This window comes from Mastigocoleus sp. MO_188.B34, from assembly GCF_030065675.1.
Lineage (GTDB): Bacteria > Cyanobacteriota > Cyanobacteriia > Cyanobacteriales > Nostocaceae > Mastigocoleus.
Genome location: NZ_JASJDK010000062.1, coordinates 1 through 41,042 on the forward strand (window position 1 = coordinate 1; position 41,042 = coordinate 41,042).

Annotated in this window: 31 protein-coding genes; 16 read left to right on the forward strand and 15 right to left on the reverse strand. The window is 35.2% G+C overall.

Translation table 11 applies throughout. The features are described from left to right. Positions 1–242 (reverse strand): TatA/E family twin arginine-targeting protein translocase (locus QNJ50_RS15590; RefSeq protein WP_300636774.1); only part of this gene is annotated, 242 nt, incomplete at its 3' end. Between the two features lie 374 nt (positions 243–616). Further along, positions 617–820 (reverse strand): photosystem II reaction center protein PsbH, encoded by a 204-nt coding sequence (psbH, locus tag QNJ50_RS15595; protein ID WP_300636776.1) that lies wholly within the window; start codon positions 818–820, stop codon positions 617–619. Positions 821–903: 83 nt separating this feature from the next. Between psbH and psbN the strand changes: the two genes are divergently transcribed. Beyond that, the gene (gene psbN, locus QNJ50_RS15600; protein WP_058183753.1) at positions 904–1,035 is read left to right on the forward strand and encodes a photosystem II reaction center protein PsbN; all 132 of its coding nucleotides are present in this window, start codon (positions 904–906) and stop codon (positions 1,033–1,035) included. Positions 1,036–1,367: 332 nt separating this feature from the next. Here the strand turns inward: psbN and QNJ50_RS15605 are convergent, their stop codons facing one another. Continuing rightward, a complete protein-coding gene (locus QNJ50_RS15605; RefSeq protein WP_300636779.1) occupies positions 1,368–1,703 on the reverse strand; it encodes a chromosome segregation ATPase in 336 nt (111 codons plus the stop codon). A 187-nt stretch (positions 1,704–1,890) separates the two neighbouring features. Continuing rightward, a complete protein-coding gene (locus tag QNJ50_RS15610) occupies positions 1,891–5,307 on the reverse strand; it encodes an alpha-mannosidase (protein WP_300636781.1) in 3,417 nt (1,138 codons plus the stop codon). 118 nt (positions 5,308–5,425) lie between these two features. Here QNJ50_RS15610 and QNJ50_RS15615 point away from each other — a divergent pair, with 118 nt between their 5' ends. Then, positions 5,426–7,285 carry a hypothetical protein gene (locus tag QNJ50_RS15615; RefSeq protein WP_300636783.1) on the forward strand — a complete coding sequence of 620 codons (1,860 nt, stop codon included), beginning with the start codon at positions 5,426–5,428 and terminating at the stop codon, positions 7,283–7,285. A 113-nt stretch (positions 7,286–7,398) separates the two neighbouring features. Here the strand turns inward: QNJ50_RS15615 and QNJ50_RS15620 are convergent, their stop codons facing one another. The 4 genes from QNJ50_RS15620 to QNJ50_RS15635 all read right to left on the reverse strand — a co-directional run bounded on the left by QNJ50_RS15620 (position 7,399) and on the right by QNJ50_RS15635 (position 14,474). Continuing rightward, positions 7,399–10,020 (reverse strand): DUF3769 domain-containing protein, encoded by a 2,622-nt coding sequence (locus QNJ50_RS15620; RefSeq protein ID WP_300636785.1) that lies wholly within the window; start codon positions 10,018–10,020, stop codon positions 7,399–7,401. A 202-nt stretch (positions 10,021–10,222) separates the two neighbouring features. Then, positions 10,223–10,339: a photosystem II reaction center protein I gene (locus QNJ50_RS15625; RefSeq protein WP_058183751.1), complete on the reverse strand. Its 117-nt coding sequence runs from the start codon at positions 10,337–10,339 to the stop codon at positions 10,223–10,225. Between the two features lie 780 nt (positions 10,340–11,119). After that, positions 11,120–11,878: an acyltransferase gene (locus QNJ50_RS15630; RefSeq protein ID WP_300636788.1), complete on the reverse strand. Its 759-nt coding sequence runs from the start codon at positions 11,876–11,878 to the stop codon at positions 11,120–11,122. Positions 11,879–13,058: 1,180 nt separating this feature from the next. Further along, positions 13,059–14,474, reverse strand: coding sequence for an isochorismate synthase (locus QNJ50_RS15635; protein ID WP_300636790.1), 1,416 nt, complete (start codon positions 14,472–14,474; stop codon positions 13,059–13,061). A gap of 322 nt (positions 14,475–14,796) precedes the next feature. Here QNJ50_RS15635 and menA point away from each other — a divergent pair, with 322 nt between their 5' ends. The 3 genes from menA (at position 14,797) to QNJ50_RS15650 (ending at position 18,619) form a co-directional block, all read left to right on the forward strand. Then, positions 14,797–15,702: a 2-carboxy-1,4-naphthoquinone phytyltransferase gene (gene menA / locus QNJ50_RS15640; RefSeq protein ID WP_300636792.1), complete on the forward strand. Its 906-nt coding sequence runs from the start codon at positions 14,797–14,799 to the stop codon at positions 15,700–15,702. Positions 15,703–15,900: 198 nt separating this feature from the next. Further along, positions 15,901–16,911, forward strand: a complete 1,011-nt coding sequence (locus QNJ50_RS15645; RefSeq protein ID WP_300636794.1) for an o-succinylbenzoate synthase — start codon at positions 15,901–15,903, stop codon at positions 16,909–16,911. A gap of 274 nt (positions 16,912–17,185) precedes the next feature. After that, positions 17,186–18,619: a 2-succinylbenzoate--CoA ligase gene (locus tag QNJ50_RS15650; protein WP_300636796.1), complete on the forward strand. Its 1,434-nt coding sequence runs from the start codon at positions 17,186–17,188 to the stop codon at positions 18,617–18,619. A gap of 136 nt (positions 18,620–18,755) precedes the next feature. Here the strand turns inward: QNJ50_RS15650 and QNJ50_RS15655 are convergent, their stop codons facing one another. From QNJ50_RS15655 to QNJ50_RS15670, 4 genes are all read right to left on the reverse strand, one after another. After that, entirely contained in the window at positions 18,756–19,157 is a 402-nt protein-coding gene (locus QNJ50_RS15655) for a thioesterase family protein (RefSeq protein WP_300636798.1), read from the reverse strand. Positions 19,158–19,364: 207 nt separating this feature from the next. Next, the gene (locus tag QNJ50_RS15660) at positions 19,365–20,435 is read right to left on the reverse strand and encodes a T3SS effector HopA1 family protein (protein WP_300636829.1); all 1,071 of its coding nucleotides are present in this window, start codon (positions 20,433–20,435) and stop codon (positions 19,365–19,367) included. A 109-nt stretch (positions 20,436–20,544) separates the two neighbouring features. After that, the gene (locus QNJ50_RS15665; protein WP_300636800.1) at positions 20,545–21,783 is read right to left on the reverse strand and encodes an aminoglycoside phosphotransferase family protein; all 1,239 of its coding nucleotides are present in this window, start codon (positions 21,781–21,783) and stop codon (positions 20,545–20,547) included. A 1,456-nt stretch (positions 21,784–23,239) separates the two neighbouring features. Continuing rightward, entirely contained in the window at positions 23,240–23,548 is a 309-nt protein-coding gene (locus QNJ50_RS15670; RefSeq protein WP_300636802.1) for a TMEM14 family protein, read from the reverse strand. Positions 23,549–23,636: 88 nt separating this feature from the next. Between QNJ50_RS15670 and QNJ50_RS15675 the strand changes: the two genes are divergently transcribed. From QNJ50_RS15675 to QNJ50_RS15685, 3 genes are all read left to right on the forward strand, one after another. Continuing rightward, entirely contained in the window at positions 23,637–25,004 is a 1,368-nt protein-coding gene (locus QNJ50_RS15675) for an ATP-binding protein (protein WP_300636804.1), read from the forward strand. Between the two features lie 176 nt (positions 25,005–25,180). Continuing rightward, the gene (locus QNJ50_RS15680; protein WP_300636805.1) at positions 25,181–26,500 is read left to right on the forward strand and encodes a tellurite resistance TerB C-terminal domain-containing protein; all 1,320 of its coding nucleotides are present in this window, start codon (positions 25,181–25,183) and stop codon (positions 26,498–26,500) included. A 165-nt stretch (positions 26,501–26,665) separates the two neighbouring features. After that, the gene (locus tag QNJ50_RS15685) at positions 26,666–27,997 is read left to right on the forward strand and encodes an ATP-binding protein (RefSeq protein WP_300636807.1); all 1,332 of its coding nucleotides are present in this window, start codon (positions 26,666–26,668) and stop codon (positions 27,995–27,997) included. 256 nt (positions 27,998–28,253) lie between these two features. Here the strand turns inward: QNJ50_RS15685 and QNJ50_RS15690 are convergent, their stop codons facing one another. Then, a complete protein-coding gene (locus QNJ50_RS15690) occupies positions 28,254–28,391 on the reverse strand; it encodes a hypothetical protein (protein ID WP_300636809.1) in 138 nt (45 codons plus the stop codon). Positions 28,392–28,548: 157 nt separating this feature from the next. Between QNJ50_RS15690 and QNJ50_RS15695 the strand changes: the two genes are divergently transcribed. Beyond that, positions 28,549–28,854, forward strand: coding sequence for a DUF4090 family protein (locus tag QNJ50_RS15695; protein WP_300636811.1), 306 nt, complete (start codon positions 28,549–28,551; stop codon positions 28,852–28,854). A gap of 314 nt (positions 28,855–29,168) precedes the next feature. Here the strand turns inward: QNJ50_RS15695 and QNJ50_RS15700 are convergent, their stop codons facing one another. Together QNJ50_RS15700 and psbP are read right to left on the reverse strand one after the other, a co-directional pair. Continuing rightward, a complete protein-coding gene (locus QNJ50_RS15700; RefSeq protein ID WP_300636813.1) occupies positions 29,169–29,759 on the reverse strand; it encodes a Maf family protein in 591 nt (196 codons plus the stop codon). A gap of 59 nt (positions 29,760–29,818) precedes the next feature. Next, complete coding sequence (gene psbP, locus QNJ50_RS15705) at positions 29,819–30,364, reverse strand: photosystem II reaction center PsbP (RefSeq protein ID WP_300636815.1); 546 nt, start codon at positions 30,362–30,364, stop codon at positions 29,819–29,821. A gap of 674 nt (positions 30,365–31,038) precedes the next feature. Here psbP and QNJ50_RS15710 point away from each other — a divergent pair. From QNJ50_RS15710 to QNJ50_RS15740, 7 genes are all read left to right on the forward strand, one after another. Then, complete coding sequence (locus QNJ50_RS15710) at positions 31,039–31,884, forward strand: HpsJ family protein (protein WP_300636817.1); 846 nt, start codon at positions 31,039–31,041, stop codon at positions 31,882–31,884. A 168-nt stretch (positions 31,885–32,052) separates the two neighbouring features. After that, entirely contained in the window at positions 32,053–32,997 is a 945-nt protein-coding gene (locus QNJ50_RS15715) for a glycosyltransferase family 2 protein (RefSeq protein ID WP_300636819.1), read from the forward strand. A gap of 595 nt (positions 32,998–33,592) precedes the next feature. After that, positions 33,593–34,321 carry a DUF502 domain-containing protein gene (locus QNJ50_RS15720; protein WP_300636821.1) on the forward strand — a complete coding sequence of 243 codons (729 nt, stop codon included), beginning with the start codon at positions 33,593–33,595 and terminating at the stop codon, positions 34,319–34,321. A gap of 114 nt (positions 34,322–34,435) precedes the next feature. Then, on the forward strand, positions 34,436–35,092 hold the full coding sequence (gene nusB, locus QNJ50_RS15725) for a transcription antitermination factor NusB (RefSeq protein WP_300636823.1): 657 nt from the start codon (positions 34,436–34,438) through the stop codon (positions 35,090–35,092). Between the two features lie 286 nt (positions 35,093–35,378). Further along, positions 35,379–37,289, forward strand: a complete 1,911-nt coding sequence (ftsY, locus tag QNJ50_RS15730; RefSeq protein WP_300636825.1) for a signal recognition particle-docking protein FtsY — start codon at positions 35,379–35,381, stop codon at positions 37,287–37,289. Between the two features lie 983 nt (positions 37,290–38,272). Further along, entirely contained in the window at positions 38,273–39,667 is a 1,395-nt protein-coding gene (locus tag QNJ50_RS15735) for a PP2C family protein-serine/threonine phosphatase (RefSeq protein WP_300636831.1), read from the forward strand. A gap of 938 nt (positions 39,668–40,605) precedes the next feature. After that, positions 40,606–41,042, forward strand: a 437-nt coding sequence (locus QNJ50_RS15740; RefSeq protein ID WP_300636827.1) for a flavodoxin-dependent (E)-4-hydroxy-3-methylbut-2-enyl-diphosphate synthase, incomplete at its 3' end; no start/stop codon positions are given.

The following is a 41,042-nucleotide window of genomic DNA, read 5'->3' on the forward strand; positions in this document are numbered from 1 at the left end:
CGTTCTGATTTTGCTGCTTCAAGTTTTTTAGATTCTAATTGTGCAGTAGTCTTGAGAGATTCTTCTAACTCTGAAGCTTCTTTTTTGAATTCTTCCTGAAAATCTTGGGAGGCTTCCTGAAAACCTCTTAATGCTTTTCCCAAAGAACGTCCTATTTCAGGCAACTTTTTGGGACCAAAGACCAATAGGGCTACAACCATGATTACAGCCATCTCTGGTAAGCCAATACCAAAAATATTCATCCTTTTCTCCTCGCGAATGGGTAAGTTTGCAAAACTGGGTAACAGTCCATGGTAATTTTATGCTAAGTAGCTAATATCATTTTCAACCAACCAAACCGAATTAAGATTTTTTGGCAGGGATTATCCAGCATCAATTTCTCAAATTGTTATTAATTTTTGCAATTGGGGTTAAACTCCCAAAATCTTCACTCAACAGTCCTGTTAGTTGAGGCTAAAAAACTGAGGTACTTTTGGTCATTAATAACTTCCATGAGGTGTTACAGGCTTCACAGCCATAACAATGTTATAAATTAGTATAAAAGTAAGTACAAAAAAACCCAGCTAGCTTGCCGGGTAAAATAACTAATTTTTGTCAAAAATGTTCATCAGAAATACTAGATTCCGTAACTACTCCAGTCAACAGATATACCCTGAATAATGATTGATTTGTTGTAAAGTTGCAGAAGAATTAGCAGGAATACAAAAAACAATCCCATAAATACTGCCATTAAAGGTGTTGTGCCCCAACCGGGAGCAACTTTACCGTATTCAGAGTTTAAAGGTCTGAGAACATCTCCTAGCCGTGTTCTTTGTGCCATAGTTAACTATCCGGATAGAGAATAAAGTTTTTTTAATCTTCTGTAATATTCTATAAGAATACCACTCATAATATATACCCGTTATGGAACCTGCAATAGTTCTTAGTATTTCTGTTGGCGCTGTAGTTATAGTAATGACTGCATTATCTATCTACACTGCTTTTGGGCCTCCAAGCAAGCAACTTGCAGACCCCTTTGAAGATCACGAAGACTAAAAAAATCAATCAATAAAAACTAGAAATGAGGAACTCCAAAAATATAAAAATATTAATTTTTGTTAATTTTTATGTTTTTCAGTTCCCATTCTCCATGGAAGATAATTTCACATACTTTTCCTAAGTGGGAAACGCAGAGCGGCATAAATCCATCTGTCAGTGACATGGTGCTGGGTTTTTCGTAGAACATTTTCCTGCAATTTTTACAGGCGCTTACCGCAATGTACTAAGCAACAGCTTTAGGTGAAAAATTTACTTTTCCTCGAACGTTAATAACTCGATTGTCGGTGAAAACAATCGCCGACCCTAATTATTGATTCTTTAGGTTAGGATTACTCAAGAGCCAACATTTTATTAATTTGTTCTAGTTTGAGTGGCTGACGTTCAATTCTTTGAAAGTATTGAATTTTTTTCAGTTGTAGAGATGCAGCTTGAAAGTTACTTAAATTCAGCAAGACAATATCTTCATAGATGGCATTTTCAGGAGTTTCCACTGCTAAGACTAAATCTTCTAACTTGTTATTTTTTATTTCATTATCAAGATATTTCAAAAATATTTCTCGCTTTTTAGGGCGAACAGTAACCAAATACCAATTACCTTCTTTAATAGTCCAGAAATCTCGAGCGCTAACTTTTTGTGATTCTGGTATTTGTTTCTCTGTATCCATAAGATTTAATAATTGTTTGATTGAAAATATTAGAAACCATTTTTAGCCTCCCAAGTAATATATCCATATTTAAGGATTTTGGGTAAAAATAGTTATGATTGCCTAAGTTTTTTACCTAAACTTGAAAATATTATTTTAGTTGATTGACATATTTATAGATACGTATTTTGAATTGTACTGCCAAAATTTATTGTTCGAGAGATAATTTAAAACTGACTATTTTCCAAGGTTCAATTGCCACGTTTTGTTGTTCGGATGGGGATTGATATTTTTGAGTTTGAGAGGTTTTGGATTGAGATGTTTTAGCTTGAGAAGTCCAAATTGAGCGTTCGAGTAAATCTACTTTATCTCTCAACTTTAAACCCAAACTACTTTGTAAAGAGAAATTAGTAGTTTCTCCATGGCATTCATAACAACGTAAAACCCATTGTTCGGGATCTTCTTCAGTTTGCTTGAATGCCATCAAAATTAAATTATCTGCCGACAGATTTAAGAAATTACCTATACTTGGCATTGAAGGGCTACAAGAATATTCACCTGCTTTCAAATTGCTAAGAAATTCTGTACCTAATTGTACAACTTGTAAGGGAATATTTAATTCATAACCACGTTTTACTGTTTGTGCTGTGCTCCACTTTCCTTGATGGGGATAAACAGCATAGGTAAATTCGTGCAAACCTTTATCTGCCTCTGGGTTTGGCCAATTAGGACTTCTTAATAAAGTTAAGCGTAACTGATTTGGTTGGGCATCATAACCGTATTTACAATCGTTAATCAAACTGACACCATAGTAATTTTGCTCTTCCGCTGAGGGATTTTGACTGAGAAAATCGGAGTTAACGCCTGTTGCTTCCAATTTTGCTGTTAAGTCTGCCCAACGTAAAGCAGGAACTTCCCATTTAGCTTTTTCTTGAATAGTTTGTGATTCTGTGGGACGAATAATTGTCGCACAGGGAATTTCGTAAGTAGCTTCTGAAGTTTCTAAATTTAGAGGAAAAGCTGCTTTAACCATTACTTGACGTTCTAGCCAAACTACTTTGCTAGCAATTTTCAGCATGGGACAAGCTGCTTGTAAAATGTAGTCCTGCTGAAACTCAGATTTACCAAACCGTCGTACTACGCGCAGGCGACTTTGAAGAGACCCCCTTTCTATCCATTGAATAGATTCAAGTTCCATTGGTGGTAGCTGATGTTTGGCATAATCGGGATCAATATTCCAAGCATCCCAGTATTGACCGCTATCTTGAAATACTTGTAATTGATTTCCACCTTCTAAACCAAGAACTTCCCGGTTATTAGTTTTATCGAAAATACTCGATAAATTACCATTTTCTTCATTAACGGTCGCCCGCAAAAATTCATTTTCTAAAGTAAATCTAGATAAATCAGATTTTTGTTGCTCTTCACCAAAATTAACTTTTTCTTGAAAAATCTCTTTCTCTAAGCTTTCTGTAGATTCTATGTTCGCACAAGTAAGCCAAAATACCCGATAGCCGATGGAAGGAATATCATTTGCTAGGAATAGTAAATTTGAATCATCACCTAATTGGGAAATAACTTTATTCCCAGAAACATCATAAACTTGCCATTCTTTGCCAATTTTTGTTGTACCTACAGGGATACTAACAACTTCTGAGCGTTGCCAATTTAGAGAATTAAATACTACTAAAGGTAAGCTTTCGGGATATGGTGGTTCGGGAAAATTAATTTGTGTGGCTAAGCCTTGCAAAGATTTTTGTAATACACCATCAGCAATCTTTTGAATTTCTTGCCATTCTGGTAAAGCATCTTCATAAACTTCTGTAATAGAAGAACCAGGAAGGATATCGTGAAACTGATTAAATAAAAGCTTTTTCCAAGCTACTTCCAATTCAGCTTTGGGATATTTGGTCCCATTGCTAATGGTTAACAAAGAAGCAAATAATTCTGCTTGATATAAAAGATTTTCACATATCCGATTCCAGCGCTTTTGATCGGCGTGAGTAGTATAACAGCCACGATGAAATTCTAAGTAAAGTTCATCATTCCAAACGGGATACTTTTCTGGCTCAGCAGGCAATTCTACCTCTCCAGATTCTAAATTTTGATGCGTAATTTCTGTGGTGTTTGTTTCTTTAGTAATTCTGTGTCTACAAGATTGTAAATATTTTTCTGCAGTTGTAAACTCTAACTCAGGAAATAAAGGTGATTTTTGCCAGCGACGAGCTATTTCTAACATGTCACGGGTAGGACCACCACCATGATCTCCTACCCCAGGAAGCCACAAGGAGTTTAATAAACCAGTTTGATTTTGCCATTCTAGCCCATAGTCAACCATTTTGACCGGGTCTATCCCTTCCCCGATGGGCGCTGACATCAAACTAAATATTTCACTACCATCAGGCGATCGCCACCAAAACTGCCCATAATCAAATTTGGTTGTATCATTCCAACGTAATTTTTGGGTGACAAAATATTCTATTCCAGCATTAATTAAAAACTGGGGTAAACTCCAGCAAAACCCAAAACTATCAGGTAGCCATACAACTCGAGAAATCTTGCCAAATTTTTCTAGGGCGTAATGTTGACCGTATAGGAGTTGGCGCACAATTGATTCTCCAGAAATTAAATTTAATTCTGGTTCTACCCACATTCCACCAACATTTTCCCAACACCCAACTTTTATTTTCTGCTCGATCGCATTAAATAATTTTGGATAATTTTTTTCTACCCAATCATATAAAGCAGGAGTTGAATGACAGAAAATCAACTCCGAGAAATCTTCCTGCAGTTGCAGAACAGACTCAAAAGTATTTTTGGCTGCTTGCCAAGTTTCACTCACCCGCCATAACCAAGCCATATCCAAATGGGCGTGACCTAACAGAAGAATTTTCAATTTTGGTAGGTCTAAATTAAGCTTCAATTCACATAATTTCTGGCGTAGAGCAACCAACCGATCATTAAATATCTGATTGATTTCACTATGTGAATTTTGGGGGTTTGTTTCCCAGTTAAATTCCCCCAACACAATAGCTAAAGCATCCAATTCTTGGGGTGCAAAGGCTTTGAGATAACTATGTAATACAGCCAACTCATCAGCAACAAAACCAGGTTCAGGAATACCGTCTAGATTAGACTCATAAATTAAAACAGACTTTACTAATGCTCCATCATCATGTCCAGGACTAATTAACTTTAAACTTACAATGAATTCATCTCCTGGGTTCACCCTTTGAGCAAGTAAAACTCTGGGGTAAAAGTCGAATAGATCCCCCTCAGCAACTAATTTACCGTTAACATAAACTTCCGCTGAATCTGCCCACCAGACTAAAGCCAGCCGTAAACTTAAATTTTGTAAGTCGTATCCATATAAATTTTCTGGAACGATCACTTTTTGTGTGAGCCACAATACATTTCTTCCCTTTTTCCAAGGAATATGTTCTTTTTTATTTAGTTGGGCAACATTACACTGGGAAAAATCACTCGTACTGATATCATTTACATTGAGTTCGCTTGTTTGATAGTGCCATTGAGATTGGACATTGATTTGAGAAAAAGAACGTAATTTATCAATTACTGAAAAAATAAGTTTATGTGATTGTTCTGAAGAGTTAGAAGAGTTCATATTTCTCCCGACATTAGGTAAACCAAAACAATTAGAAATAAAATAATTGAAAATATATCACTACTGAGCGGGAACCTCAGAGGCAATTAATCTCTCAATAAATAAAACCCCTACTACCATGGCTTCTTCTTCTGATAATCGCTATCAAAGTCGATTATTGACCCTTATTCGCAAACAGTCTCGATTATTTCGTGACTTCTTTGGGCTACGCACACGACAGTTGAAAGTTACCACTAGCTGGTCTTTAGAGGCAATGCTATACCCGATAAACAAGCTGTGGCAAACTAGCATCGAGTTTGGTAGAAAACAACTACCTTCTCAGAAATCAAAAAGTCGCTTCCATTTACTAAAGTTTGGGAAGAAGCCTTCACCTCAAACAGTAGTTTCAGCCGATAAGGCTGTAATAGAGGTGAACAAAATAGTAGAAAATTTCCAAATGGACAGAGATATAGAAGGAAGTTTGGAGTGTGTTAACTCATTAAATACTAATAATTATCCAACGACATTTAGGAGAATTGCTTCGCAACTCTCTGACCCTGCAAAGACCAGTTATGGTACACAAAACTTAGTTTTAGTTACTGAAAAAAATGAAATTCTTGATGTTTTAAACTTCCAACAAAAACTAAACTTACAAGAATTAATTAGGAGCAAACTTGATGATTACTATGAAGCCAGAGGCTTATTAAAAAAAGAAAATTCACAAACACTATTATACAAAGTATCTAGCTTATTTATAAAGGTAATTAGTAGTCCAATTTTTCCTAATAAATCTTCAAGGGTAACCCCGAAAAATACGATATTTAGTAATTGGATCAAAGTTGTAAATGAGTCGAAATTAACACTTGCTCATAACAACAAAAATAAATTTGTAACTGATACTAGTATTTTACCGGTTGAGCATAATAGTTTACTTACATTCTCTCACAGCAATTTAAACTTACAAACCTATAGTTCACAACTAGTATTTCCCATGAAAACCAAGTTTGGTATGTTTTTAAACGGTAAAGAAAAAATACCCAATCAAGCACAAAAATCTTTATCTCAAGAATCTATTTCTACAGAAGTGGAGACAAAAAATTCTTTTCCATTTCAGAACTTGATTCAAGGGGCTTTAAATTACTTTTTTGGCAAAAGTGATAATACTGAGATTAATCAGTTAAAGACAGAAAATAGTAACACAAAATATTTAACCGGGAATACTGGAAACAAGGAAGTTGATAAAGCTGATGAAATAGTAAATACCACTCAAATTAGTAATACAAATATCCATCAAAGTGATTTAGAACGTAGCAATTTAAGTAATACATATCTAAATCATAAAAATCAAGAAATAGCGAAGGAAGAAATAGCAAGTAGTTGTCCAAAAAAAAGCAAAAATTGGTTAGAATTACACGATATATTTTCCGAATCTCAAAAAGCTCAAGACCCAGATTCAATAGCATCTTTCTTGATACCACAAACAGAAATCCAAGAATCAAAAAATATTTTTCAAAGAATTACTAATATATTTAGACGAGAAGAAGATTCAGTTCCCAAGCGACAATATTGGATTGCAAAGCGCAAGCCAGATATCGAGGAAAACTTTACTCGAACAGAATTAGAAGCAAACTCTACTTCGATAAACGATGCACCTTCAGCTTTTATAAATGTTGAAGATAGACAATCTGCCGATGCTAATATCAACATAGATCGCCATGACAAATTGGCAAATGTTTCTACAAATGTGCCTGTAAGCACTGTAAATACTTTTGATCGCAATATTTCTTCGGGACAAATAGTTCATCAACCCTCAGAAACAAGCTCTAACTGGGATATAGAACATGACCCAGACTACTTTGAAACGGAAGGAGAAGTAGTAGGTTATGATAAACATCCCCTGGAGCGACTCCTAAACTGGTTAGATAAGGCTTTGCTCAAACTGGAAGATATATTTGCCCGAATTGTTAGTTTAGTACAGATGTTTCTACGCCAATTATAAATATTTCTCTAACAGTAGCTGTACTCAAATAATCAAATTATTTAATCAAATAAATTTATCCATAAATATTCATAAATATTATGGATGTATTCTGATGACTGTCAGATTTAAGTTTAGTCATCAGAAAATGGATTGGTACCACCGCTCCAGTTAAAGTCGCTGATGCGAAAGCTAATACCACCTAACTCCAGAACAGGATTATAACGCAGGCTCACACCATAGGTACGACGACTATATTCCAAAATATAGTCAGTGCTGCGACTTTCCCCTGTATCAACATTAATAGATGTTTGAATGCCAAGGCGGAATGGACCATATATTTGCTGGTTAATTCCCAGGTTAAGAACTCTATCGTCCACAAAGCGATCAAACAGGAAAGGAGATAAACCGTCGTTTAGACCTTGGGAGTAACTAATATTAAAAGCTGTATAGTCAAATGCACGTCGAGAAAAATTACCAAACTGTCCTTGCAAACCGATACTACCAATCAAAACATTTTGACTATCACCATTAGAATAAAAGCTACTAATACCTCTAACTCCGCCAATTGCGCGTATGTAGGGTACAACTGGATTGGCAGTATAACGAAGTCCTTTTTCTGCTGTTGGTGGTAAGGGTTTCCCTTGCCAAAGTAAAACACCACCCTCGAGTGCAGCACTGGCTTGTACGCGTCCTAGAGAAACGCGATTGTTGTCCCGGTCAACATCTAATAAGTCCAGCTGGTCGGTGTTAGCCTCAATAAGTTGAGCTCCACCTTGATATTTTAAATTAAAACCACTTTTCCCTAAGGGAATAACTGGAGAAGTAACTACACCCCCCAAACTACTTTGTACTGTTTGAAAACCAAGGGTCCCATTAAAAAGCCGATCGCGGTAACTATATTCTAAATTGGCAACATGACTATTATTAGGGTTTGCATTCGCACCCCCTAACACTCGTTTTAAGCGCAGGCTTGCTCGTAAATTATTTTCTATATCATTGAAATTAAAACTGGTTAGATCTCCAGAGCCTTTGATTGTAGTCTTTCGATCTAGTACTCCACCGAGTTGGGTTTTTAAACCAAATAATCCTGCAAGATTGCCAGTACCCCCTTGAACGGCTTCTTGGGCAAAAAACTGGGGAGTGAGACTAAGGCTAAAATTTTCTCTAACAATAGGTTGAAATTTTCGTTCAAAAAATAATCCCCCCCTGCGATCGCCATCAAAACCTAAAGAAACAATTGCTGGTGTTGCATCTCTTTCGTTACGGTCTATGACCTGACTGTTACGGGGAATTGGTAAACTAAAACCTTGATCGAATACCAGGCGTTGTCCTTTAGTCTTTATTCGATCTCGCAGTGGAGTTTCTCTAGTTAAAGTTACTGTATTTGCCCTTAACTCAAGTTCTGGAGGTGAGAAGGGGTCATTAGTAATACGAACATCTCTGGCTTGGAATCCTCGAGGATAAAAATCTATTTTTTCAGCTTTAAATCGGAGACGGCGAACTTCACCACCTTGTTGTGTACTGGGAAGGCTTACACCTCTACCAGAACTACCAAACCCAATATTAATTCCCCCAGGACTACTCACCGAAGTGAGAGGTTGATTGGTTCTTATTCTGTCACTTATGGGACGCGGAATGGCTCCACCTGGGTTCGCTCCATCGGAAGGAGAAGTAAAAGCTAAATCTGTGTTAGCTGTGGGAATAAAGATTTCCCCACTACCTCCATCTATTTCTCCGCTGTCCTGAATAAAGTTGTATGTGAATCGCTCTCCTCGTAGGACTTGATCTCCACGGGTTAATGCTACATTACCTTGACCAACTGCAATCAGATTATCCAAATTAACTTGGAGTTGATCGGAGTCTACTACAGCACCATCAAATCTAACAATGACATTGCCCCTTGCGGTAATGACACGCCTTTGTTCGTCATATTCTTGCTTATCTGCAACTACTTCTATTATCCTGCGAGTTTCTGGGGTTCGATTAGTTGACGGTAGGTTGTTATTAGATCTTCCTGTTTGTGTTGGGGTGTTTTGCTCCTGGGAAATAGTAAATTTCTTTGGTAGCTTGACAGTTTCCTGGCGCGCCTTAAACCTTATAACCGGAAATGATGTGACTGATGCTTTCCGATCATTACCCAGTTTATTTTGAGAGCTAAATTGAACTTTAGTCGGTGAAGTTGATTTTTTTAATAATGAGTTACTAGTTTTTGTAACTTGCTGATGATTTTTAGAAATATTAGTTTTTCTATCAGATAAAGTAATTTGTTGTGCAGGTAATAAAATTTCTGTTTTTTTAACTGCTTTTACAATTTCTTGATTTTTATTTTTTTCACTGGAATCATTAACAGCAGAAGAAATCACACCATGAGAGCTAAGAGTTTGCGACCGGTAGTTTTCATGATTGATAGTTTCATGACCGATAGATAGTGGTTCGCCTAAAACAGATGCACTATTTAAATAAATTCGGGGAGAAAATTCTGTCGGGAAGCTTTCTGGTGCAGCAGGCGAAGCTGGAATTTGAGCAACTAAATTAGAAGAAATTAAATTTTGTTGTCTAGATTTGAGTTTGCCAGATTTACTTGAAGAAGTGGATTTTTTCTTACGAGAAGATGCATATTTTTTTATTTCTGCCTTGGTATTAACCTTGGCAATTTTTATTCTCGATACTTCATTTATGACAATAGAAGAACTTTTAGATTCTAAATTTTCAAGTTTAGAAGGCGGTTGGGGCGGCAGAACTGGATGAAGCATATTTACCTGTAATTTAGCTAACAAACAGCCAAGTAGAAGCAAATTATAAGCCGGAAGGAATTATAAAATTTTCCCTCCGACAATAAATTTTGCCTATCCTACTCTCCATAGGAGGTGTGAGAAGCAAATCTAGGACAAGCCATCTCCAGGACTTAAATCTGTATTCCGCCTTATGGCAGTTTTGGATAATTTGTTTTATTTATTACTCCATATCCTGACGTCCGGGGTTACGAGCTGGGTCACCGGACAAAAATCCAAAGATAAACAAGGATAAAAACAAACCAACCACGATATAAACAGCGATTTTTAAAGTCAGCATAGAAACATCTCCTACAGGTATGAGAAGCTTTTTGTATCTGGGATGCAGAAAAAGTTGCTCTTATATCTTACCCAAATCTCATCCCTTTTTTTATAGAAGAGTTAGTCGAACGATATTTTGATGTTATTTTTGAGTACTTTTAGGTACTAAACTGAAACTATGATTTAGCGATCGAGAAAGTTTGGTACTTTTTGCATATCGCTTTGGGTGGTTGAGTTTCTGTACCAATTCATAACACCGATCGTCATTTGCTTAAGTCTAGAATGCTGCAACAGATATTTTCCCAGAAGGACTTAACTATAGATGCTTCCTAAACACAAACTCCAAAAATGTGGCACAAATAAGTCAAACATTTTCAAAGCTGAGCCCATTCACAACTTTAATGTCGCAACCCAAACAAAATGTCCGATTTATCTTGGCTAGAAGTATAACTTCTAGTAAATATTCTGACGGTCTCTCACAATATAGGTTTCCATAAATAACAAGAGCTACTTAACTGGGAATATCTACAGCAAATAGAAGTCAAAAGTCAAGAAGAATTACGCTTCATAACTGGAAAATCGGGTCAGACTCTACAGGATTTCAACCTGCTTGTCATTATTTCTAAAATTTACCCCATACCTTATTGACTTGTGACCTGCTGTGATACCACTTCCCACATCTAAATGCTTTGAATGACTAGTTTAGCTTAACTAAATTTTATGCATACTGAGCCCTAGTAACAATCAAGCTTGGATACAAATTTCCAATATAGAGAATCTAACCTTGATAACTTATTTATCAAACTTGAGAAGACTTATGGTGTTGGTTTTCTTCCTTTGATAAAAAAGTATGGGACAGTTTTTCTTGCTCCAAAGTCCACAATTCTTTAGATTTTCGACTTTTAATGACTCGCGCGGGAGTTCCTACAGCCACGGAGTAAGCAGGAATATCTTTCGTTACAACTGCTCCTGCACCAATTACACTTCCTTGACCAATTGTTACTCCATCTAGTACTGTCACAGCATGACCAAGCCAACAATCATCTTCGATGGTAATTCCTTTACTCGTAACACCTTGCTCGGTTATATTGCGGTTAGGATCGGAAAAATTATGATTATTGGCAAAAATACCAACATGGGCTGCTATTAAACAGCTTTTACCAATTACAATATCTCCAGGTCCTGCAATACAAACACCAGGTCCAATAAAAGTTTTCTCTTTTACACGTACTGAGGTATGTACCAAAGCTCCTATGTCAACGTTTCGCTCAATTGCAACTTGACTTTCAAAAATAATTTTATTGTTTTGGTGACCTCTTGCATCTAGGCGAGCGCCTTTAAAAATATGTACGCCATCAGCCACTTCCATATTAGATGCGTTGAGAAATTCCACTCCTTCTTGAATATATACAGAATTTCCAATTCGCCCGAAAATAGTTTTATAGCCAAAGTTACGTAATTTGTTTCCAAGAGCGATGGCTGGAACATCCCTCAGAGATGTTAATACTAAGAGTTCTTGTAAACGCTTAAACTTGGAAAAAGATTTTTGATTATCCATAACATTCATTAGCTTATTTTTGTTGTCGATAAATTTACCAAGTATCAATTTTTATTTTTTGACTTTAGACCGATTTTTTAAATTTTTTCTAGTAACTGTATTTTGTAATTAAAAGTTTGTTTTATTTTTTTATTATGTGGTGGTCATATATATCATTTATCCTGACATGTCGAACTGTATTATTCTCAGATCATACTAAAATTAGATTTAAACATCCTCACATTAAATTAAATTTAAATATATTCATGAACAGTTATGTATGAGAAGATTTTGGAAAAACTGATGATTTAGAGTTTTACCTAAAGTATCAATTACGTTTAATATTATGTGCTTTCAATATTAAATGACAACAGATTTTTAAATATTTATCCCAAGTCTAAAGTATATTGATATTAATAAGTTCATAATTAGAATAAAACAAATTTTTCCTCATAATGACAATAAGTTTTAGCGACATTAAAAATAACCAAAATTCGATATAATAATTAATGTATGTAAGCTATTCAACGATCTATTTTCATTACTGAGGATGTTTTGTTTTACTTATTTTTTATAATTATAATGCAATTTAAATCTGAGGCTAATATTTTCTATTAGTTCATTAAATATCCACTTTTTACTCAAAAATATACAATTCTTATTTTCAAAGCTATATTTAATAACTAATAGTTCATAATTTTTGATGAGAATATAAGCCGTGAATAAAATCTGAAATAGATATCCAGATATCTTATTCCAGTTTTGAGAGATTCACATAAATATTACTTCACTCTTTAATCTGCATTTTGAGTTGTAGTTAAAATAGTGGATTAACAATTGTAAAATTTTAATAGCTTCATGTGAAATAGGTTATCGACTTGTATCTATCTCTATTCAAACTTATTCAATTTAATTAGTGGTTATGAGCTAATTGAGCTTTTATTACTAGTTGTAATTAATACAAATTAACTGCTAGCCAAAACAACAATTAAAATTCACTGCTTCAGGAATAATTAACTGTACTAGCACATACTAGGTATGTATTCAATCAACTGTTTTTCTTACACTAGCGTAAAAAAAAGCTACATTGAACAATTTCATCATAAATTTATATGAATCATCAATTCATATTGCATAAATATTTGTTCTTAACTGCATAAAATACTACTAATAGTATATATATTATTACTGAAATAAGTATTTACACTAATGCTTTTAATAAAGCTTGGAGTTTCAGTTGAATTTCTGCAATTTCTTTATCAGGATCGGAGCCAGCCACTATTCCAGCACCAGCATAAAGTCTAGCGTGATCGCCATCAATGAGTGCAGAACGGATACCAACAACAAAATCACTATTACCGAGTAAGTCTATCCAACCAAGAGGTGCGGCATAAAGACCCCTTTCAAAATTTTCATAGCGGCGAATTTCGTTACCAGCTAAATCTGGTGCAGTTCCTGCAACTGCAGGAGTAGGATGTAATCTTGCCACAATCTGCAGAGGATGGACATTTTGAGGAATTGTTGCTCGAATCGGAGTCCACAAATGTTGAATGTTAGATAACCGTCGTAGACGTGGTTTTAATATTTCGGGAGACAAGCCGAGTTCAGATAAACTTTGAGTAATAAAATCAATAACTAAAGAGTGCTCGTGCCTTTCTTTTTGACTATTAATTAATCTATCTGCACTAGCAGCATCTTCAGTAGGTGTTTGACCTCGAGGCGCACTTCCTGCTAGCGCATCAGTAATTAACTGATTTTTGCGAATACTAATTAAACGTTCTGGACTCGCACCAATAAAATTTTGTCCTTTGCCGTTACTAGTAGAAAAAATATAACAATTAGGATGTAAGTAACGTAAATTTATTAATGATTGAAATAAATCAAAATTACGATTAGAACTAACATCTAAGGCATTTGCTAAAACAATTTTATTTAAATAATTGGAATTGATAGCATTTAGTGCAGATAATATTGAAATTTTAAATTCATTTGGGTCAGTTACAGCTTTTTTTATATACTTATTACTCTCTAATAAATTAATTTCAATATTATGTTTTAAATTAGAAATTTTCTGAATTTTGTCCCAGATTTTTTCGATTGTTTTATGAATATCTACTCTGGCATCAATAATAAGATTTGCGACTAACGTGCATTTTCCACGATTATATGATATTTGCCAACGTGGTAAAAATATATTAGCTTCAGCGAAAGGATAGTTTTGGTTGATATTTCGGTCGAAAAAACCGAAGCTACAAAAAAAAACAGGAAAAGATTGTAAAGAATTATCTTGGGGAAAATAAATTATTTTCTGTCTGCATTCTTCGATAAAGTATTCAGATTGTTTAAACCTTTCTTTACCAGTTATTTCTAATTTTTTTATCGCTCCCATAGCTGCAATAGCTTCTTTTTGACTTGGATCTTGCCAGTAAAAATTTATTTGGCATTCTGATGCTAAATTGGCAAATATAGTTAGAGGATCGACTGGTTTAATTTCTAAAGAAATATTTGCTATTCTTTGGCAATTATTTTTTAGACAATACTGCTGCGCTGCTAACAAAAAATTGTATAGCTCCTTATTACATATCAAAAAATCGGCAGTGCATGGTGAAACTGTCATGTGTCGCAAGAAGAGTAAATTTTTTTAAAGTTAGCTTCCATAATAGTCATAGTTCATGGTCGTATTTCTACAGGTAACACAAATAAATACCATTTAACGACCATAGACTGTTGCCTGGTTATTATGTTTTTGCCATACTTTATAATGCCTTGCTCTCAAGTCGGTTGCAAGATAAAGTTGATTGCGAAAAAAGTCAAGCTATTATCAACTATTTTATGACATTCATCTAATATTAAAAGTTTATGCGAAAAACCTGTTTATTTTCAAACCATCTCAACTTGAGCAAATAGACAATGCATAGTAATTTAATTAATTACGACAAATGACAAAAGAATTAATTTCATATCCTAAAAGAAAACTATGGATGGCAGCTATTAAACCGCCAATGTACAGTGTTGCAATTGTACCAATTTGGGTAGGAAGTGCAGTTGCTTTTTGGGAAACTAAAATTTTCAATGAGGCAGTTTTTTATACTTTTTTGGTGTCAGCAATTTTTATTCTTGCTTGGGAAAATTTAAGTAATGATGTGTTTGATTCAGAAACTGGAATCGATCAAAATAAACACCATTCTCTAGTGAATTTAACAGATAATAAACTATTAGTTTTCTGGCTGGGAAATTTATTTTTGTTCTTGGGTTTATTAGGAATTATTATCATTTCATACTGGCAGCAAGATATCACTGTAATTGGGATAATTTTATTGTGCTGCTTTTTAGGTTATCTGTATCAAGGACCTCCTTTCCGTTTGGGTTACAGAGGTATGGGGGAGATTCTTTGCTTTTTTGCATTTGGTCCTTTGGGTGTGGATGCAGCGTATTATAGTCAAACTCAAACTATATCAATCAAAAGTTTTACAGCTTCAATTATTGTTGGAATTGCAACTAGTTTGATTTTATTTTGTTCCCATTTTCATCAAGTCGAGGATGATTCAATTGCTGGGAAGCGATCGCCGATTGTCAGAATGGGGACACAAACATCCGCCAAAGTTCTTAAATGGTTTACTGGAAGTATTTACGCCACAACTTTAGGCTTCGTAGCTTGGGGTTTTTTTCCAGTTTGGACTTTACTAAGTTGGATAAGCTTACCTTTTGGGTTTCAATTATGTCGACACGTCGGGGAAAATCACGACCAACCAGAGAAAGTCAGTAACAGTAAATTTATTGCAGTAGCAGTACATTTTTGGAGTTGTTTGCTATTTGGTTTGGGCTTTTTTCTCCCTGTTGGGTAAAATAACTGTCAATTTTGAAATATTTTCCAGAATCCAATATTTCCTAAATTCCAATATTTCTAAACTCTAAAACTAAACTCCAAAATTTTCCTAATTCCCAAACAACTATTTTCAAGAAGATTGATATACCTGCAGTATTTGTAATCTAGTCATAAATTAAGTTATCAATCTTACAAATAGTCGGGATAAATTCTCAATATGCTTTATAGGTTTGAATTTCGTCCTTATCAGCGGAAGTTTTCAATTCCTTTGCAAACTAGTCATGGAATGTGGGATATTCGTCAGGGTATTATCCTCCGTCTTCAAGACGAAACCGATCAAATTGGGTGGGGAGAAATTGCTCCAATTGAATGGTTTGGTTCAGAAAGTTTTCCAGAAGCTTTAGATTTTTGTAAGCAACTACCAAACATAATATCTTCGGAGCTCATCTGTGGAATCCCAGATAAGTTACCAGCTTGTCAATCTGGTTTTGAAAGCGCTTGGGAAATAGCAACAGGTAATTGGAAACCACAAGCAAAGTATATTGATGGTTTACAGAAAGATTTTCCTTCTTCTTGTAATCAAGATTTAACTTACAGTGCTTTATTACCAGCAGGAAGACAAGTATTAGAAAAGTATCTCCAACTTTTGGAAGCTGGATATCGCACTTTTAAGTGGAAAATAGGAGTCTACCCAGTAATAGAGGAAATATCTATCCTAAAAGTATTAGCACGCAAATTACCTGCTGATGTTAAGTTACGTCTGGATGCTAATGGTGGGCTAACTTATGAAGAAACTATTTTGTGGTTGAAAACTTGCGATCGCATTAACAGTGAATCTGAATTTCCCCTCACAATAGAATTTATCGAGCAGCCATTAGCACCAAAAAATTTTGAAATAATGCTGGATTTGAGTAGTAGTTATACAACCCCGATAGCCTTAGATGAATCAGTTGCGACTCTACGACAATTAAAAGCTTGCTATGAAAAAGGTTGGCGAGAAATTTTTGTAGTTAAACCAGGAATTATTGGTTCGCGATCGCAGTTACGTCAGTTTTACCAACAGAATGAAATTGATATTGTATTTTCATCAGTTTTTGAGACTATTGTTGGGAAAGAAGCTGCTTTACAAATAGCGAATGAGTTATCGCGAAAAAAAAGAGCATTAGGTTTTGGAATTAAACACTATTTCACAGACCCAGAAGAAGATTGGCTAAATAATTTTTGGTAAATCAGTCCCCATATGATATGACGCTATGCGACGAAGAACTACAAGTGGTTGGCTGACTCCCTCCCGGCTTGCGTGTACGTAGGTCATAAAATACAGCGTCTGATAGCGACCAAAAGCTTATTATTTATAGGTTTGAGCGTATCTACAACGTTAGCGGAACCGTAAGTTAGCAGTTCCGCAGGTAGCGCAGCTATAAGCCTCTAGGATGTCCGTAGGACAAACATCATTAGTTAACTTTCTAACTTAATTACGTATTGCGATAAAAGTTTCAAATATGCTTGATAATTGGATATCTCACTCATCTAATGAGTGGTTAGTTTGTGAAAATAGTCATCAATTTTTGCAAATAGTAGAAAATTTATATTTACAATTAATTGAATCTAAGCAAAATGAAAAAATACCCAATATTTTTTTAGTAGAGCGTCAACCTGTAGATTTTATTGCTAGTTTAATTGCTGCGATCACAGCAAAATGTCCAATCTTTATCTGTAATCCTGATTGGCAATATCAAGAATGGCAACAAGTATTTGACTTAGTAACACCAGATATTATTTGGGGACAAGAAATTCCAGATAAGCAAAAAATAATTCCAAATCAAATATCAGCACAGGAACAATTTTCTTTATCTGATTCTCAATTTTCTCCAATCATGATCCCCACTGGTGGGTCGTCAGGAAAAATAAAATTTGCGATTCATACCTGGGAAACACTAACAGCATCTTCACAAGGATTCCAGAAATATTTTCAAATACCTCAAGTAAATTCTGTTTGTGTTTTGCCTTTACATCATGTTAGCGGCTTAATGCAATTTATTCGTTGTTTTACTAGCAATGGTAAATTAGTTATATTACCATTTCGAGAGCTAGAAAATTATCAGCTAAAAAAATATCAAAGATATAATATTGACCACTCCAAATTTTTTATATCTTTAGTTCCAACTCAATTACAACGTCTGATTCAAAAATCCAATTTGAATAGATGGTTATCACAATTTAAAACAGTACTTTTAGGAGGTGCTCCAGCTTGGGATGAATTATTATCAAAGGCAAGATACTATAATATTCCCTTAGCTTTAACATATGGGATGACAGAGACTGCTTCTCAAATTGCAACTCTTAAACCAGAAGATTTTCTCAAAGGTAAATTAGGTTGCGGTCAAGTTTTACCTCATGCAAAGGTTTATATTTCTAACGATAATAAATATAAATTGAAATCAAATAAAATTGGCAAACTTAATATTGATGCTCAATCACTATTTCTCGGCTACTATCCATACATTAGAAATAAAGATGAAAGCCTAAAAGTAGATGATTTGGGATTATTAGATGAGGAAGATTATTTATATGTAATGGGACGTGATAGTGACAAAATAATCACTGGTGGCGAAAATGTTTACCCTCTAGAAGTTGAATCAGCAATCAGACAAACAAAAATGGTAAGTGATATCTGTGTCATTGGAGTAGCAGATAAAATTTGGGGAGAAGCTGTAACTGCAATTTATGTACCAAAATCTACAGATATCACCAGTTTAGAACTAAAAAATCAGCTTACAGTAAAAATCAGTAAATTTAAAATTCCCAAATATTGGATTCCGGTATCATCCTTGGGGCGAAATTCTCAGGGAAAAATAAATCGCCAGAAGTTACATGAAATTGCAAGAGATAAACTGAGTTTACATTTGACAAAATCACAAAATCCAAAATCCTAGTCAATATTTAGTTGAATAATATTATTAATTTCTAAAACACCAAATCTAAAATATCAAATTTAAAATATCAAAATCAAAATACAATAAGTATAATTTTCAATTCTTGCTACTATCTAATCCTAAGCATAATAATTATCTAACCAAGATTATCTAACCAAGAAATAATATATCCTGGCAAATCTGCCCTCTTTCTAGTTTTCCCGTGGATACATACATGTCTTGTATTTGCTTTACTTGCAAGTATGTTCTGAGCAAAAATTTCATAATTAATTTCAAATTTATCATTACCTAATTTTTTAGCAATCATTTTAATTTCCAATCTGTCTCCACAAAAAATAGGGCGAAAAAAATCAACATCAGCATGAACAATTGGAAAAGCTAAAATTGGTTTTGTGAAAAATTCTTTAATATCTATATCTGAATCTACTAAAGATGATTCATAAGCTTCGTGACAAATATTTAAAATGTTTGCAAAGTATACGACTCCGGCAGCATCAGTATCCCTAAAACGAACATTATAGCTATAGGTAAAACCCATAATACTAATAAATTAAAATTACTTCTTTAGTATGACCCATATGGTGTGGCATGATGGAAAATTCATTAGCATATCCGTAAATTAGCCGCTCCGTAGATAGCGCACGCAGCTTTTGGCTAAGCTAAGTACGTAGTCGTCCGTGGGACATAATAGACCGACTGCACCTACAACGCATAATTCTGCTACATTACTATTTGTGAATTCTATTCACAAATTTAGCATTTGATAAATATCTTTAGAATCAGGATTTAAGTAAGGATAATCTAAACTAATTCCCACCTCTTTAAAATGCTGATATATAAAATATACTCTCTTCTGTGGAGAATTTTCTCCCTGTCGCCAAGCATCTAAAAGTGCATTAGCAACAATTTGACAGCGGTTTATTCCAAAACTTTCTTGAGGGGCAAATTTTTGATTTGGTTCTTCCGCTATACTCAATCCTGGTGCTAACAATTTGGTAAATAAAGGAACTTCTTGCTCAAAATAGGACTGATTTTCTAGGTAAACAGTTTCCAAAACATTTTTTAACCCAAGATAATCTTTCCGTTCAAAATAAAGTATCCCAGAGTCAAAGCGTTGATAAAAATTAGGATTATGTAATACCTGAAAATTGAAGGGGATTTCTAAATTATTTAACCCTAGGGTCAAGCTATCCATCACAGCAATAGCACCAGCAGAGCTAATATTAAAACATATTAATCCAATGTCTTTATCATGCTGTATATTACCAGCATTACCAATGGCGATGTAAACGCCGTTTTGTAGCTGATGATTTGGCATTAATATTGATATTAGTTCGCCAGTTTTTGCATCTTCTATTGGTGGGTCAGAATGATGGTAATACTCCACATATAAAGTTAAACTGTCCTTAGCTAATGCCAAGCTACCATCTGGTTCCCGCTTCAAAACTTGCCAATCAGAATCAAAATATCCAGTTCCGCAATTACTTTGGTCTAATCGCTCGTAAAAATCCCAATCTACATCAAAACCACAATCTAATTCTAAGTTTGTATTGAGTATAAATTTATCTTTACGAACAGCTAAAACATTATTTAAAGAGTGATTATAATAAATTCCATATAATAAATTTCGCAACAATAATGCCAGATATTTATTCTGGAGAGCGAAGGAAAGTTGTTTGAAACGTTTTGCTACTGTTGGCGGTAGAATGAAGGGTTCATAACCACAATGACGAATGCAAAAGTTAGCTTCTATCTGGATATCACTAGCAATATCAAGCAAATATTTAGGTAGTGAAATATCTGAAGTGTCTATCATCATTGCGAGCGATTTTTTCTATACTTCCCTACAAAAATAGAGCAAAACATAAGAAAAATATTACACCACTTCTATTGGATGCCCTAATTTTTTCTCTTACCCTTTATTCTCAGCAACCACGTAAACGTGTTTTTTCGTAAAAAATCGGAAGTAAATTATTTTCTTTTTTATTTATAGGAAGTACTTGCAGTTTCTTTATATGTTTAATAATTTCTGATTCATTGACGCCGAATACAGTCATCACAGATATTTGTGGCATTGTCAGCATCTTTCTGGCAACTTCCAAGGTACACAAACCAATGTTATCAAAAGATTTATTTGTGTCTATTTGTTTTTCAATGTCTTTAATAAGTACAAGCCCCGCAAACTGAACAACTTGCAAGATAAATTCTTGATGATATTCTAGGATTTTGGGGAAAGTTTTAAGATAGGAGCGAGTGAGAGCCAAAATTGAAGCTTGAATAGCTTCTAAAGGAACCATTGCTAGTTGAAAAGATTCTTCCAGACTTATGCTTGGATCTACTACCAAACTTTCCAACCAAATTTTTAGGTAACTTGCAATTGTTGTTCCCAGTTCGAAGGCTGGATCTCCCCAGCAGTATGCTTCCCAGTCAATGAATCGCACCAAGTTTTTATCTTGTTGCTCCCATTGAGAATGCAGCAATATATTTTCTAGTTTTAAGTCATTATGGATCAAGCATGAAGGATTCCAACTATTTGCTAAACCAGCAATTTCAGATTCCAGATCGTCATAATGCTGGTAGAGTTCATAAAAGACAAGCGCCTCTTTTGGAACTTTTGTAAAAATTTCTGGTCCTACTCCTTCAATACCTTGGGCTGGATTGTAATACTGATAGCGAATTCCACCTGTTGGTGCTGTTGCGATAAAGTCTCTATATTCACGACGATTGAAAGTAGCACAATGTAATCTCCCTAAAACTTTACCAATTGCAGTTGCAATTTCTTCAGGGAAAATACCATTTTCGCGGTAAAAGTTATCCAGTTCAAAATATTCGCTTAAGTAGCGACGGACAAGAATAGAATCATCTTCATCAAAGTGCACAACCAGGGATTCGATCGCGGAAATATTTTTTAAAATTGGAAATGAATTGAGCAATTCATGAAACAGCCACTCATTGAAAAATTCTTCCTGACTCCCAAAACCTTGGGTACAACGTTCCTGTTTCACAAGTAACTTACAATTGGAAGCCAGCTTCACAAGTAAATTCAAATTCTTCTTGCTACTCTGTGGTAATTCAGAATCAGCAGATGCGCCATCTTCTGAGCTACACAGACCCGCATCATGCAGGTACTGGATAACGTTATGAGAAGACAATGAAAATACCATGTAATATGTCCTAATCCTTAAGACTGTGGAAAAAATTTACGGTTCTTCAGTATTTACTTGAACAATGCTTGTTTAAGTTAAGAGCATTTTCAAGTCAAAATCGACAATTACGAGCAGGATCTATTAATATCCCATATTTCTAAAATAAAGCTGCCAAAATGCCAGTTTAACTCCATGTTTTTTTATCATCATTTTAAATGTAATTAATATTTAACTACTGAATCTTTAAATTCTTTAAACCAATTACTTACGTATATATAGAAAATTATATATTTTAATCAAACCATTAAAGAAAATCATTTTATTTATAGTTTGTAACCGATAATTTAAGTATTTTGTCCTATCAAATTACAGAAATAAAGTACAAAAGTTCTCAGTTAACAATTGTAACTATGCAATTATTTTTCTGTAATTACTATGTCTCCATTTCTTAGAACATTCTGTTTTTTACTATACATCAACCTAGGCAAGTAATAACTGTTATTCACCTCACAAACATGATAAACCTATGATTTAGGGTAGTTGTGGAAACAAATATAAACAATTCTCAAAATGGATACATGTATCGTAAGGAACATATTTTATTCTTGCACGCATCTTAAAAAAATTACATCTTTTTTTTATAGGCTCAGAGAATTATCTTTATAGACTAAATATACAGTAAAAAAATAGATTATTAGCAATAAATATTTACTACTAAGTACTTCCCGAACAAATCAATATAAATTTATATTGTTCAACACCATATTCTGATGATTGGGGATACATTATTTGCGAATAATCCTTAATTGATGGAAAGACGTTCTAAATATTTAGTCAAATCTCATCAATTTATTATTTGGTTAATGGCTAAGTTATGAAGTCTATCTTATACTCAGCAGTCTTTTGCAATTTAGGTCTGATTTTTGTCTGCGAAAGCATTACAAATAGTGTACACCTACAAAGGTGACAAACTTGAGACGTGACAAAAACAAAATTTAGTGTCGTGTATTTTTTAGTCCTGGTATAAACATCAGGTTGTTTAGAATACGATTTTCACAATTACTAAAGAACGTATTTGTCAATAAGAATGTTTTTCGATTCTAATCCTAAGGATAGATTTGAAGACTTGTGCTACATCATTGTTCTTGCTGTAAATCGCTCTCAGGTGCACAAGGTTAATCCTTAATTACCTACAGAATTGGGTTCTAGCATCGACAAGTAAAATTTGAAGGTTGTTAGTAGATTGCCGATTTACCCAGATAATCCTATTGAGCTTCTATAAGTTCGGATTCGTTTAGAAATCTACTGAACTTGAGAATCAAACCAATTTTGTCTGTTACTACCTATACAACTTGTCCTAAACTACATCAACAATTTAGTATTTTTTTGTATAGTACAAATATACATAAACATTCAATCAAAGAACAAGTAATAAAGAATATTAGTTTGAGGCGCGATCGCTTACCTGGAGATGTCAAAAATTCTTAAGGATCGAAAAGATTACCACCAAGCCTAATATACTCATTAAACCTGCAGGCATAAATTTACGTGTTTTTACGAATCTCACAGCAAATACAATAACTAACATACCTGCCACAGCAAAACCCAAAATCAAACCCCATTTTTGACCTTGCAATGTCACAAAACCCGATAGAAGTAATAATAATCCACTGATGACGCCACTTATAAGTGAAATTTTACTACCTGCTTTTTGATAACCAATAAGACCCCCTATAATTTCTAGGATGCCATATAAAATTATACTGAACACACTGATAGTCATTGTTAAAACCTATGTAGAAGATGAAGTGTAAGCCCGACTCAGATAGAAAATTTAGGATAGTGCGGTTACTTGAATCCCAAGTCTACTGATGAATAATGAAACAATGCCTACTTCCACAGAAGGGAAATTAAAAATAGATCGGATAAAAAATTCAATCAACTCCAGAATTCAGTTTATTCAACGCCAAGCTGCTTCTCTTTTAATTTACCAATCAGTCTTACAAGGTAAAGTGGGTGAAGCTTTTCTTGACCTGTTGCAGGCTATACGTTACACTGATGCCGATGCACGAGTTTGTTTGCAAGCTTATGGCAATTTCTTTAAATTGTTAGCTGCCAGACATCAAAACTGGGAAGAATATCTGATTACACAAATTATCAGGAATGAAAATCCCTTTAGCCAACTAGCGCAACAAAAAGATATGGAGAATTTAACTTCGGCTTTAGTTGCAGCTGTAGGGAAAGATTTACAAGCGTTACAAAGCTTACATGAATGTAATTGTGCCGTTTTAAGTGAATGGGTTCAAGTTGTAGCTCATCTCCCAATTTCACTAACAGTGTGGTACTCCTCTGAAGATAGGGTAGCAACGGCTAGAGAATCAGCAATGATTGCAAAAATATCTTCCCTGGATAACTGGGAAAATGCTGTATCTATTTTAGCTAATTACTACCAAGATTTTGGTGTTGGCTTATTTGCTAAATATCAAGCATTACGATGGCATGACAATCAGTTTATTGGTGTTAGATATCCAGATACGATTACACTCAAAGAATTGATTGGTTATGAGACCCAGCGAGATGCTTTGCTCAAGAATACAGAATTCTTACTATCAGGGCATTTCGCATTGAATATATTACTATACGGCAGTCGTGGCTCGGGAAAATCTTCCCTGGTGAAAGCTCTTTTAAACGAGTACGTCCATCGTGAATTACGTTTATTGGAAGTTAGTAGATTAGATTTAAAAAGCTTACCTGAGATTGTAGAAAAATTAAGAGGACGATCTCAGAAGTTCATTATTTTTGTTGATGACCTTTCCTTTGAAGAAGATGATGATGCTTTTAAGGCTCTAAAAGTTGTTTTAGAGGGTAATATTACTGCTAGACCGCAAAACGTTGTAGTTTATGCCACTTCCAATCGACGTCACTTAATTCGTGAATTTTTTGCCGATAGACCAGCCCTGAGAAATAATGATGAGATACATGCCTGGGATACTGTACAAGAAAAGCTTTCATTTAGCGATCGCTTTGGTTTAACTTTAACTTTTGAACCTGCAGATCGGGATACATATCTCAAAATTGTTCGCCAGTTGGCTTTGCAAGCTAATATAAATCTTACCCAAGAAGATTTGGATGCTCGCGCTTTGCAATGGGCTACTCGGCATAATGGTCGTTCCGGACGCACAGCCAAACAATTCGTAAACTATCTAAGTGCTGATTTGACTGTATCCGTGAGTGAATAAAATTACTGGCAATTTGTTAGTCAATTTTTCACTGTTGAGTATTGTAAGCTATTTAAATTACTATAAAACCCAAGCTTTACAGTTTTCAGTGACAATGATTCAAAAATATTAATGTAATATCAAACTACATAAAAATTATAGAGTGACTTATTTAGTCATGCTTCTTTATTAGTATCATGCAAGTAGCAATGGTAAGTAATCGATTTATCATAAATATCGTTGCCTTCGGTATAAGTTTTGGTTTGAGTTTTGCATTAACTGGTAGTTTTAAACGTGCAGCTATCATTGCACTACTCTATATTCCAACCACTTATATGGCGGTACTGTTCGCCCATCAGCGCCGAAAACATCACGATGCAATAATTTTAAAATCCTTAAAATCCCTAAATGGACAACTTAGGGAAATGGAAGACATAAAATCGCGGATGGTTGTTGAAATTAATAGTTTAGAAAAACATCGTTCGCTACTTTATTCAGAATCTAAACAATTACAAAATCAAGTAACGGAATATCGCCATCAACGAGATAGCATTGATCGTGAATTAAGTACCTATGCTGGGCAAAAAAAACAAGCAGAAACAGGAATACTGCAACTAAAAACAGAACTTGAGAACCTAGAAAAAAGTAAAGAAGAATTAGAAAAATATTTTTCTAAAATAACTGCAGAAAGTCGTCGTTTGGAAATTAACTGTAATGTATCGCGTTCAGAATTTATTAAAGTAAAAAATCAAATCGAGCAACTCGAACAGGACAAAAAAGAATTAGAGAATAATTTAACTTTGCTCAATCGAGTAAAGCCACAATTAGAAGAAAAGTTATATGACCTGCGTATTAATTTGCAGGAATTAGAAGTTGTAGAGTGCAAAAAAAACGAAATAATAAGTGCAAAAATTTCCGAGCAGCAAAGTCTTGAAGATAAACTGGGTAGTTTAAGAGAAGAGGTTGATACTAAGCAAGTCGAATTGTCACAGTTAAAAGGACAGGTATCCCTTCTACAAGACGAGCATGATATTTTGCAGGATCAAATTTACGACTTATTGCAGCAAATGGAAAATATCAACTCAAATCATTTGCTCGATCCAGGCCTAGAAGAACAAGACCTAGAAGAACAAGATTTAGAACCTTTTCCCTTTGCTGACCTGCTAGATCCATTAGAAACTGCAGAACTAGACAAAGAAAATGACGTTTCTACTGAGCTACCACAAGAATGGAAAATTCTTTTAGAACAACTTCCCGAGCATGAGGTTCAAGTATTGCAAGCATTAGTAGAAGAAGAAAACCCAAATCCCATTGTCAAAAATATTGCGCAGAGCAATATTACTATGCCTAATTTGCTGATTGATTCAATAAATGAGCGTGCGAGCGACACTCTTGGTGAATTGATTATCGATCCAGGAAAGGAATTTCCAGGAATATGTGAAGAGCATTTAGCAAAGGTTCAAACAATGATTGAAATTTATTCTCATAAGCTAGCCAAACAGGGATCTTCTAAGTAACTAGAATCTATTTACTTACTCTCATCACAATTATTATCATCAAATTTTCCCATCAAAAATAACCCTCGATAATATTGTCTATACTAATCAATACTTATAGTATGGGGCGATATTAATATTATGGGCTGCACGCCTCTGCATATTTTTCCAACTGAGGTGAACTAAATGGCAAAGTTGAAACTCTCAAAAAAAGTATCTGCGAGTTTGATTAACTCTCTGGCTGCTGGAGTCGTACCCAGATTAGGTATCGAAAACATTGCAGTAGGAAGAAAACAAGAGCTCAAAAGCCTTTTACAAAATCTCGATGATGTTGCAGAAGGTATTGCAGCATTTCGCTTTATTATTGGCAATTATGGTTCTGGTAAAAGCTTCATGCTTCAGTTAATACGAAATAAAGCGATGGAGCAAGGATTTGTAGTAGCTGATGCTGACTTATCTTCAGAGCGTCGACTCGCTGGAACTAATAATCAAGGTTTAGCAACATATCGGGAATTAATGAGTCATCTAGCAACCAAAACTCGTCCTGACGGTGGTGCTTTAGTCTCGATTTTAGAAGGTTGGATTAATAAAATTCAACAAGAAGTAGTTAAAGAAACAGGAATGCAACCTAATGATGAAGATTTCGACCGTCAAATTGAAGTAAAAATCAGAGAAGTAATCAACTACATTGAAGATTTAGTTCACGGATTTGATTTTGGAAATGTCATTATTGCTTATTGGCGAGGATATTGTAATGATGATGAAGATCTAAAAAATGCTTCACTTCGCTGGTTAAGGGGTGAATTCTCTACAAAAATAGAAGCGAAAGTAGCTTTGGGAGTAAGAGTAATTATTGATGATAACAGTTGGTACGACTATATAAAATTATTAGCTAAATTTGTTGCTGAAATTGGTTATAAAGGACTTATTGTTTTGCTAGATGAAGCAGTCCATTTATCTCAAATATCCACAACAGTTACCAGAGAAAAAAATTATAATAGGTTGCTGGCAATGTTTAACGATACCGTGCAATGCAAAGCCGAAAACCTAGGTATTATGATTGGTGGTACTACAAAATTTTTAGAAGATCGCAATCGCGGGCTATTTGCTGATTCTGCTTGGCGCAGGCGCACTAAAGAAAGTCGCTTTGCAACGCAAGCTGGTGTAAGTGAGTATTTGGGACCTGTTATCCGCCTAAATCCCCTGAAAGAAGAGGAAATACTAACACTTTTACAAATATTAACTGATATTCACTCTGCTAATTTTAATTATCAGAGTCAATTGAAAAATAAAGATTTACAAGAATTTATTCAAGAAATTATTAGTCGCTTGGGTGCCGATGCATTACTTACGCCAGGTGAAATCGTCAGAGACTTTATTGCCATACTGAATATAATTTATCAAAATCCCCAGATTTCTTTTACTCAATTAATTCATGGTTATGATTTTAAACCAACAGCAGTTCAGAAAAACATGATCTCAGACGCGGAAGATGATGTAGCTGAGTTTAGTTTGTGAACAAAATTTATTTACAAACCGAAATGTATTAAAAGTTGTAGTTTTTGGTATTTATTCTGTTCGTACAGCATCCTTTAAATAGGTTCAATACTGTATTAATCTTACTTAAAGTTTGATGCTTATGGGTAAACATGTAAAATATTCCCCAAAGATAAATCATTAAATTGAGTATGGATAAATACCGACTTTATCTACACTAAATCAGGATAGCTTTTCACAAATAATTTTCAATTTGTGTTCGAGTTGTAATGTTAATTTAATTTCCTAGTTCCATCTGATTGATAAATTGGACTTCATTGACTACAGCCACACCAAGAATCATACCCATGACTACCGTGTTTGCTATGACTGCAACTGCAACTAAACCATAGAGTCGAAATTTAGGATTTTTCATCCCTTCAACCTCCTAAGTGCTTCGTAGTTTCAACATAGAAGATAAATGTCAAGAACTTTGTAATTTGGCGTTCAAGTAAAGCTAGTATATGTTTACTTGTTTTTTCTGTACTCCTTGGGCTGGTAAAATTTAGTGGAGAAAACTATTTTTGAGATCCATGACTGCGGAAACAGATCGGGTTGATTCAAATACTCAGGGTGCGGATGCTGTAGATAATGCAATTGCTAAAGGAGTTGATTTAGATGGTTCTCCAATTCCTCCAGCTAAATTAGAATTGTATCACCAAGTTATGGGATTGGAGGCAAATAGACAACGTAGCGGAGTATCCAATACCATGCGCTCGCGTATTGTTAGAATTGGCGCAAAGCACATTCCTCAAGCAGAACTAGATCGAATGTTACTCGAAGCTGGTTTTACAGCCCTCAAGGAAAAGGAAGTAGCTTTTTTCTATGGTGGTAAGTAAGTTTTATTTCCCCGTAGGGGAATAGATATTGATACTTCCCGTAGGGGAATAGATATTGATACTTCCCGTAGGGGAATAGATATTGATACTTCCCGTAGGGGAATAGATATTGATACTTCCCGTAGGGGAATAAGTATTGATACTTACTCTAGGAGAATAGGTATTGATACTTCCCGTAGGGGAATAAAGTTACATTCCCTCAAGAAAATTAAGTTTGTATGTCTTCAACAAAGAAATAAGTTTTGTATTGTTTCCACGGGGAAACAAATACTCACACTTCTATTTTAGGAAAATAGAGGAATCAAAAAAAATCACTACCAAAAGTCGTTGACTTGGTATCCTAATTCAAGAATCATTTGCCGCAGTAAAGGTAAACTCAAACCAATAACATTACTGTGGCAACCTTCAATTTTTTCTACAAACAATCCCCCCTTACCTTCAAGAGCAAAACTTCCAGCACATTTGAGAGGTTCGCCAGTAGCAACATATGCCTTAATGACATCATTACTCATTGGCGCAAAGTAAACTTTTGTCACTTGACATTTTACCAAAGAGCGATTTTGAAGATTATCAATCAAAGCATGACCGGTAAATAAATCGCCAACATTCCCTTGCATTTCTTGCCAGCGATCGCATGCTTCGGCTTCATCTCTTGGTTTTCCGTGAATATGACCATTAATTAGTAAAACAGAGTCGCAACCCATAACTAAAGCAGATGGGAATTGATGACTCACAGTTTTTGCTTTACTCAAAGCTAAATTCTGTACTAGTTCTGATGGATCTTTAAGTTTGATTTGTGACTCATCAAAATCACTGGGTACTACCTTGGGTTCTATACCAACAGTTTGTAGCAATCGACGGCGTGCTGGTGAAGCTGAAGCCAATACAAATTTGGGAATTTCCATGAGACTTTGCTTGTGGCAGAAAAATCAAGCTAACAAAAGAACATTAACTTAAGTTTTGGTTAATAAACAGAGAAGGATAAAACAGTATCTTCAATCAGTCTTTTGACTTTTGGCCAACGTCTTTGAGAGACTGATGCGTTTAGGGTAAATACTTTACCACGGCGAAGTGCAACACTGGCAAGATTATGTCTTTTCTTATTGTTTGGCAGCTTTACGACATATTCCAACATATAGTAAGTTTTATCTTCGACTTGCCGTTCGCGAGCATCAACTAACTCTGCTTTTCGTCCACTACCTTCAGGGGCTAAAGCATTTTTACCCAATTTATACCCTACTTCCGTAGGAGTACCTAATTCTGTAAGAGTCTTATTGGAAGGAGCAGGGCTAACAATAACTGAAACGTTTTCCGTAGTTTCAATGATGTCGTGGAAAACCACATCTGGTCCACCAGAAACTTTTACTTGTACCCAGCCGTTGGGATATAAGAACTGATATCCTTTGTCGGTATTTACGTAACTTTTCAGACCAGCTGCTGCTGCAATATCAACATTTGTAATAAAAAAACTCAGTGTTATCAAAAATAAAAGTAAAAATTTTTTCCACATTTCTATACCTTCCTTTGGGTCTGGAGCAAGCGTTCTACCGGAGTATTCACATTTCTTATTGTCCCATCAAGAAGTAATTTTCGGTGAATACAAACTGTATAAGACTGAATTTAAGTCATATTTGCTAATTTCAGGGTCTATCTATATTTGTAAATTTGAGCAAACCTGTATTAAATCAACCACAAATAAAATTCTCACAAGCGTTTAGGATTCTAGAGATTCAAAATTTTAGCGATTAAAAATATTGCCACAGACACCGCAAAAAACTGATTTATATCATTCAGAAAATACATAACGGCGTACTAATCTAAAATGGCAGATTTACTTAAATATTGGTTTTCAGAACAAGATGTGAGTAATATTACATACTCCATACCATTACGAGTAAAGTGTTTTGCTAGTATTAATTGATGATTTACCTAAATTAATTAGGTAAGCTAAAGTTCTAAGTATTTTGGTTGTTGACTGAAATAGTTTTATATGGAACGGGATATTTCTGAAGACATCAGTGGTGCTAGATGTTACCTTGAGCTAGGTTCTGACAAAAAGTTAAAAATTCACTGCCTGCTTTAAATTCCAACGAAGGAAAATAAATAAAAGTTAAGGTTGTGAAAATAATCTTCCAGCAAGTTGATATTGAGCAATCAATTTAATTACTACAAAACAAACAAACTATGGTGAATACATCATTTGCTGCGATGAATGCAGGTCGCACACTCAAAGTAGTTGGAATAATTTTGATTTTGTCTTTTCTAATTGATTTTATTATTTTGCTACTTCCCTTTCAGCCAACGGATAGAACTTGGCAAATTAGCTTAGCAACAGCACTGGTTGACCGAGGAATTGTACCTATAGTGGGATTAGGTATGTTATTCAGTGGCTACTGGGCTGATAGTTTTGCTAATGATAATTCTGGAAATTCCGGTATTGATTTAAGAATGCCAGCATTGATACTTTCCAGTATTTTAGGGTTAATGTTTTTGCTAATTTTTCCATTACACCTCAATAATGTTCGTCAAGCTAGCACTCAACGAGTAGAGCAAATTAATAAGCAAGCAGAGCAAGCCCAAACACAGTTAAGTCGTCAAGCTTCCCAGTTAGAAGCCCAATTGAACAGCGAACAGGGTAAAGCTGTACTAGAAAATAGACGTAAGCAGCTAAAAGCTCAAATTACTGAATTATTAAAGGACGAAAAGAAGTATAATGAAGCGCTAGCAAATCCAGCCCTAAATTCAAACCTTAAAGAATTACTGAACAAAGCTAAAGCTAATCCTAAAGATATAGACAAATTAGTTGCGCAACAAATTGACCCTCAAGCTTTAGCAAAGCAGCAATTAAGTCAAATTAACGAACGCAAAGAAGAAGCTGCGAAGCGTGAAAGAGATGGAGCGTGGCGTTCTGGAGTGCGAATTGGCATTAGTAGTTTATTGTTGGCAATTGGTTACATTATTATCGGTTGGACTGGTCTGAGAAATATGGGTACTTTACGAGGTAATTCACGTAAAGCCACCACTGCTTAGTTGAATTAATTTATTGGTGTGAGGCAGTAAGAGAAATTAGTTTCCAACTAATTCTCACGCTGTCCTCAAACTTTAGACTTCCCAAATTTTAGACTTCTCAAATTTTGAATAATTTTTTTCAATTTCTTTAAAATCAATTTATAAAAATAATTTTAAATATTGCCGCTTATGATTTCAATTTACATATTGACATACAACGAAGAACTGGATATTGCAGCTTGTATTGAGTCAGCAATGCTTTCAGACGACATTATTGTTGTTGACTCATGTAGTAGCGATCGCACGGTTGAAATAGCCAATTCTTATCCCGTAAGAGTTGTCACACATCAGTTTGAAAGTCACGGACGCCAGCGCACTTGGATGTTAAATTATATACCTCCAAAACATGAATGGGTTTACATTCTTGAAGCAGATGAACGCATGACACCGGAGTTATTCGCTGAATGCAAAGAGGTAATTCAAAATTCTAAAGCTCAAAATTCTGAAGTTCACAATCCTGAAGTTCAAAATTCTGAAGTTCAAAATTCTGAATGTGTTGGATACTATGTTGCCGAACGCGTAATGTTCATGGATCGTTGGATTCGTCACTCTACCCAGTATCCACGCTATCAATTACGCCTGTTAAAACACGGTCAAGTTTGGTTTGATGACTATGGTCATACAGAACGGGAAGTTTGTGAAGGTGCTACAGGTTTTCTCAGAGAAACTTATCCCCACTATACCTGTGGGAAAGGTTTGAGTCGTTGGATTGATAAACACAATCGTTATTCCTCAGATGAAGCCCAAGAAACGTTACATCAATTACATAACGGTAAAATTAATTGGCAAGATTTGTTTTTTGGACGTTCGGAAGTAGAACGTCGTCGGGCTCTGAAAGATTTATCTTTGCGTCTTCCTGCTAGACCCTTAATTCGCTTCTTTTACATGTATTTCATATTGGGTGGGTGCTGGGACGGACGCCCAGGCTTAGCATGGTGCACCTTACAAGCATTTTATGAGTATCTAATCGTACTTAAAATTTGGGAATTAAAACATCTTTCCCAACCATCTTTGAATTCAAGATTGTCTCTGGATGGAATTAGTAAAATTCACCATGCTCTCAAAAATCCTTGAAAAAACTAGAAATTATTACCAAGTATTAAAGATCTTGTTAACATAAATTAATAGTCTTCACATAATTTTTTGTCCAGTTTGTCTCTGGATAAGGGATACATTATGGCATCTAAAGATATTTACTTATTTCGCAGCTTTGGGGAATTATGAGCAGCTTTTTGCTGAGCGCGGTAATATTAGTAATAATCTGAATGACTTGCAACAATCGTTTACAAGTCTTAAACATATAAAGTAACAGCCCTACAAATCACTGGATCGGGATCCCGATCAATTTTTGTATGCCTATGAGTTAGTAAATATTTCTTACGTTCTTGTTAATTAAATACGGGTGAATTTTTCCCTTACCTTCACTTTCCAATATTTCTTGAGGTCTTACCGATTTTGCGACGATTGGTTGAGATATCAGAAAATATTGGATATGAGGAGAACAAGGGAAAAGAAAAAATAAAAAATATTTTTGTTGCGATATCCAAAATCTGAGTGACTACGCGTCAAATATGATGTCTATAAATTGCAACATCAATTTCGTGTCTTTTCTGCTAATAGCATCACCAAGACACAAGGTTCCACTAAGCAAAAAAAGGAGAGCAATAGCTTGGTAACCGAACGCTGGAAACAAAGCTTAAAAAATGACTTAATAGCTGGTTTGTTGGTAATTATTCCCTTAGCAACAACTATTTGGCTAACAATTACAATCGCTAGTTGGACAATAGATTTTCTAACTAAAATTCCCAAACAACTAAATCCCTTTGATGGGATGAATCCAATCTTAGTAAACCTATTAAACTTGGTGGTGGGGCTAATGGTGCCATTACTAAGCATACTTTTGATTGGTTTAATGGCTAGAAATATAGTTGGGCGTTGGTTGTTAGATGTTGGCGAGCGTATTTTACAAGCTATCCCATTAGCAGGGCAAGTATACAAAACACTCAAACAGCTTTTAGAAACATTACTCAAAGATTCTAAAGGTAAATTTAGTCGGGTGATTTTAGTTGAATATCCCCGTCAAGGAATATGGGCAATAGGTTTTGTCACAGCAGTAATTAGCAGTGATATTCAAAGTAAAATGAAGAAACCGATGCTCAGTGTTTTCATTCCTACGACTCCTAACCCAACAACTGGTTGGTATGCAGTCGTTCCAGAAGACGAAGTAGTTAATCTATCTATTTCCATAGAGGATGCCTTTAAGATTTTAGTTTCTGGTGGTATCGTAGCTCCTAATACCCTGTTGCCGCCCCTCAAGTTATCTAAGGATAAGGAGCGCAAACTCGAAGTTTTCCCTCCTACCTTCAAGCGGCAAATAACGCCAGTGGAAGAAACTTGAGGAGATTTACAGTTGATACGGTATCTACTCGATACAGTTTGAGCTAATAATTTCGAGCTATTAATTTGAGCCAATAGATCTAAATTTCTTATTCTTCACCCCTCTTTGACAGTTATGGAAGCCCAAAAATCTCCTCATAAAGGTTCTCGAAAACCTCGCCAAATTGCCCGTGAATTAGCCTTGCTAAGTCTTAGTCAACTGCCAACTAACCCCAATAAACTGACTGAGGTTCAACTACCTAAATTATTGCTAGCAGCCGTGAGAACGCTGACTTCAGAAGTTCAAGATACTTTAGATAATGCTGCGGGACAGTTGCAGCGCGGTAATGATCGACTTTTGAGTAGTCAAACTCGTGCTAGTGACCTCAATAATTCTCGGACTATGGTTAGGGAGGCGATCACGCATACCCAAACCGCAATCAACCAACTGGGTGCGGCGGTAGACTTCCCAGAATTGATTCAATTGGCGAACCAAGATCGAGAAGTTGCAAGATATGCGATTGAAATTGTCAAAATAGCAAATAGTGAGCAAAAACATCTCGATCAAGTCATTTCTGAAGCATTAGTAGACTGGCAAGTCAATCGCCTTGCTCAAATAGATCGAGATATTTTGCGAATCGCTGTGGCAGAAATGGTGTTTTTAGGACTGGAAAACAGAATTGCAATCAATGAAGCAGTAGAACTGGCTAAGCGTTATAGTGGCGAGGATGGTCACCGTTTTATTAACGGTGTACTCCGTCGAGTCACAGAACAACAAACAGAACAAAAATAAAAAATTGGTATTTAGGTATCGATTCGGGTAAACCTTAGAAATTGAAAAGCTCTATAAGGATAAAAACTTCTGTTTTGGAGATGTTTTTAAGAATTTGATTCTTGTTTTGAGAAGGACGAAGTACAAAAACGCTAAAGTAGTAGATGAATTTAATAAGTAAACTTTTTGCAGATGATTGTTTGGGTCAATGAGGAGTAAAAAACAGAATTTAGACCTTGGTACTTGTTTTAAGCATGGTAACTCTCTTGTTAGTGTGGAGTTAAAATAACTAATATTACTAACAGCAATGGTTTTTAATTGGTTTCGTCGTCAATATAACGATTCATCTAAAACAACTTCTGACGAAAAAAAAGAAGAAAAAATTAGCGCGAAGGAAGAAGATACAAGTACTTCATCCTCAAAAACGTCACCTATTACAGAAACAGAAAATTCTTCAGATGAAGCAGTTGATTATTTGGTGTGGGCGAAGGCTGCTTACAAAAATATTCAGGAAAAACAGCAAACTCAGGAATTACCGTCTCAAGAAACTCAAGAAGTAAGAGAAACTTCTCCAGAAACAAAAACACAAACAGAAGAATCTGTCGCTCAAGAAGAAACCAGCAATAGCGATATCATAGCTTCAGAAACTACTCAAGAATTACCTGTTACAACAGAGTCAAAAACAAAAGAATCAGCTACTGAAGAAGCTAGTGATCGCAATACTGTAGTTTTAGAAAGTACTGAAGAATCATCTAGTACAACAGACACTGAAAAAGAAACATCAGTAATTGAGGTCGAACAAACTAGGAAAACAATAGTTTCAGAAAGTACTCAAGAGTTATCTAATACACCTGTTGAAAGTACTGTTCTGGAAAGTACCATTGCTGAAAATAGTGTTACTGAACAAGAAAGTAATATTAATGAAAGTACTGCTTCTGAAAGTAATACAACATTTCACGCTGCTCAAGAAGTAAAAACTGATGTGGAGGAAACATCAGACCAAGAAAAAATCTCTGTTACAGCCAATAGTAGCGACCGACCTCAAGCAAATCTATCTTTTTTAGAGCGAGCGGCTGCAGAGAGAAAAGCTAAGCAAGAAAGATTAATCGCCAATGCAATTGAAACTTCTGAACCAGAGACAGAGGGAGTAGCGAGTCAAATAAGTACCGACGCCGGTTCCAATATTGATTCTTCAGCAATTCCTGGAGTGGAGTTTGATGAGGGATTCTTATGGTCAGCAGAAATTTTAGCAGCCCAAGGTCGGCGTCCTGAAGATATTTCTGTCGAAGAAATTACATGGCTGAAAAAATTGCGTCAGGGTTTAGGAAAAACACGACGAGGAATTCTTAACCAACTCCGTGCAATTGTCGGTCAAGGACCTCTCAACCAAGCAGGGGTAGAAGAAATTGAAGCACTACTTCTACAAGCAGATGTTGGTGTAGAAGCTACTGATTTCATTGTTAATTCTCTGCAAGAAAAACTTCGTCAAGAAACTCTTCCACCAGAAAAAGCAATTGCTTATCTCAAAGAAATTCTTCGAGATATGCTTGACACACCATTGAAAAATTCCGATCGGTCGGTTTTTGCACCTGATAAAGATTCTTTCAATATCTGGTTGGTAAATGGGGTTAATGGTGCAGGAAAAACCACAACTATAGGTAAAATTTCTCATCTTGCCCAAAAATCCGGTTATAAATGCTTAATTGGTGCTGCGGACACATTCCGTGCAGCAGCAGTAGAACAGGTAAAGGTTTGGGGAGAAAGAAGTGGAGTTGAAGTAATTGCTAATAAAGGCAAAAATACTGATCCTGCAGCGGTAGTTTTTGATGCAATTTCAGCCGCTCAAGCCCGAGGAACAGAACTACTTTTAATAGATACTGCGGGAAGATTACAAAACAAGAAAAATTTGATGGAAGAACTCAGCAAAATCCGGCGGATTATTGACAAGAAAGCTGCCGATGCTCGAGTAGAATCATTGTTAGTGCTTGATGCAACCTTGGGACAAAATGGTTTGCGCCAAGCCCAAGTATTTTCCCAATCAGCTAAACTCAGTGGTGTTGTTCTAACTAAACTTGACGGGACAGCTAAAGGTGGAGTTGCTTTGGCTGTGGTCAAACAGTTAGGTTTACCAATTCGTTTTATTGGTGCAGGAGAAGGTATTGAAGATTTACGTCCTTTCTCTAGCTATGAGTTTGTTGAAGCATTATTGAGTAGTTGAGCAACTCTATTAGTTACTAAAAAAATTAGGGCTTGTGCTGTATCTTAGACCAATATTTTTTAATTATCTAATTGCAAAAAAATGTGTCAAATAGTACAAGCCCTGACGTAAATATTATTTGGTACTAACGATCCTAATTTGTTAAAATTTGGCTTTTGTAAGTCAATCAGTTCCAACAGCTTTCATATATTGTTTATCATACGCTCAGGAATTTTTATAATTTGTAAAATTTGCATATTACCCACAAGACTTGTAGTTGCTAATTTTTCCATATTAATCCAAGTTGATGTGAGAGTTTCAGTAAATTCTACAGCGAAAAATTACTGAGTAGTTATGTGACATTTTAATGAAAACGACAAGATTTCTGTTGTGTTGTGAAAACTTTTAGGTTATGCTTTGTTCAGATTTTTCAATTCTACCTAGTCGTATATATTTTCATCATTTTAATTTTGGTTATATGTGTGAATATCTGCTTGATTTGTAAGCAAGAGGTGGTAGAATTCCTAAATATTTAGAACTGAAATATTGTTCTGAATAATGCCTAATTTTTACAGAGTATCAACAGTTGAAAAATTATAAATTGTAGCAGAATTACTTATGCGTACATTTTTGAGGAAGTTTATCTAAGGGATATTCGGTATTATCCACTCAATGGGAATTAGGAAAATAAAAAATGACTTTTGTATCTTCAGGTATATGATTTAGTAACCAAAATTATGAAAATATTACAATCTTGATGGGTTAAGCTTTGAAAAATTATTTTGATTTTACTCAAACTGATTAACAAGTGTAAACACTCGAATTTTAATGTCAGTGGAGATAGAATTCAGCAACAAAAATGAAATACTTATAAAGTTTATCTATTATTTCTTTCAGAAGAAGCTAAACTAGCAGTTCCCACATCAATGTAGTTTAGTCATCGATTTATAAGATAACGTACAAGTAATTTCAGTTATAGATATCCCGCTTTTGAAGTCATATTACTGCCCGTGTCTCAATCACCTTTTCCATCCAGTGAAAATAATGGTAGTGCTGCAACTGACGTCACTCCAGTTGTTGCGCTTAAAGAACTTGTGGCACGATTGCATCGAGAGCAAAATAAGATTCAAGATTTGTTAAGTTCATTGGGTTTTGCTCTTAGAAGCTTCAATAATTTAAATCAATTCCTAGAATTAATCCCATTGATGGCAACAAGGGTAACTGATGCTGATGGTAGTGCCTTATTTCTTTATAAACCCAACGGTCAAGTAAGACTAGAACAGTTGCACTGGCAAGATAGCCGCCAAAGAAAAAATATTCGTAAAGCATTAGAAAACGCCAGTAGCGAAATCACTTTAGCACCCAGTTCTCCTCCAATTGCAACAGCTACAGGCATTTTGGACGATCGCATGCATCGCTATTTAGGACCAGATATTCAGATTTTTGGCACCGCGATTTTGGTTAAGCACACTGAGCGGGGATGGTTATATGTGCTGAGTCGTGATCGAGAATATACTTGGACAGAAACTAGGCAGAAGTTAGTGCGTTTAGTTGCCGATCAGACTGCAGTTGCGATTGAGAATGATGAATTGGGAGTAGAACTGAGAAAGAAAGAACGTCTGGATCAAGAATTAGAGATTGGCGCAGAAATTCAAAGGCGACTTTTACCACGTCAATTTCCGACTATCCCCGGAGTGAGCTTAGCTGCTCGTTGTAAGCCAGCAAATCGTGTAGGTGGAGACTATTACGACTTTATTCCTACTAGTCACAAGCAAATTCAACCCCACGCTCACAGTGTTTCTGTTAATGGTCGTTGGGGTTTAGTCATTGGTGATGTGATGGGAAAAGGTGTTCCCGCAGGATTAATCATGACTATGATGCGGGGAATGTTGCGGGGAGAAGTTTTAAATGGTCACTCACCCGCGAGAATTTTACAAAATTTAAATCGGGTAATGTACGCGGATTTAGAAACCTCTAACCGCTTTGTAACAATGTTTTACTCAGAGTATGACCCCAATACTCGAGTTTTATCTTTTAGTAATGCTGCTCACAATCCGCCTTATTGGTGGCATGCAGCAACTAAGACAATTACTCGGTTAGATACTATTGGTATGCTTATTGGGTTGGATGCGAATAGTGAGTACGAAGATGCTCAAGCGACCTTAGAAGCAGGAGATACAATTATCTACTATACCGATGGTTTTACTGATGCTGCGGATAGTAGCGGTGATCGCTTTGATGAGGAAAATTTGATTTTATCTTTATCAACTGCTTGTAGAAAATTTAGTAATCCACAAGATATTTTGGATTATGTATTTGCCCAAGTATATGAGTTTATGGGTACAGATAAACCCAACACAGATGACATGACTTTGGTTGTACTCAAGTTGGAAGAGTAGTAAGTAGTGTAATCGCCTCCATAGAAATTAAGTTTATTACTTACTCAAAAAATATAGCTTTTCAGCACTCAAGGGACAAAAATTTCATAAAGAATATAGCGGATTGCAAGTCAGTAAAGTACGGCTAAAAAGCTAAAACCCAGGTGTAAAGCTATTCTATCGTGCTGTGTTAACCTCCATAGGACATGGGCAGTCTAGTCTGTCCTGTTAGCGCAGTGGTGTGCTACAGCGCATAATTCTGCTACATATATGAATAATATAAATTTATTATCCTTTAAATCATAAAGGTAGTTTAACTTATTTGATTTGTAGTTTAATTTATTTAATTTATTACTACAGATAATAATTCGAAAAAACACTCGCTAAATTGAAAATAAGAGTTGATTTTTTCTTTGTATAAAACAAGTAAGTTATTAATATTCATGAGCCAAGTAACACTAATTTTGATTTAATTATATTTACTTGTATAAAATTTAATCTGTTTTTTATACTATCTGTGATTCTTAATTTAAGTGAGTTTGTGGTCATTTTGGTTTTAATAAGATTAAATTTCTCTTACTTAAACAATTAATTCTTTACATATCAGGAGATACAAATCATAAGCTTGTAAAACTATATAAGCAATATTAAGTATATTAATACAAGTAAAGCAATAAACAATATAACTACCCAAGTACTTAGATAGTATATTATTTATCAATTTTATATCCTCGCATTATTGTATTTATACTAGTAGACACAACCACTAAAAGTAACATTAGTTACTTTTTATTTAGAACTCGTATTTTCAACTAAAGGGCAAATATTTCTCGAGATTTTTGTCTTTTTTTTTATTTTTTTTTGCCTAAGTGAAGCAAAATTTCCCTAAGTGTGGCACTCTGAAAAACAGAGAACTCTCAAATTTGATATTTTCGCTACAAAATTCACCTACATAGGTTATGCAAACGCTGGCAACACCAACAACAACCTCAAATAACACATTTAACCAACCCAACATCGACACTACTATCAAACGGCGAAAAACTCGCCCAGTTAAGGTAGGAGATGTGACCATTGGTGGCTCTCACCCAGTGGTAGTACAGTCAATGATCAATGAAGATACCCTCGATATTGATGCTTCTGTTGCAGCAATTCGTCGCTTACATGAAATTGGCTGTGAGATTGTCCGCGTTACTGTACCTAGCATTGCTCATGCTAAAGCTTTAGCGGAAATTAAACAAAAATTAATCAAGACTTACAGAGATGTCCCCCTTGTGGCTGATATACACCACAATGGGATGAAAATTGCTTTGGAAGTTGCCAAACATATAGAGAAAGTACGGATTAATCCAGGTTTATATGTGTTTGAAAAACCAGACGCAAATAGAACTGAATA

What these genes read in the sequence shown, in the direction of transcription:
- psbH (WP_300636776.1), bottom strand. Translation starts at nt 820, where the DNA reads ATGGCACAAAGAACACGGCTAGGAGATGTTCTCAGACCTTTAAACTCT.
- psbN (WP_058183753.1), top strand. Translation starts at nt 904, where the DNA reads ATGGAACCTGCAATAGTTCTTAGTATTTCTGTTGGCGCTGTAGTTATA.
- QNJ50_RS15605 (WP_300636779.1), bottom strand. Translation starts at nt 1,703, where the DNA reads ATGGATACAGAGAAACAAATACCAGAATCACAAAAAGTTAGCGCTCGA.
- QNJ50_RS15610 (WP_300636781.1), bottom strand. Translation starts at nt 5,307, where the DNA reads ATGAACTCTTCTAACTCTTCAGAACAATCACATAAACTTATTTTTTCA.
- QNJ50_RS15615 (WP_300636783.1), top strand. Translation starts at nt 5,426, where the DNA reads ATGGCTTCTTCTTCTGATAATCGCTATCAAAGTCGATTATTGACCCTT.
- QNJ50_RS15620 (WP_300636785.1), bottom strand. Translation starts at nt 10,020, where the DNA reads ATGCTTCATCCAGTTCTGCCGCCCCAACCGCCTTCTAAACTTGAAAAT.
- QNJ50_RS15625 (WP_058183751.1), bottom strand. Translation starts at nt 10,339, where the DNA reads ATGCTGACTTTAAAAATCGCTGTTTATATCGTGGTTGGTTTGTTTTTA.
- QNJ50_RS15630 (WP_300636788.1), bottom strand. Translation starts at nt 11,878, where the DNA reads ATGGATAATCAAAAATCTTTTTCCAAGTTTAAGCGTTTACAAGAACTC.
- QNJ50_RS15635 (WP_300636790.1), bottom strand. Translation starts at nt 14,474, where the DNA reads ATGACAGTTTCACCATGCACTGCCGATTTTTTGATATGTAATAAGGAG.
- menA (WP_300636792.1), top strand. Translation starts at nt 14,797, where the DNA reads ATGACAAAAGAATTAATTTCATATCCTAAAAGAAAACTATGGATGGCA.
- QNJ50_RS15645 (WP_300636794.1), top strand. Translation starts at nt 15,901, where the DNA reads ATGCTTTATAGGTTTGAATTTCGTCCTTATCAGCGGAAGTTTTCAATT.
- QNJ50_RS15650 (WP_300636796.1), top strand. Translation starts at nt 17,186, where the DNA reads ATGCTTGATAATTGGATATCTCACTCATCTAATGAGTGGTTAGTTTGT.
- QNJ50_RS15655 (WP_300636798.1), bottom strand. Translation starts at nt 19,157, where the DNA reads ATGGGTTTTACCTATAGCTATAATGTTCGTTTTAGGGATACTGATGCT.
- QNJ50_RS15660 (WP_300636829.1), bottom strand. Translation starts at nt 20,435, where the DNA reads ATGATAGACACTTCAGATATTTCACTACCTAAATATTTGCTTGATATT.
- QNJ50_RS15665 (WP_300636800.1), bottom strand. Translation starts at nt 21,783, where the DNA reads ATGGTATTTTCATTGTCTTCTCATAACGTTATCCAGTACCTGCATGAT.
- QNJ50_RS15670 (WP_300636802.1), bottom strand. Translation starts at nt 23,548, where the DNA reads ATGACTATCAGTGTGTTCAGTATAATTTTATATGGCATCCTAGAAATT.
- QNJ50_RS15675 (WP_300636804.1), top strand. Translation starts at nt 23,637, where the DNA reads ATGAATAATGAAACAATGCCTACTTCCACAGAAGGGAAATTAAAAATA.
- QNJ50_RS15680 (WP_300636805.1), top strand. Translation starts at nt 25,181, where the DNA reads ATGCAAGTAGCAATGGTAAGTAATCGATTTATCATAAATATCGTTGCC.
- QNJ50_RS15685 (WP_300636807.1), top strand. Translation starts at nt 26,666, where the DNA reads ATGGCAAAGTTGAAACTCTCAAAAAAAGTATCTGCGAGTTTGATTAAC.
- QNJ50_RS15690 (WP_300636809.1), bottom strand. Translation starts at nt 28,391, where the DNA reads ATGAAAAATCCTAAATTTCGACTCTATGGTTTAGTTGCAGTTGCAGTC.
- QNJ50_RS15695 (WP_300636811.1), top strand. Translation starts at nt 28,549, where the DNA reads ATGACTGCGGAAACAGATCGGGTTGATTCAAATACTCAGGGTGCGGAT.
- QNJ50_RS15700 (WP_300636813.1), bottom strand. Translation starts at nt 29,759, where the DNA reads ATGGAAATTCCCAAATTTGTATTGGCTTCAGCTTCACCAGCACGCCGT.
- psbP (WP_300636815.1), bottom strand. Translation starts at nt 30,364, where the DNA reads ATGTGGAAAAAATTTTTACTTTTATTTTTGATAACACTGAGTTTTTTT.
- QNJ50_RS15710 (WP_300636817.1), top strand. Translation starts at nt 31,039, where the DNA reads ATGGTGAATACATCATTTGCTGCGATGAATGCAGGTCGCACACTCAAA.
- QNJ50_RS15715 (WP_300636819.1), top strand. Translation starts at nt 32,053, where the DNA reads ATGATTTCAATTTACATATTGACATACAACGAAGAACTGGATATTGCA.
- nusB (WP_300636823.1), top strand. Translation starts at nt 34,436, where the DNA reads ATGGAAGCCCAAAAATCTCCTCATAAAGGTTCTCGAAAACCTCGCCAA.
- ftsY (WP_300636825.1), top strand. Translation starts at nt 35,379, where the DNA reads ATGGTTTTTAATTGGTTTCGTCGTCAATATAACGATTCATCTAAAACA.